The sequence below is a fragment of the Pseudomonas guariconensis genome, assembly GCF_024127895.1.
Classification (GTDB): domain Bacteria; phylum Pseudomonadota; class Gammaproteobacteria; order Pseudomonadales; family Pseudomonadaceae; genus Aquipseudomonas; species Aquipseudomonas guariconensis_B.
This window is the reverse complement of sequence record NZ_JAMYBK010000004.1, coordinates 171,509-228,383: the sequence shown is the minus strand read 5'-3', so window position 1 is coordinate 228,383 and position 56,875 is coordinate 171,509. Positions and strand designations below refer to the sequence as shown.

General features: G+C 65.6%; 48 protein-coding genes and 1 tRNA gene (2 of these 49 cut by a window edge). 23 read left to right on the top strand and 26 right to left on the bottom strand.

All coding sequences use genetic code 11. The features are described from left to right. Window positions 1-505, top strand: the 3' portion of a protein-coding gene (locus NJF35_RS07390) for a sensor histidine kinase (protein ID WP_225786933.1). 392 nt of this gene lie to the left of the window's left edge; 505 of the gene's 897 nt are visible here — the last part of the coding sequence; its start codon lies off the left edge, out of view; its stop codon occupies window positions 503-505. After that, a complete protein-coding gene (locus tag NJF35_RS07385) occupies window positions 495-1,154 on the top strand; it encodes a response regulator (RefSeq protein WP_225786934.1) in 660 nt (219 codons plus the stop codon). The genes NJF35_RS07390 and NJF35_RS07385 overlap by 11 nt, the downstream gene beginning before the upstream one ends. Here the strand turns inward: NJF35_RS07385 and yegS are convergent. Continuing rightward, on the bottom strand, window positions 1,138-2,025 hold the full coding sequence (yegS, locus tag NJF35_RS07380; protein ID WP_225786935.1) for a lipid kinase YegS: 888 nt from the start codon (window positions 2,023-2,025) through the stop codon (window positions 1,138-1,140). The two genes, NJF35_RS07385 and yegS, sit on opposite strands and share 17 nt — an antisense overlap. 275 nt (window positions 2,026-2,300) lie before the next feature. On the opposite strand from yegS, the gene NJF35_RS07375 reads away from it, so the two are divergent. Together NJF35_RS07375 and NJF35_RS07370 are read left to right on the top strand one after the other, a co-directional pair. Further along, window positions 2,301-3,755 (top strand): mannose-1-phosphate guanylyltransferase/mannose-6-phosphate isomerase, encoded by a 1,455-nt coding sequence (locus NJF35_RS07375; RefSeq protein ID WP_225786936.1) that lies wholly within the window; start codon window positions 2,301-2,303, stop codon window positions 3,753-3,755. 63 nt (window positions 3,756-3,818) lie between these two features. Beyond that, a complete protein-coding gene (locus NJF35_RS07370; protein ID WP_253080499.1) occupies window positions 3,819-5,066 on the top strand; it encodes a glycosyltransferase family 4 protein in 1,248 nt (415 codons plus the stop codon). Here the strand turns inward: NJF35_RS07370 and glp are convergent. Then, window positions 5,055-6,260 carry a gephyrin-like molybdotransferase Glp gene (gene glp, locus NJF35_RS07365; protein ID WP_253080518.1) on the bottom strand — a complete coding sequence of 402 codons (1,206 nt, stop codon included), beginning with the start codon at window positions 6,258-6,260 and terminating at the stop codon, window positions 5,055-5,057. The two genes, NJF35_RS07370 and glp, sit on opposite strands and share 12 nt — an antisense overlap. A gap of 4 nt (window positions 6,261-6,264) precedes the next feature. Further along, entirely contained in the window at window positions 6,265-6,804 is a 540-nt protein-coding gene (gene moaB / locus NJF35_RS07360) for a molybdenum cofactor biosynthesis protein B (protein ID WP_225786938.1), read from the bottom strand. A gap of 295 nt (window positions 6,805-7,099) precedes the next feature. On the opposite strand from moaB, the gene NJF35_RS07355 reads away from it, so the two are divergent. Next, window positions 7,100-7,321 (top strand): YgdI/YgdR family lipoprotein, encoded by a 222-nt coding sequence (locus NJF35_RS07355; RefSeq protein WP_110971301.1) that lies wholly within the window; start codon window positions 7,100-7,102, stop codon window positions 7,319-7,321. A gap of 82 nt (window positions 7,322-7,403) precedes the next feature. Then, window positions 7,404-7,480: transfer RNA gene (locus tag NJF35_RS07350), tRNA-Pro, on the top strand. 179 nt (window positions 7,481-7,659) lie between these two features. Here the strand turns inward: NJF35_RS07350 and mqo are convergent. Further along, complete coding sequence (gene mqo, locus NJF35_RS07345; RefSeq protein WP_225786939.1) at window positions 7,660-9,243, bottom strand: malate dehydrogenase (quinone); 1,584 nt, start codon at window positions 9,241-9,243, stop codon at window positions 7,660-7,662. Window positions 9,244-9,680: 437 nt separating this feature from the next. Continuing rightward, on the bottom strand, window positions 9,681-11,444 hold the full coding sequence (locus tag NJF35_RS07340) for an ABC transporter transmembrane domain-containing protein (RefSeq protein WP_253090890.1): 1,764 nt from the start codon (window positions 11,442-11,444) through the stop codon (window positions 9,681-9,683). Window positions 11,445-11,711: 267 nt separating this feature from the next. On the opposite strand from NJF35_RS07340, the gene NJF35_RS07335 reads away from it, so the two are divergent. Beyond that, entirely contained in the window at window positions 11,712-11,885 is a 174-nt protein-coding gene (locus NJF35_RS07335; protein WP_225786941.1) for a PA1571 family protein, read from the top strand. A gap of 88 nt (window positions 11,886-11,973) precedes the next feature. On the opposite strand, the gene pdxB is transcribed toward NJF35_RS07335, so the two are convergent. The 3 genes from pdxB to rlmM form a co-directional block, all read right to left on the bottom strand. After that, window positions 11,974-13,116 (bottom strand): 4-phosphoerythronate dehydrogenase PdxB, encoded by a 1,143-nt coding sequence (gene pdxB / locus NJF35_RS07330; RefSeq protein WP_225786942.1) that lies wholly within the window; start codon window positions 13,114-13,116, stop codon window positions 11,974-11,976. A gap of 59 nt (window positions 13,117-13,175) precedes the next feature. Then, window positions 13,176-13,418 (bottom strand): sulfurtransferase TusA, encoded by a 243-nt coding sequence (tusA, locus tag NJF35_RS07325; RefSeq protein WP_225786943.1) that lies wholly within the window; start codon window positions 13,416-13,418, stop codon window positions 13,176-13,178. Between the two features lie 99 nt (window positions 13,419-13,517). Beyond that, complete coding sequence (rlmM, locus tag NJF35_RS07320) at window positions 13,518-14,582, bottom strand: 23S rRNA (cytidine(2498)-2'-O)-methyltransferase RlmM (RefSeq protein WP_225786944.1); 1,065 nt, start codon at window positions 14,580-14,582, stop codon at window positions 13,518-13,520. 319 nt (window positions 14,583-14,901) lie between these two features. On the opposite strand from rlmM, the gene acnA reads away from it, so the two are divergent. Both acnA and NJF35_RS07310 read left to right on the top strand, forming a co-directional pair. Then, window positions 14,902-17,643, top strand: a complete 2,742-nt coding sequence (gene acnA / locus NJF35_RS07315; RefSeq protein WP_225786945.1) for an aconitate hydratase AcnA — start codon at window positions 14,902-14,904, stop codon at window positions 17,641-17,643. Between the two features lie 303 nt (window positions 17,644-17,946). Further along, on the top strand, window positions 17,947-19,512 hold the full coding sequence (locus NJF35_RS07310; protein ID WP_253080501.1) for a methyl-accepting chemotaxis protein: 1,566 nt from the start codon (window positions 17,947-17,949) through the stop codon (window positions 19,510-19,512). A gap of 98 nt (window positions 19,513-19,610) precedes the next feature. On the opposite strand, the gene NJF35_RS07305 is transcribed toward NJF35_RS07310, so the two are convergent. The 5 genes from NJF35_RS07305 to NJF35_RS07285 all read right to left on the bottom strand — a co-directional run bounded on the left by NJF35_RS07305 (window position 19,611) and on the right by NJF35_RS07285 (window position 22,989). After that, entirely contained in the window at window positions 19,611-20,495 is an 885-nt protein-coding gene (locus NJF35_RS07305; RefSeq protein ID WP_225786947.1) for a pseudouridine synthase, read from the bottom strand. 50 nt (window positions 20,496-20,545) lie between these two features. Next, the gene (locus tag NJF35_RS07300) at window positions 20,546-20,854 is read right to left on the bottom strand and encodes a transcriptional regulator (protein ID WP_225786948.1); all 309 of its coding nucleotides are present in this window, start codon (window positions 20,852-20,854) and stop codon (window positions 20,546-20,548) included. Window positions 20,855-20,925: 71 nt separating this feature from the next. Continuing rightward, window positions 20,926-21,357 (bottom strand): D-Ala-D-Ala carboxypeptidase family metallohydrolase, encoded by a 432-nt coding sequence (locus NJF35_RS07295; protein ID WP_253090889.1) that lies wholly within the window; start codon window positions 21,355-21,357, stop codon window positions 20,926-20,928. A gap of 109 nt (window positions 21,358-21,466) precedes the next feature. After that, complete coding sequence (locus tag NJF35_RS07290; protein ID WP_317235047.1) at window positions 21,467-21,706, bottom strand: glutaredoxin family protein; 240 nt, start codon at window positions 21,704-21,706, stop codon at window positions 21,467-21,469. Between the two features lie 74 nt (window positions 21,707-21,780). Further along, window positions 21,781-22,989 (bottom strand): ammonium transporter, encoded by a 1,209-nt coding sequence (locus tag NJF35_RS07285; protein ID WP_225786950.1) that lies wholly within the window; start codon window positions 22,987-22,989, stop codon window positions 21,781-21,783. A 300-nt stretch (window positions 22,990-23,289) separates the two neighbouring features. On the opposite strand from NJF35_RS07285, the gene NJF35_RS07280 reads away from it, so the two are divergent. From NJF35_RS07280 to NJF35_RS07255, 6 genes are all read left to right on the top strand, one after another. Then, window positions 23,290-23,604, top strand: a complete 315-nt coding sequence (locus NJF35_RS07280) for a YqjD family protein (RefSeq protein WP_225786951.1) — start codon at window positions 23,290-23,292, stop codon at window positions 23,602-23,604. Between the two features lie 9 nt (window positions 23,605-23,613). Then, window positions 23,614-23,988, top strand: coding sequence for a phage holin family protein (locus NJF35_RS07275; RefSeq protein ID WP_225786952.1), 375 nt, complete (start codon window positions 23,614-23,616; stop codon window positions 23,986-23,988). Beyond that, a complete protein-coding gene (locus NJF35_RS07270) occupies window positions 23,985-24,311 on the top strand; it encodes a hypothetical protein (protein ID WP_225786953.1) in 327 nt (108 codons plus the stop codon). The genes NJF35_RS07275 and NJF35_RS07270 overlap by 4 nt, the downstream gene beginning before the upstream one ends. Before the next feature lie 75 nt (window positions 24,312-24,386). Further along, a complete protein-coding gene (locus NJF35_RS07265) occupies window positions 24,387-25,718 on the top strand; it encodes a deoxyguanosinetriphosphate triphosphohydrolase (RefSeq protein ID WP_253090888.1) in 1,332 nt (443 codons plus the stop codon). 278 nt (window positions 25,719-25,996) lie between these two features. Next, window positions 25,997-26,617 (top strand): response regulator transcription factor, encoded by a 621-nt coding sequence (locus NJF35_RS07260; protein ID WP_225787154.1) that lies wholly within the window; start codon window positions 25,997-25,999, stop codon window positions 26,615-26,617. A 12-nt stretch (window positions 26,618-26,629) separates the two neighbouring features. Continuing rightward, window positions 26,630-30,241, top strand: a complete 3,612-nt coding sequence (locus NJF35_RS07255) for a transporter substrate-binding domain-containing protein (protein WP_253090887.1) — start codon at window positions 26,630-26,632, stop codon at window positions 30,239-30,241. A gap of 33 nt (window positions 30,242-30,274) precedes the next feature. Here the strand turns inward: NJF35_RS07255 and NJF35_RS07250 are convergent, their stop codons facing one another. After that, on the bottom strand, window positions 30,275-30,622 hold the full coding sequence (locus NJF35_RS07250) for a YggL family protein (RefSeq protein WP_225786956.1): 348 nt from the start codon (window positions 30,620-30,622) through the stop codon (window positions 30,275-30,277). Between the two features lie 185 nt (window positions 30,623-30,807). Between NJF35_RS07250 and dacB the strand changes: the two genes are divergently transcribed. After that, window positions 30,808-32,271, top strand: coding sequence for a D-alanyl-D-alanine carboxypeptidase/D-alanyl-D-alanine-endopeptidase (gene dacB, locus NJF35_RS07245; RefSeq protein ID WP_225786957.1), 1,464 nt, complete (start codon window positions 30,808-30,810; stop codon window positions 32,269-32,271). A 78-nt stretch (window positions 32,272-32,349) separates the two neighbouring features. Here dacB and NJF35_RS07240 read toward each other — a convergent pair whose 3' ends face one another. Further along, window positions 32,350-34,743 (bottom strand): diguanylate cyclase, encoded by a 2,394-nt coding sequence (locus NJF35_RS07240; RefSeq protein WP_253090886.1) that lies wholly within the window; start codon window positions 34,741-34,743, stop codon window positions 32,350-32,352. Window positions 34,744-34,837: 94 nt separating this feature from the next. Then, entirely contained in the window at window positions 34,838-37,030 is a 2,193-nt protein-coding gene (rlmKL, locus tag NJF35_RS07235) for a bifunctional 23S rRNA (guanine(2069)-N(7))-methyltransferase RlmK/23S rRNA (guanine(2445)-N(2))-methyltransferase RlmL (protein ID WP_253080508.1), read from the bottom strand. Window positions 37,031-37,580: 550 nt separating this feature from the next. On the opposite strand from rlmKL, the gene rmf reads away from it, so the two are divergent. Continuing rightward, window positions 37,581-37,796, top strand: coding sequence for a ribosome modulation factor (gene rmf, locus NJF35_RS07230; protein WP_225786960.1), 216 nt, complete (start codon window positions 37,581-37,583; stop codon window positions 37,794-37,796). A gap of 98 nt (window positions 37,797-37,894) precedes the next feature. Here the strand turns inward: rmf and NJF35_RS07225 are convergent, their stop codons facing one another. Then, window positions 37,895-38,920, bottom strand: a complete 1,026-nt coding sequence (locus tag NJF35_RS07225; RefSeq protein WP_225786961.1) for a quinone-dependent dihydroorotate dehydrogenase — start codon at window positions 38,918-38,920, stop codon at window positions 37,895-37,897. A 150-nt stretch (window positions 38,921-39,070) separates the two neighbouring features. Between NJF35_RS07225 and NJF35_RS07220 the strand changes: the two genes are divergently transcribed. The 5 genes from NJF35_RS07220 (at window position 39,071) to cobA (ending at window position 44,788) form a co-directional block, all read left to right on the top strand. After that, window positions 39,071-40,264 carry a CmpA/NrtA family ABC transporter substrate-binding protein gene (locus NJF35_RS07220; protein ID WP_262924579.1) on the top strand — a complete coding sequence of 398 codons (1,194 nt, stop codon included), beginning with the start codon at window positions 39,071-39,073 and terminating at the stop codon, window positions 40,262-40,264. Between the two features lie 11 nt (window positions 40,265-40,275). Further along, entirely contained in the window at window positions 40,276-40,851 is a 576-nt protein-coding gene (locus tag NJF35_RS07215; protein ID WP_225786963.1) for an ANTAR domain-containing response regulator, read from the top strand. A 279-nt stretch (window positions 40,852-41,130) separates the two neighbouring features. After that, entirely contained in the window at window positions 41,131-42,342 is a 1,212-nt protein-coding gene (locus tag NJF35_RS07210) for a nitrate/nitrite transporter (protein WP_225786964.1), read from the top strand. 9 nt (window positions 42,343-42,351) lie between these two features. Further along, on the top strand, window positions 42,352-44,013 hold the full coding sequence (locus tag NJF35_RS07205) for a bifunctional protein-serine/threonine kinase/phosphatase (RefSeq protein ID WP_253090884.1): 1,662 nt from the start codon (window positions 42,352-42,354) through the stop codon (window positions 44,011-44,013). A 28-nt stretch (window positions 44,014-44,041) separates the two neighbouring features. Continuing rightward, window positions 44,042-44,788 (top strand): uroporphyrinogen-III C-methyltransferase, encoded by a 747-nt coding sequence (cobA, locus tag NJF35_RS07200; protein ID WP_253090883.1) that lies wholly within the window; start codon window positions 44,042-44,044, stop codon window positions 44,786-44,788. Between the two features lie 94 nt (window positions 44,789-44,882). Here the strand turns inward: cobA and NJF35_RS07195 are convergent, their stop codons facing one another. The 8 genes from NJF35_RS07195 to ppsA all read right to left on the bottom strand — a co-directional run bounded on the left by NJF35_RS07195 (window position 44,883) and on the right by ppsA (window position 53,240). Beyond that, window positions 44,883-45,917, bottom strand: a complete 1,035-nt coding sequence (locus NJF35_RS07195; RefSeq protein WP_253090882.1) for an OmpA family protein — start codon at window positions 45,915-45,917, stop codon at window positions 44,883-44,885. Between the two features lie 110 nt (window positions 45,918-46,027). After that, window positions 46,028-46,618 (bottom strand): RNA polymerase sigma factor SigX, encoded by a 591-nt coding sequence (gene sigX / locus NJF35_RS07190; protein WP_225786968.1) that lies wholly within the window; start codon window positions 46,616-46,618, stop codon window positions 46,028-46,030. A 90-nt stretch (window positions 46,619-46,708) separates the two neighbouring features. After that, on the bottom strand, window positions 46,709-47,533 hold the full coding sequence (locus tag NJF35_RS07185; RefSeq protein WP_225786969.1) for a mechanosensitive ion channel family protein: 825 nt from the start codon (window positions 47,531-47,533) through the stop codon (window positions 46,709-46,711). A 2-nt stretch (window positions 47,534-47,535) separates the two neighbouring features. Further along, the gene (locus NJF35_RS07180) at window positions 47,536-47,787 is read right to left on the bottom strand and encodes a CrfX protein (RefSeq protein ID WP_225786970.1); all 252 of its coding nucleotides are present in this window, start codon (window positions 47,785-47,787) and stop codon (window positions 47,536-47,538) included. 181 nt (window positions 47,788-47,968) lie between these two features. After that, window positions 47,969-48,964, bottom strand: coding sequence for a zinc transporter ZntB (locus NJF35_RS07175; RefSeq protein ID WP_253080513.1), 996 nt, complete (start codon window positions 48,962-48,964; stop codon window positions 47,969-47,971). A gap of 27 nt (window positions 48,965-48,991) precedes the next feature. Next, window positions 48,992-49,483: a ribonuclease E activity regulator RraA gene (gene rraA, locus NJF35_RS07170; RefSeq protein ID WP_253080514.1), complete on the bottom strand. Its 492-nt coding sequence runs from the start codon at window positions 49,481-49,483 to the stop codon at window positions 48,992-48,994. A 292-nt stretch (window positions 49,484-49,775) separates the two neighbouring features. Continuing rightward, window positions 49,776-50,768: an alpha/beta fold hydrolase gene (locus tag NJF35_RS07165; RefSeq protein ID WP_253090881.1), complete on the bottom strand. Its 993-nt coding sequence runs from the start codon at window positions 50,766-50,768 to the stop codon at window positions 49,776-49,778. Window positions 50,769-50,864: 96 nt separating this feature from the next. Continuing rightward, on the bottom strand, window positions 50,865-53,240 hold the full coding sequence (gene ppsA / locus NJF35_RS07160; protein ID WP_225786974.1) for a phosphoenolpyruvate synthase: 2,376 nt from the start codon (window positions 53,238-53,240) through the stop codon (window positions 50,865-50,867). Between the two features lie 179 nt (window positions 53,241-53,419). Between ppsA and NJF35_RS07155 the strand changes: the two genes are divergently transcribed. Next, window positions 53,420-54,238 carry a pyruvate, water dikinase regulatory protein gene (locus NJF35_RS07155; protein WP_225786975.1) on the top strand — a complete coding sequence of 273 codons (819 nt, stop codon included), beginning with the start codon at window positions 53,420-53,422 and terminating at the stop codon, window positions 54,236-54,238. 93 nt (window positions 54,239-54,331) lie between these two features. On the opposite strand, the gene NJF35_RS07150 is transcribed toward NJF35_RS07155, so the two are convergent. Then, window positions 54,332-56,875 carry the 3' portion of an NAD-glutamate dehydrogenase gene (locus NJF35_RS07150; protein WP_253090880.1) on the bottom strand. Its footprint extends 2,325 nt past the window's final position, so 2,544 of the gene's 4,869 nt are visible here — the last part of the coding sequence; the start codon falls outside the window, past its right edge; it ends in the stop codon at window positions 54,332-54,334.

Sequence of the window (56,875 nt, the reverse complement as noted above, 5' to 3'; positions counted from 1 at the left end):
CCTGGAGAACACCTTGGCCAACGTGCGCGATGTCTCGGCGATCCTCAATCCACGGCAACTGGCCAGCCTCGGCCTGGAAGCCAGCCTGCGCGCCCATCTGCTGCGCACCCTGGAAAACACCGACGTGCACTGGAGCCTGGAATGCCGGCAACGCCTGGGCGGTATCTGCGAAGCCGTGTCCATGGCCGCCTTTCGCATCACCCAGGAAGCGGTCACCAACATGCTGCGCCATGCCCATGCACGCAACCTGACGATCCGCCTGCAACGCACACCCGAAGGCCTCGCCCTGTCGATCCAGGACGACGGCTGCGGCTTCGTCCCCGCCGACGATCCGGCCAAGGCCGGCCAACGGGGCATGGCAGGTATGCTTGAGCGAGCGACGGCCCTGCAGGGCAGCCTGCAGGTGACCAGTCGACCTGGCCAGGGCACCCGTATCGACGTCCTGTTCCCATGGCCGCCACGCACCCGAGAACGTGCCAGGACCTCCGCTGCCCATGACCTGTAGATTGTTGCTGGTGGACGACCACTCGCTGATCCGCGCCGGGGTCCGCGCCCTGGTCGCCGACATTCCCGGCTACGCGGTGATCGGCGAAGCCGACGATGGCAGCCAGTTGCTGGAGATGGTCCAACGCCTGGCGCCGGATATCGTCCTGCTGGACATTTCCATGCGCTCGACCGGTGGCCTGGACGCCCTCACCCAACTGCGGGCGAGCGGTTGCACCTGCAAGGTACTGATCCTCTCCATGCATACCGACCCGGAGTTGATCATGCGCGCCCTGGAAAGCGGCGCCCACGGTTACCTGCTCAAGGACACCACGGCCACCGAACTGGAGCAGGCCTTGCTCGCCCTGTGCAACGGCGAGCGCTACCTCAGCCCGGCCATCGCCCACACGGTGATCAACCAGGCCCTGCTACGCGCCCAGACGGGCAGGCAGCCTGCCAGCGACCGGCACAACCTGACCGCCCGCCAGTTGGAGATCCTGCGGCTGATCGTGCGCGGCAAATCGACCCGGGAGATCGCCAACGGCCTGGGCCTGTCGATCAAGACCGTGGAAACCCACCGCTCGCAGATCATGAAGCGCCTGCAGATCTACGACGTGGCGGGCCTGGTGCTGTTCGCCGTGCGCGAGAAGATCATCAGCCTGGACGACTGAGCAGCGGCGAATCGGCCGGCAGGTGCAGGCGCAATGCCCCCGGGCAGGCCTCGAATCGCAGGCTGTCGGCCTGCAGCGGTTCACCGTCGAGGTTGATGTCCAGGCCCTGGGAGCTCTTGATTTCCACCCAGGGCAAGCGGGCACGGACGAACAATTCCTCCCCGGCAAGCAACTCACGCAAGGCCCCCACCATCTCCTGCGGTGCGGGCAGGATACCGATATCCAGCAGGCCGTCGTCGACCACCGCCTGCGGGCACAGCACGTGCCCGCCCCCGGCCTGGCGGCCATTGCCGATGCCCAGCGCCAGCAGGTCGCCCTGCCAGTGGAAGTCCGGCCCCTGCAGCTCCACCGAGGCCGCCTGCAGCTCGCTGAAACGCGACAGGCCGGTGAACAGATAGGCGGCCGCACCCAGCACCTTCTTCAAGTCCTCCGAGGTATTGGCCGTGACCTGGCTGCCGAAACCGCCCGTGGCCATGTTGAGGAACAGTTGCTCGCCGACCTTGCCCAGGTCGATGGCCCGGGCGGGTTGCTCCAGCAGGGCCAGGGCGGCATCCGGCTCCAGCGGTACCGCCGCGGCCTTGGCGAAATCATTGGCCGTGCCCAGCGGCAACAGCGCCAGGCTGGCCTGACCGCCGGCCAGGCCCATGGCCTCGGCCACATCACGCAAGGTGCCATCGCCGCCACCGGCCACGATATGGGGATAACCGGCCGCCAAGGCCTCATCGACCAGGCGCTGGGCATCGCCCGCCTCCCAGGTCAAGCGCACGTCCAGTGTCCAGCCCCGTTCCCGCAAGCTGCCCACGGCGCTGCGCACCTCCTCGTTCATGGCTTGCTTGCCATGCAGGATCAACATCGCCTTGCGCTCGTGCATCGCGCTACTCCCTGAAGAAAGTCCACTCCGATCTCGACCATCGCCCGAGGCAGATTGCTGCATGCCAAGGGCGATTGCGTCAGAAGATAGCCGGTTTCACATAAATAACATTGAAAGCTGAAAGCAGCGGGTGCATCATTCGACAAATATTTGGCCTTCACGGATGATGCCGACAGAAAAAGTCATTTTATTGACTTTTCTCCCCGCCAGACGCCTGACAGGTCGAGATTTCCTTTGGTCGCGCTGCCCGCAGCGCCCTGATTCGAGGCTGTGAAATGAGCGTTCTGATTCCCTGCATCATCGCTGGCGGCGCCGGCACCCGTCTCTGGCCAGTGTCCCGCGAGGCCATGCCCAAGCCCTTCATGCGCCTGCCCGATGGCCAGAGCCTGCTGCAGAAGACCTTCGCCCGCGCCAGCGCCCTGCCAGGCGTGGAGCGGGTGGTGACGGTGACCAACCGCGATGTCTTCTTCCGCACCCAGGACGAGTACCAGCAGGTCAACCCGTTCAACGCAGCCCTGGACTTCATCCTCGAACCCTGCGGGCGCAACACAGCTCCTGCCATCGCCGCCGCCGCGCTGCACTGTGCCCGTCTGTATGGCGACGACTGCCTGCTGCTGGTCATGCCAGCCGACCATTTGATCCAGGACCTGGATGCCTTCGAGCAGGCCGTCGCCCAGGCCGCCCAACTGGCCCACGCCGGTTGGTTGGCCACCTTCGGCCTGCTGCCGACCCGAGCCGAAACCGGTTTTGGCTACATCGAGCAAGGCCAGGCGCTGGGCGAGCTCGGCTACCAGGTCGCACGCTTCGTGGAGAAACCCGACGCCGCCACTGCCCAGGCCTACCTCGACGGCGGCCGCCACCTGTGGAATGCCGGCATGTTCTGCCTGCGCGTGGACACCCTGCTGGACGAGTTGCAGGCCCATGCGCCGCAGGTACTGGCCAGCGTGACCGAGTGCCTGGAGCAGAGCGAGACCAAGCAGGGTGACCGCACCCTGCAGGTGGAACTGGAGCCGGCCACCTTCGCCAAGGCCCCGGACATCTCCATCGACTTCGCCCTGATGGAGCATTCCCGCCAGGTCGCCGTGGTGCCGTGCGAGCTGGGCTGGAGCGACATCGGCTGCTGGGAGGCGGTACGCGAACTCAGGCCCACCGACCGCCATGGCAACCATTGCAACGGCGAAGCCGTGCTGCACGACGTGCACAACTGCTACATCGATGCGCCGCGCCGGCTGGTCGGGGCCGTCGGCCTGGACAACCTGATCGTCATCGACACCCCCGACGCCCTGCTGATCGCCGATGCCGCGCGCAGCCAGGAGGTCAGGGTGATCGCCCAGCAGCTCAAGCGCCAAGGCCACGATGCCTATCGCCTGCACCGCACCGTCACCCGCCCCTGGGGCACCTACACCGTGCTCGAGGAAGGGCCACGCTTCAAGATCAAGCGCATCATGGTGCGCCCGGGCGAATCGCTGTCCCTGCAGATGCACCATCATCGCAGCGAGCACTGGATCGTGGTCAGCGGCATGGCCTGCGTGACCAACGGCGATGAAGAGTTCCTGCTCGACACCAACGAGTCCACCTTCATCAAGCCAGGCCGCACCCACCGCCTGACCAACCCCGGCGTCATCGACCTGGTGATGATCGAGGTGCAAAGCGGCGAGTACCTGGGCGAAGACGACATCGTGCGCTTTACTGATATCTATGGACGCGCCCCGGCAGCCGCCCTCGGTTGACTGCCCCCAGGGCGCGTTCTGTCTTTCAGGGCCGCCAGGCGGCCCATAGCGAGGAACGGGGCCATGCGCATACTCTGGACACTGCCCTACCTGCCCTGGCCCACCACCAGCGGCAGCAAGACCCGGCAATACCACCTGCTGCGCGAACTGGCGCGGCACGGGCACCGGATCACCTTGCTGGTGCAGTCGAAGGTACCGCTCGGCGATGCCGCCCGCGAGGCCCTGGAACCCCTGGTCGAGCGCCTGGTCGTGCTCCCCAGGCGGCCACTGCACAGCCCGCTCAACCTGCTGGCCTCGCCGATCATCGACTACCCCATGCGGGCCATCATCCATGGCCTGGCGCCGTGCCTGCGACACCGCTTCGAGCAACTGCTGGACGAGCCCTGGGACGTGATCCAGATCGAACACAGCTACAGCTTCCAGCCCTTCGAGAAAGCCCTGCAGGCCCGTGGCCTGCCCTACATGCTCAGTGAGCACACCCTCGAATCGGTGATGGGTGTCGCCTGCCACGACCGATTGCCGCTGTGGCTACGGCCGCTCAATGCCTTCGACCGCTGGCGCTATCGGCGCTGGGAACAGCGGGTACTGCGCCAGCCCAGCGAGGTAGTGGCAGTCAGCGCCCATGATGCCGAATTGATCAGCCAGATCAGCGGGCGCCGGGTGAACGTGGTGGTCAATGGCGTCGATTGCGACTACTACCAGGCGGTGTGCCCGGCCTTTCACAGCCAGCGCCTGCTGTTCGTCGGCAACTTCGAGTATGGCGCCAACCTGGAAGCCATCGAATGGGCGCTGGAGGAGATCCTGCCCCAGGTATGGATGAGCAACCCGGCGGTACGCCTGGCCATTGCCGGGCATGCCCTGCCGCCCAGCTGGAAACTGCACTGGAACGATCCGCGCATCGAATGGATCGGCTATCGCCCCGACCTGCGCGAGCTGCAACGACGTTCGGCGCTGTTCTTCGCGCCGCTGCGCTACGCCGGTGGCTCGAAGGTGAAGATCCTCGAGGCGATGGCCGCCGGGCTGCCGGTGATCACCACCCACAAGGGCGCGTCCGGCCTTGCGGTCAACAACGGCGAGCACTACCTGGGCGGTGACGAGGGTGGTCAGCTCGCCCTGCTGATCACCCAACTGCTCAACCAGCCCTGGCGCATGTGCCAGTTGGGCGAGGCCGGCCGCCAGTTCGCCCGCCAACGCCACGACTGGAGCGTCGCGGCCCAGCAACTGGAGAACGTGCACATGCGCCTGCGCCAGTTGGCACCGGCGCAGGCCGCGTCCCTGGGCGACGTGTTGCTCGGCCGCTCAGCCAAGTAGCTCGCTGAAGGGAATGAACGACACGCTGTCGCCCTGGCGCGGCGTGGTGCCTTCGCGCACTTCCACCAGCCCCTCGGCCCAGGCCGCGCTGCGCAGCACGCCAGAGCTCTGGTTCTTGTAGATGCGCACCTGGCCTTGCTCGATCCGCGCCCGCAGGTATTCGCGGCGCGTGCCTGGGCGGGGCCAGTCGAATCCTGCCGGCATGTCGAAACGCAGTGGCGCGACCTGGGTCACGCCCTGGCGGCGCAACAGGTAGGGCCGGGTCAACAAGCCGAAGGTCACCAGGGTCGACGCCGGGTTGCCCGGCAGGCCGATGACCGGCACGCCACGAAAATGCCCGAACGTCAGCGGCTTGCCCGGCTTGATCGCCAGCTTCCAGAGGGCCAGTTCACCAGCTTCGCGCAAGGCCATTCCCAGGTAGTCGGCCTCGCCCACCGAAACGCCGCCCGTGGACAGGATCAGGTCGACATCGCCCAGCCCGGCCAGGCATTCGCGGGTTCGTTGCAGGTCGTCGGCGAGGATGCCCACATCCACCACCTCGCAGCCCAGGCGCTGCAACCAGCTGGCCAGCAGGCGGCGATTGCTGTTGTAGATCTGCCCCGGCCCCAACGGCAGGCCGGGCTCGACCAGCTCGTCCCCGGTGGACAGCACGGCCACCCGCACCCTGCGTACCACCTCGAGCCTGGCATGACCCAGGGTCGCGGCCAGGCCCAGCTCGATCGGCCCCAGGCGCGTACCCGTGGCCATCACTTGCTCGCCCACCCGGGTTTCCTGGCCCTGCGGGCGAACGTTCTGGCCGACCTGCAACGGCTCGAGCAAGCGTACCCGGCCATCCTCGAGGACCTCGACGTTTTCCTGCATCTCGACGCAGTCGGCGCCTTCGGGCAGTGGCGCGCCGGTGAAGATCCGGGCGCAGGTGCCCGGCTGCAGCGGCGCGGGTGCGTGGCCGGCGAAGATACGCTGGCTCACCGCCAGCGGCTCGCCCTGCCAGTCGGCCAGGCGCAGGGCATAGCCATCCATGGCACTGTTCGGCCATGGCGGCAGGTCGAGGCTGGCCACCAGGTCACGGGCCAGCACCCGGCCCTCGGCGTCAGCCAGGGCCACGTCCTCGGTGTCACGGATCGGCGCGGCCTCGGCCAGCGCCAGCAGCCGCTCCAGGGCTTCTTCCACCGGCATCAGCGGCCGGGCCTGCATACCCTCAACCACGGCTGTCACAGGCCGCTGCCTGCTTCAGGTGGGGGACGAAGTTGCAGGGCCGGTGACGGGCATCGAGCTGTTCGGCGAGGATGCCATCCCAGCCGGTACGCACGGCATTGGTCGAGCCCGGCAGGCAGCACACCAGGGTACCGTTGGCCAGGCCTGCCAGGGCACGGGACTGCACGGTGGAGGTGCCGATGTCGGCCACGGAGATCTGCCGGAACAGCTCGCCGAAGCCCTCGACCTGCTTGTCCAGCAGGCAGGCCACGGCTTCCGGCGTGCTGTCGCGACCGGTGAAGCCGGTACCGCCGGTGATCAGCACTACCTGCACCTGGTCATCGGCGATCCAGGTGGCGACCTGGGCGCGGATCTTGTACAGATCATCCTTGAGCAGTACCCGCGCGGCCAATCGGTGGCCGGCGGCGGTGAGCCGATCGACGAACAACTGGCCGGAAGTATCGGTTTCGAAAGTACGGGTGTCGCTGACCGTCAGCACGGCGATGTTCAGCGGCACGAAGGGGGTATCTGCCTTGGCTTTCATGGAGATCCGTCGCAGCGGTGGGTGATGGCGGTTGTTATATCACAGGGTGGGCCGTCGCAGGCTGCGCTGCGTGGCTATGCAGGGGGCAACTGGGATTTGTCAGCCCATCGCCGACAAGCCAGCTCCCAGGGGCCGCGCCGTTCTTGAGATTCGGGGGGCAAGCGCGCCTCAGGACGACAGGCTATTGTTCTCCATCAATGCCCCACCTTTGCCGCTATGCTGCACTTTGCAAGGAACTTGCGCAGACACCTTGCGTCTTAACTGGCATCAAGCACCATTGCACTGGAGAAACACGATGATCCAACGGACCCTTCCCGCTTTCCTGCTCGCCCTGGGCCTGGGCGCCCTCGCCGGCTGCGCATCGCCAACCGTCATTACCCTGAACGACGGCCGCGAGATCCAGGCAGTGGACACCCCTTCCTATGACGAAGACTCCGGCTTCTACGAATTCGAACAGCTCGACGGCAAGCGTACCCGCGTCAACAAAGACCAGATCCGGACCGTCAAAGAGCTGTGATTTCGCCTCCCCTTTTTGGCAAAGCTCCTTTTTGCAACAAGGGGTTGCGTTCGAAAAGGGTATGCAGTAGGATTTCGGTCATCGGAGTGTAGCGCAGCCAGGTAGCGCGTCTCGTTCGGGACGAGAAGGCCGCAGGTTCGAATCCTGTCTCTCCGACCAAATTCCTCGAAACTGCAAGAAGCCCGCCTTGAGCGGGCTTTTTGTTGTGCCTGGAAAAAGGCTCTTTTACTGCGGCCATTGGGGGCCGCTTCGCGCCCCATCGCCGGCTTGCCGACGATGGGCTGCAAAGCAGCCCCATGGCGTGAGCAACAGCATTGCCCCGCGGTGCATGCTTCAATTTACTGCACCGCAGCCACTTCCTCCGGCAGCACCGGAACGTGCAGCAGTTGCAGGCGCGAATGGCTCCACTCACGCGTCTTGTTGGTCAGCTCGAGGTCGTTGTTCAGCTTCTGGCCATACGTCGGCACGATCTCCTTCAGCCTGGCCTGCCATTCCGGGGTCTTGATGCGGTCCTTGAAGGTCTTCTCCAGCACCGTCAGCATGATCGGCGCAGCCGTCGAAGCGCCTGGCGAAGCGCCCAGCAGCGCGGCGATGGTGCCGTCCTGGGAGGCCACCACCTCGGTACCGAACTGCAGGATGCCGCCGTGCTCAGGGTCCTTCTTGATCACCTGCACGCGCTGGCCGGCCTGCAGCAGTTTCCAGTCCTGGTTCTGGGCGTTGGGGAAATACTCGCGCAGGGCATCCATGCGGTCGTCGAAGCTGAGCATCAGTTGGCCCATCAGGTAGGTGCTCAGGTCGAAGTTGTCGATGCCGGCATTGATCATCGGGCTGATGTTATGGGTGGTCAGCGAGGCGAACATGTCCAGCAGCGAGCCGTTCTTCAGGTACTTGGTCGAGAAGGTCGCGAATGGGCCGAACAGCAGCACTTCCTTGCCGTCGATGACACGGGTATCCAGGTGCGGGACCGACATGGGCGGTGCGCCGACCGAAGCCTTGCCGTACAGCTTGGCCTTGTGGCGGGCGACAATGTCGGGGTTGTCGGTCATCAGGAACTGGCCACCGACTGGGAAACCGGCGTAGCCCTCGGCTTCAGGGATACCGGACTTCTGCAGCAGCTTCAGCGCGCCGCCACCGGCGCCGATGAACACGAACTTGGCCTTGACGCGGGCTTCCTTGCCACCCTTGGCAAGGTCCGCCACCACCACGTTCCAGCTGCCGTCATCATTGCGCACGATGTCACGCACTTCGTGACGCAGGTGCAGCTTGACGTTCGGGTTGCGGGCCATGGAAGCGAACAACTGGCGGGTGATCTCGCCGAAGTTGACGTCGGTACCAATGGCCATGCGGGTCGCGGCGACCTTTTGCTCGGGCGAACGGCCCTCCATCACGATCGGCACCCACTTGCGAATCTGCTCGTGGTCCTCGGAGATCTCCATGCCACGGAACAGCGAACTGTGCCGCAGGGCCTCGACACGCTTGTGCAGGAACGCGACGTTCTCGTCACCCCAGACGAAGCTCATGTGCGGCACATTGTTGATGAACGACTTCGGGTTGCTCAGCACACCCTGCTCGACCTGGTAGGCCCAGAACTGCTTGGAGACCTCGAACTGCTCGTTGACGTTGACCGCCTTGCTGATGTCGATCTTGCCGTCCTTGCCTTCGCTGGTGTAGTTCAGCTCGCAGAAGGCGGAGTGACCGGTGCCGGCGTTGTTCCAGGCATTGGAGCTTTCCTCGGCGACCTGGTCCATGCGTTCGTAGACGTCGACCGTCCAGTTCGGCTCCAGCTCGGTGAGGTAGGTCCCCAGGCTCGCGCTCATGATACCGCCGCCGATCAGCAGGACATCGACGGACTTTTCCGGCTCGCCGGGCTTGGAACAGCCGATGACGCTCAGGCACAGGAGCGTCAGCAGGATTTTTTTCATAGCTCAATCCAATTGAAGTGAAGTGGTTGGCATCTCGTTGCCCCCGGTGTGCACGCCCGGTTGTTGTTCTCGCCCGCACGACCGGCACTCGAGGCGAGTGGCGTCTTGCGGCAGTTGGCCAGCAAGATCGCAGGGTCGGCGAATGGGGTTTCGATGGATCGGGGCACGATCGCCTCGGGCACTAAGCCCAGCCCGCGCCAAAGCACAAGCCGTGCCAGCTCCACCAAGACCAATGGCTAATAGCTGAGGCGCATGGTCGCACCCGAAGATCGGCAGTTTTGCTGGCGACAATCCGCCACCTGCAGCGGGCGTTTGTCCAGCAAATGGCGGATTTCCCCCATTCAAGCTCCAAGCTTCAAGCTGATCGGCGCAGGGTGTCATGCCTGAGCGCCGCCCGCTCTTACTTACAGCTTGCGGCGTGAAGCTTGCCCCACTCTTCACGCCGAACTGAACTGCAGGGCAGCCAACCTTGCATAGAGCGGGCTTTCCTCGATCAATTGACGATGGTTGCCGATCGCCGCCAAGCGGCCCTTGTCGATCACCGCGATGCGGTCGGCATGCTGCACCGTGGCCAGGCGGTGGGCGATCACCAGCGTGGTCCGGCCCGCCATAAGGCCGGGCAATGCCTGCTGGACCAGGTGCTCGCTCTGGGCATCGAGGGCGCTGGTGGCCTCGTCGAGTAGCAGGATCGGCGCATCCACCAGCAGCGCGCGGGCGATCGCCAGGCGCTGGCGCTGGCCGCCGGACAAGCCGATGCCACCCTCCCCCAGCAGGGTCTGGTACCCCTGGGGCAATTGCTGGATGAACTCATGGGCATGGGCGCTGCGCGCCGCTGCCTCGACCTGCGCCAGGCTGGCCTCGGGCCGGCCATAACGGATGTTGGCCTCCACCGTGCCACGCAGCAACGCCGGGTTCTGCGCCACCAGGGCGAACTGCCGACGCAGCTCGTCCGGGGCCAGCTCGGCGATCGCCTGGCCGTCGAGCAGGATGCGCCCCTGCTGGGGGTCGTAGAAGCGCAGCAACAGGTCGAACAGGGTCGACTTGCCCGCACCGGAAGGCCCCACCAGCGCCACGGTCTGCCCAGGCTCGATGGTCAGGCTCAGGCCATCGATGGCCGCGACCGTCGGCCGCGACGGATAGGCAAAATGGATACCCTGCAGCTCGATACGCCCCTTGGCCCGCCCGCTCGGCAGCACGGCAGGCTCGACGGGGGCCAGGATGGCGCTGCGCGCCGCCAGCAGCTCGGCGATGCGCTCGGCGGCGCCGGCCGCTCGTTGCAACTCGCCGATCACCTCGCTGAGGGTGCCGAAGGCACTGCCGACGATCAGGCTGTAGAACACGAAGGCCGCCAGTTCGCCACCGGAGATGCGCCCGGCGATGACATCCATGCCGCCGACCCAGAGCATCACCCCCACCGCACCGAGCACCAGCACGATCACCAGGGTGATCAGCCATGCGCGCTGGGCAATGCGCCGTCGCGCCACGGCGAACGCCGCTTCCACGGTGCCGGCGAACAGCTCGCGGTCCCGCGCCTGATGGTTGTAGGCCTGCACCGTCTTGATCTGCCCCAGGGCCTCGGCCACGTGGCTGCCCACGTCGGCAACCCGGTCCTGGCTCTGCCGCGACAGGCTGCGCACTCGCCGACCGAACAGCAGGATCGGCGCCAACACCAAGGGCAGCGCCAGCACCACGATGCTGGTGAGCTTGGGGTTGGTGACGAACAACAGCACCACCCCGCCGACCACCATCAAAGCGTTGCGCAGGAACATCGACAGTGACGAGCCGATCACCGATTGCAGCAAGGTGGTGTCGGCGGTCAGCCGCGACTGGATCTCCGAGCTGCGGTTGTCCTCGAAGAACCCCGGGTGCAGGCCGACCAGGTGATCGAATACCGCCTTGCGGATATCCGCCACGCAGCGTTCGCCGATCCACGACACCAGGTAGAAGCGGCTGAAGGTCCCTACCGCCAGGGCCAGCACCAGCAGCAGGAACAAGCCGATGGCCTGGTTGAGCTGGTGTGGGGAGCGGGTCATGAACCCCTGGTCCACCAGCAGGCGGATGCCCTGTCCCATCGACAGGGTGATGGCGGCGGTCACGACCAGTGCCAGCAAGGCCAGCGCTACCTGCCTGCGGTACGGACGGATGAACCGCCAGCCCAGGCGCAGGGCGCGGCGCTGGCGGGAGGAAACCGGCTCGGGCATGAAGGTGTCCGTTCACAGCTAGGGGGCAGCAGACTACCACTCATCCGCTCACGGGGAACCGTGGCCAGCCTCCCGGTATCGCAATGAGGACCACAGCGCAGCGGCGAGGCGATGGCCAAGGTTGCTATACCCTTTCGTTCTAACGTGCCTCTGGAGCTTTGCCGCGCTTTCTGTTGGACTGTCCCTGTCGTGACGCCCAGGGAGCTGTCACAGGCTAGTCACGGCAAGTGGTTTACCCTGAGCTTGAACCTGATGAGGAGACAGGAAATGAGCTTGCAGCATAGCAGCGATACGCCCAAGACCACGAACCAACCGCAATCCCAGGTCTGCGGCTCGATCATCGACGCCCAGGGCCGTGAAATCCCGATCACCGAGCAGATGATCCAGAAGGCCTGCAAGGACCTGGAAAAGAGCCGGGAAGAACCCGTGCGCAAGGCCTGAAGGCAACGAATCCCTTACAACCCGGCGCTTGCGCCGGGTTTTTGCTTTTCAGGGGCACCATCGTGGGGCTGCGTCGCAGCCCATCCCCCTAGACCAGCACGCCCCCCAAGGCACTGACCACCTGCGCCAACTGTGGCGCATCGCCGTTCAGGTGCACCTTCAGCCCCTCGATCTCGCGCCGCTGCGGGTAATGCTTGCGCAGCAGGTCGAAGGCCGCGCGCTGCTCGGCCGGAACATCACTGAGGCTGCGGCGAAAATCGGCGTCGTCGCGCCGAGGGTCGTACACCGCCCGGCACAGGGTCGCCAAGGCCCAGGCCGGATCCGCGGCGGCATCCAGGTCGAGCCGCGCCAGAGCCGGCGCCGGCAGCAGGTCGGCCAACTGCACCTGCTCCGGCTCACCCCGCCAGCGGCAGAACGCCTGGTAGATCTGCGCCGTGCCACGCTGCTTGCCATCCAGGCTGTAACCGGCGATATGCGGGGTAGCCAGGGTACACAGGTCGGCCAGGACCAGGTCCACCTGGGGTTCGCCCTCCCAGACATCCAGCACCGCATGCACGTCTTCGCGCTCCAGCAGCAACTCGCGCAGGGCCTGGTTGTCCACCACCGGACCGCGGCTGGCATTGATCAACCAGGCCCCCGCACGCAGGCGCGCCAGTTGCCCCGCGCCCAGCAGGTGCCAGGTGGGGTGTGCGCCCTCGCGCTGCAACGGCGTATGCAGGCTGATCGCATCGCACTGTTCGAGGATCGTCTCGAGGCTGACGAAATCGCCACCCTCACGGGCCTGGCGCAACGGGTCGCAGACCAGCACCTTCCAGCCCAGGCCGTGCAGCACCCGCACCAGGCGCTCCCCGACCTGCCCCGCACCAACCACGCCGTAGACCCGCTTGGCCAGGTCCACGCCATCCAGCTCCGCCAGGGTCAGCAGGCTGCCCAGCACGTAGTCCACCACCCCCCGGGCGTTGCAGCCCGGGGCGCTGCTCCAGTGGATACCGGCTTCGGCGAAGTAGTCCAGGTCCAGGTGGTCGGTGCCGATGGTGCAAGTGCCGACGAAACGCACCTGGCTGCCCGCGAGCAGTTGCCGGTCGACCTGGGTTACCGAGCGCACCAGCAATACATCGGCGTCCTTGACGCAGGCCGCGTCGATGCTGCGTCCGGGGTAACGGCGAATCTCGCCGAAACCGGCAAAGAAGGCATCGAGCAGCGGGATATTCTCGTCGGCAACTATCAGCATGGCGCTCTCCTGTCAGGGGCACGCAGTGTAGGCGCTATGCCAGGCACGATCCAGCGGGCTCAATCGGCCTTCTTGCGGATCCAGTACAGGTAGGTGCCGGCCTGTTCCTCTTGCTCGAGCAGCTCATGGCCGAGGAAGTTGCAGAACTTGGGGATGTCGCGGCGGGTCGAGGGGTCGGTGGCGATGACCTTGAGCAGGCCGCCGGCCGCCAGGTCACGGACGTGCTGGTGCAGCATCATCACCGGCTCCGGGCAGTTCAGGCCGGTGGCGTCGAGGATGGCGTCAGGGGTGAATTCGGTCATGGGGTGCTCCACAAATGATGGGGGCATTGTCGCGCATCGGGCCGCGCGCTCCAAGCGCCCGGGCACATTCGCCCGGGCAGCGGCCGCCAGCCAGCCGCCTCAGCGTGGCTTGAGGTCCAGCCGGCGCAGGTGGCAGGTGACCTCCTCGCGGTCGTGGTACAGCTGCTTGCAGGCGATCGACACCTTGACCTTGCGTGCCTTGAAGCCGGCCTCGATACGTTCGAGCAGGCGGCGTACCTCGGCATAGCGCTGCTTCATCGGCAACTTGAGGTTGACCACCGCCTCGCGGCACAACCCCTCGCCCAGCCAGGTCTCGATCAGCGCTGCGGTGCGCGCAGGCTTCTCGACGATGTCGCAGACCATCCAGTCCACCGTCTGCTTCGGCTGCCAGGTGAAACCGTCGGCCATCAGGTGCTGGACCAGGCCAGTGTCCATCAGGCTCTCGGCCATCGGGCCGTTGTCGATGGCCGTTACCAGCATGCCGCGCCGAACCAACTGGTAGGTCCAGCCACCGGGCGAGGCCCCCAGGTCGACACCGGTCATGTCGTCGTTCAGGCGCTGCTCCCATTGCTCGCGCGGGATGAACTGGTGCCAGGCCTCCTCCAGCTTGAGGGTCGAGCGGCTGGGCGCCTCGCGGGGGAACTTCAGGCGCGGAATGCCCATGGGCCAGAGCGCCGAATTGTTCGCCTCGGCCAGGCCGACGAACACCCGCCGGCCACTGATGAAGGTCAGCAGCAGGCGCGGTCGCCCGGCGCCCTCGACCAGGCGGCCAGCCTTTTCCAGGGCCTTGCGCAGCGGCACCTCGAACTTGCGGCAAAAGGTCGAGAGCGCCTTGCCCTCGTTGCTGTCAAGCACCTCCAGCCACAGGCTGCCGTACACCGGATGCTCGGCCAGGTGCTCGAGCAGCACGCCGATGCGCTCGCTCTCGGGCAACTCGACGAACTCGCCCCGGGCCCACTGGCGCGGAAAGATCAACTGCTCGAAGCGCAGTTCACGCATCAGGCGCGCGGCGCCGTCCGGCTCGGTGCAGACGAACTCGGCACAGGCGCTCTGCGGCTTGCCCCGGGCATAGCCCGCGACACCCAGGCGGGCGGCGTGTTCGCTGATCTCGGCGCAAACCTCGCCCTCGAAGCCGGGCCGGCAATGCATGAACAGGATATTCATCTCTCACTCCACGTCGCTGGCGTGCACCGCCAGCCTTGATCCGGCGCAAGGCAGGCGCCGGCAGGGCGGCGATGATAAAGGAAGATCGGAACCGGCGACATGCCCCACCGGTCCAGAACAAGGTCAGGTCCGGCAATTCGGTCTACCCTGACCATTCAGCCAGGTCCGTGCCGTGCGGACCACCACAGAGCGGTGACACCGGTATCCCGTGGTCTGTGTGGCGGGTTCGCGCATTCGATTTCAGCGCCAGGACTTGAGTACGCGAATCAACCGCACGCACCACCGAAGGTACCGGGCACCGGCGCAGAAGGAGTTGGCAATGCCCTCGCTCGATAGCCTGAAGACCCTCAAGACCCTTACGGCGGCCGGCCGTACCTACCATTATTTCAGCCTCGCCGAAGCCGCCCGCCAACTCGGCGACCTCGAGCGCCTGCCCATGTCGCTCAAGGTGCTGCTGGAGAACCTGCTGCGCTGGGAGGACGGCAAGACCGTCACCGGCGACGACCTGCGCGCCCTGGCCCAGTGGCTCGGCGAGCGTCGCTCTGATCGCGAGATCCAGTACCGCCCGGCGCGGGTGCTGATGCAGGACTTCACCGGGGTGCCCGCAGTGGTCGACCTGGCCGCCATGCGCGCCGCCATGGCCAAGGCCGGCGGCGACCCGCAGCGGATCAACCCATTGTCGCCGGTGGACCTGGTGATCGACCACTCGGTGATGGTCGATCGCTACGCGAGCCCCCAGGCCTTCGCCCAGAACGTCGACATCGAGATGCAGCGCAATGGCGAGCGCTACGCCTTCCTGCGCTGGGGCCAGAGCGCCTTCGACAACTTCCGCGTGGTGCCGCCAGGCACCGGCATCTGCCACCAGGTCAACCTGGAATACCTGGGCCGCACGGTGTGGACCGGTGAGGAAGACGGTCGCACCTATGCCTTCCCCGACACCTTGGTCGGCACCGACTCGCACACCACCATGATCAATGGCCTCGGCGTGCTCGGCTGGGGCGTGGGCGGCATCGAGGCGGAGGCGGCCATGCTCGGCCAGCCGGTATCGATGCTGATCCCCGAGGTGATCGGCTTCAAGCTGACCGGCAAGCTGCGCGAAGGCATCACCGCCACCGACCTGGTGCTGACGGTCACGCAGATGCTGCGCAAGAAAGGCGTGGTGGGCAAGTTCGTCGAGTTCTACGGCGATGGCCTGGCCGACCTGCCCCTGGCCGACCGCGCCACCATTGCCAACATGGCACCGGAATACGGTGCCACCTGCGGTTTCTTCCCGGTCGACCAGGTGACCCTTGACTACCTGCGCTTGTCGGGCCGGGCCGAGGAGACGGTGCAACTGGTCGAGGCCTACTGCAAGGCGCAGGGCCTCTGGCGCCTGCCAGGCCAGGAGCCGCTGTTCAGCGACACCCTGGCGCTGGACATGCACGACGTCGAGGCCAGCCTGGCCGGGCCCAAGCGCCCGCAGGACCGGGTCGCCCTGTCCCAGGTGCGCCAGGCCTTCGACGGCTTCATCGAACTGCAACCCAGGCCCTTGGCCAAGGAAGTCAGCCGGCTGGAAAGCGAAGGTGGCGGCGGCGTGGCGGTAGGCAATGCCGACCAGGCCGGCGAGGTCGACTACACCCATGACGGCCAGACCCACACCCTGCGCGACGGCGCCGTGGTGATCGCCGCCATCACCTCCTGTACCAATACCTCCAACCCCAGCGTGATGATGGCGGCCGGCCTGGTGGCGAAGAAAGCCCTGGAAAAGGGCCTCAAGCGCAAGCCCTGGGTGAAGAGCTCGCTGGCGCCAGGCTCCAAGGTGGTCACCGACTACTTCAAGGCCGCCGGCCTCACGCCCTACCTCGACCAGCTCGGTTTCGACCTGGTCGGCTATGGCTGCACCACCTGCATCGGCAACTCCGGCCCGCTGGACGAAGCCATCGAGAAAGCCATCGGCAGCGCCGACCTGACCGTCGCCTCGGTGCTCTCGGGCAACCGCAACTTCGAAGGCCGCGTGCACCCGTTGGTCAAGACCAATTGGCTGGCCTCGCCGCCCTTGGTGGTGGCCTATGCCCTGGCCGGCAGCGTGCGCCTGGACCTGACCTGCGATCCCTTGGGGACCGGTACCGATGGCCAGCCGGTCTACCTGCGCGACATCTGGCCCAGCCAGCAGGAAATCGCCGATGCCGTGGCCAAGGTCGATACCGCCATGTTCCACAAGGAATACGCCGAGGTCTTCGCTGGCGATGCCCAATGGCAGGCCATCGAAGTGCCGCAGGCGGCCACCTATGTGTGGCAGGACGATTCCACCTACATCCAGCACCCGCCGTTCTTCGACGACATCGCCGGCCCCTTGCCGCAGATCGACGATATCCAGGGGGCCCGCATCCTCGCCCTGCTCGGCGATTCGGTGACCACCGACCACATCTCCCCGGCTGGCAACATCAAGGCCGACAGCCCTGCCGGCCGCTACCTGCGCAGCCAGGGCGTGGAGCCACGCGACTTCAACTCCTACGGCTCGCGCCGCGGCAACCACCAAGTGATGATGCGCGGCACCTTCGCCAACATCCGCATCCGCAACGAGATGCTCGGTGGCGAGGAAGGCGGCAACACCCTGCACGTGCCCAGTGGCGAGAAGCTGTCGATCTACGACGCGGCCATGCGCTACCAGGACGAAGGCACACCGCTGGTGGTGATCGCCGGCCAGGAGTACGGCACCGGCTCCAGCCGTGACTGGGCGGCCAAAGGTACCAACCTGCTGGGGGTCAAGGCAGTGCTGGCCGAGAGCTTCGAGCGTATCCACCGCTCCAACCTGGTGGGCATGGGCGTGCTGGCGCTGCAGTTCAAGGCCGGGGAAAGCCGCAAGACCCTGGGCCTGACCGGCAAGGAGCGCATCGATGTGCTGGGGCTGTCCGGCGCGCAGCTACGCCCAGGCATGAGCCTGCCGCTGCGCATCACCCGCGAGGATGGCCAGCAGCAACAGATCGAGGTGCTATGCCGGATCGATACCCTCAATGAAGTGGAGTACTTCAAGGCCGGAGGGATCCTGCACTATGTGCTGCGCCAGCTGATTGCGGCCTGAAGCACGGAGGCACTTGCAGGAGCGGCCTTGCCGGGGCGCCTGACCGCTCCTGCAAGGCCAACGGCAACCTTCCCCTCCCCCATTCGCCGCTGGCCCTTCTCCGAACAATCAGTCATGATCGGACCAAACCGTCATAAATCGTTAAAAAAACGCAAACCTGACGGCAACTTACGTGAAATCGCCAGATCCTTTAACCCAGGCGCGCCCTGTGCTCATTGAGCCAGGTCAAGCGAATTTAAGTATCCATTCAATAAAATCACCGGCTTGCCGATACCTGTCGAAAGCCTTGCGGATTGACTGCCCATGCGTAACAACCAGCCGATTACCCAGAGAGAACGGACCTTCCCTGCCCAACAACGGTTGATCTCCACCACCAATGCCAAGGGTGTGATCACCTATTGCAATGATGCCTTCATCGACATCAGCGGTTTCTCCCGCGAGGAACTGACGGGCGCGCCCCATAACCTGGTCCGCCATCCCGACGTGCCCCCGGCGGTTTTCGCCCACATGTGGCAGACCCTCAAGCAGGGCTTGCCGTGGATGGGCATCGTCAAGAACCGCTGCAAGTCGGGCGATCACTACTGGGTCAACGCCTATGTCACGCCGATCTTCGACAACAACCAGGTGATCGGCTACGAGTCGGTGCGAATCAAGCCCACCGCCGAGCAGATCCGCCGCGCCGAGGCACTGTACCAGCGCATCAACCAAGGCAAGCCGGCAGTACCACGGCGTGACAAGTGGCTGCCGGTGCTGCAGGACTGGCTGCCGTTCATCCTGGTCAGCCAGGTCGGTTTCCTGATCGGCAACTGGCTCGGCCACTCCTGGGGCTTCGCCTTGGCCGCGGGCCTGTCGGTACCGCTCGGCCTGCTCGGCCTGACCTGGCAGCAACGCGGCCTCAAGCGCCTGCTGCGCCTGGCCGAACAGACCACCTCCGACCCGCTGATCGCGCAGATGTACACCGACAGCCGTGGCGTGCAGGCCCGCCTGGAAATGGCCATGCTCAGCCAAGATGCGCGCCTGAAGACCTGCCTGACCCGCCTGCAGGACAGCGCCGAGCACCTCAGCGACCAGGCGCGCCAGTCCGATGCCCTGGCCCACCAGAGTTCCACGGGCCTGGAACGCCAGCGAGTGGAAACCGAGCAGGTCGCTGCCGCGGTCAACCAGATGGCAGCCACCACCCAGGAAGTGGCCAATCACGTCCAGCGCACCGCCGATGCCACCCAGGAAGCCAACCGCCTGACCAGCCAGGGCCGGCACATCGCTGGGGAGACCCGCGAGGCCATCGAGCGCCTGTCGGCAGCCGTCGGCGAAACCGGCCAGACCGTCACTCAGCTGGCCAAGGACAGCGACGAGATCGGTGGCGTGGTGGATGTGATCAAGGGGATCGCCGACCAGACCAACCTGCTGGCCCTCAACGCCGCCATCGAGGCGGCGCGCGCCGGTGAGATGGGCCGAGGCTTCGCCGTGGTCGCCGACGAGGTACGCCAACTGGCCCAGCGCACCGCCGAGTCCACCGGGCAGATCCACAACCTGATCGCCAAGCTGCAGCAGACCGCCAACAACGCCGTACAGACCATGGAAAACGGCCACCGCCAGGCCCAGGAAGGCGTGGAGCGGGTCATGGAAGCCGACCAGGCGCTGGCGGGCATCAGCGAAGCGGTGGCCAACATCACCGACATGGCCACCCAGATCGCCGCGGCGACCGAGGAGCAGACCGCGGTGGCCGACGAGATCAGCCGCAACATCAGCACCATCGCCGACCTGGCCGACCAGACCGCCGAACAGGCCCAGCGCTCGGCACTGCTCAGCGAAGAGCTGACCAGCACGGCGGGCAGCCAGTATTCCCTGGTGGAGCGCTTCAACCGCTGAGGCGCTGGCCTTTATCGCCGGTCGTTGTCACCTGGGGCTGCAAAGCAGCCCCAATGTCACTCAGTCAAAGGGTGCTTTGCAGCCCTTGGCTCCCCTCCTCACCACTCCAGCGACAGGCGACTCTCGAAGCAGCGCACCTCCCCTGTCAGTGGATCCTCGAACCGCAACCCTTGCGCCAGCAGCTTCAGTGGCCGCTGGTAGTCATCCTGCACCTCGCACAGCGCCGGGTAGAACGGGTCGTTGCAGATCGCCGCGCCCAGCGCCGCCATATGTACCCGCAACTGGTGCGTCTTGCCAGTCACCGGCGAGAGGCCGTAGCGCCACAGCTCGCCATTCTTCTCCAGGACCTCGGCCAGGGTTTCGCTGTTGGGCTGCCCCGCCACTTCCTGCATTCGAAAGAAGGGCTCGCCATGCACCAGGCGGCTACGGTGCACCAGGGGAAACTCACGCTCGGGTAGCGCCGCGGCGATCGCCTGGTAGCGCTTGTCGATGCGCCGTTCGGGAAACAGCCGCTGGTAGGCACTGCGGCTGTGTGGGTTGGCGGAAAACAGCACGAGCCCGGCGGTATGCCGGTCGATACGGTGCAGCGGCACCAGGTGCGGGTTGCCCAAGCGACGGATCAGGCGACGCAGCAAGGTCTGCTCGACATACTCACCGGTCGGGGTGACCGGCAGGAAATGCGGTTTGTCGGCCACCACCAGATGCTCGTCCACATGCAGGATCGTTTCCTGCACCGGGATCGGCTTCTCGTTGGGCACCTCGCGAAAGTAGTGCAGGCGCATGCCCTGGCGATAGGGCATGTCCACCGGAATCGCCTGCCCTGCGGCATCCAGCACGCGCCCACGAGCAAAACGGTCGAGCCACTGCTCGCGGCTGATGCCCTTGAAACGATCGCACAGGCAGTCGAGTACCGTCGCCCAGCGACCTGGTGGCAGGCAGACCGTACTGGCTTGCTGGTGGGCGGGGTCGAAAGGCGCGGTCATGGCAGGGCTCGCAAACTCAAGGGCGGGCATTATCCTCCATGCCCGCCAGGTCAACCAGCCCGGGCCGCCGTCTCGCTGTGTGCCTTCAGCCAGCGCAAGACCTGCACCGCATCCCAGCGCCCCGGATCGTAGAGGGCATAGACCAAACCCTGGTACCCCACCACATCCAGCTGACGATGGTAACCGGCACGCTGGAACAGCGCCTCGATCTCGGCGAAGCAGGTGTTGAAATGGACCTTGCCGAACGGCGTCCGGTCATCCGTCACCAGACCTTCGAGGCGCAGCTCCAGTACGGCGTCGCAGACCCGCTCGGGGGACATGCGGTTGACGCTGTACTTCAGTTGCTCGACGTTGAGCATTGATTCACCCTGATACTGTATTTATATACAGCTTACGGACGTGACCGGTATGCCGTCAATTGGCCTGGGCTTCAGCGGATCCCGGCGAGGTAGCCCGTGCCCCGGCGAATGGTCAACACCTGGCGACGCGGCGCGCCACGCGATACGGCCAGGTGCACCCAGCCGTCGAACTCGAGGATCAGCTGGTCGAACACCACGTCGCTGTCACGGATACGCAGGGCCAACTCGCGGGGCGCGAGGTCGAACACGGTGAAGTCAGCGGCCAGGCCACTGAGGTGGGCGCTACTGGATGCCCCGCCCACGCGCCGGTTGACGGCCGGGCTGCGGTAGCCACTGCTGACGATGATGGGGGCGCCGCACAGCGCGCGCACCTGTTCGAGTGTCCGGCACAGCAGGCCCAGGTTGGCCAGGGCCTGCGCGGGGGGCGCATTGTCCAGCCCTTCGCGCGCGGCGATTTGCGAAACGGTCATTTCCTCGAGGGTGAAATGGGGGGTGATGAGCATCGCAGAGCTACTCCAGGACGATTGAAGGGGCCGACCTGTCTCGGTCGGCCTCGCATCTTCGCCCTGCGCGCCGGATCATGCAGGAGGGCACCGCTTCCCCTCTCGGCAATCATCCCTTCAGGAACGCCACCACCTGCTCCGCATCGAACGGCCAGCCCAGCTCGGCACCGGTGTCGCAACGGCGCAGCACGGGAATGCGCAGGCCATAGCGCTCGAACAACGCCTCGCTGTCGGCGATATCGACCAACTCCACCAGCAGGCCGTGCTCGACGAAAGGCATCAGCAAGGCTTCGGCCACTTCGCACAAATGGCACCCCAGGGTGCCGAACAGTTGGCATTCAGGCAGCATGGACAGGTCCCGCATCAGCAAGGAATGGGATGATCATTCTAGGTCCATGCCGGGCCACGTGCACCTGGCCTGCGTCAATCCTGGCTGGTGGCGCCGATGCGGTGCAGCGACAGGTCGGCGCCCTGGAACTCCTGCTCGTGGCTCAGGCGTAGCCCCGGCACGGCCTTGATCAGGCCATACACGGCAAAGCCGCCCAGCAATGCCACCAGCACTCCCGCCAGGCTGCCGACCAACTGGCTGGCCAGGCTGACACCGCCCAGCCCGCCGAGCGCAGCCTGGCCGAAGAGGCCACAGGCGATGCCGCCCCAGACGCCGCACAGGCCATGCAAAGGCCAGACGCCCAGCACATCGTCGATCTTCCAGCGGTTCTGCGCCGCGGTGAAGCTCCAGACGAACAGCACCCCCGCCACCAGGCCGGTGGCCAGGGCGCCGAGCGGATGCATCAGGTCGGATCCGGCACAGATGGCCACCAACCCGGCCAACGGGCCGTTGTGCAGGAAGCCAGGGTCGTTGCGCCCGGCTGCCAAGGCAGCCAGGGTCCCGCCGACCATGGCCATCAGCGAATTGATCGCCACCAGTCCACTGACGCCCTGCAAGGTCTGGGCGCTCATGACGTTGAAGCCGAACCAGCCGATAATCAGGATCCACGACCCCAAGGCCAGGAACGGAATGCTCGACGGTGCGAACGCCACCAGCCGGCCCTCACGGTAGCGGCCACGGCGCGCGCCCAGCAACAGCACCGCCGCCAGCGCCAGCCAGCCGCCCATGGCATGCACGACCACCGAGCCGGCGAAGTCGTGGAACGGCGCCCCGAAGCGCGCCTGCAGCCAGCCCTGCACGCCGAAGTTGCCGTTCCACACCACGCCTTCGAAGAACGGGTAGACCAGCGCCACGATCAAGGCCGTGGCGCACAGTTGCGGCACGAACCGGGCACGCTCGGCGATGCCACCGGAAATGATCGCCGGAATCGCCGCGGCGAAGGTCAGCAGGAAGAAGCACTTGACCAGGGCATAGCCATGGTCGGCGGCCAGTTCGCCGGCCGGCTGGAAGAAGTTCACCCCATAGGCCACCCAGTAGCCGAGCAGGAAGTACACCAGGGCCGAGACCGCGAAGTCGCTGAGGATCTTCGACAAGGCATTGACCTGGTTCTTGTGCCGTACGGTACCGACTTCGAGGAAGGCGAAACCCGCGTGCATGGCCAGGACCAGGATGGCGCCCATGAGAATGAACAAGGTATTGGAGCCATGGACCAGGGAGTCCATCGCGCTGTGCATGTTTTCCATGAAAGAGGCAGACCTGCTGAAAAAGGCACCAGGACGGTTCAAGAATCCACCTCCTTGCACCGATTCGGTGCCATGGCCCCGCCCCGTTTCGGTGAGCCGGGCAAGGCCTGCGTGGTTTTTCTTGGGTTTGTCGTGGATTGGGTTAAGGTTTATCGGTATCCGTCGGGCCAGCGCACGCATTCGGCGCAACACCCCACGGCCACGCCCCGGGAGATAGCAAGGGTCGTACCAGCGATGGCACTGAACCTTCCTTCTTCCCCATCACTCGAAATAGCCACACACATCCACAGGGAGAGACCCATGGCCAGCAAATCGGCAAAGACTGCTCAAGAGATATTGATGGCTGACTTCCAGGCCCTGGTGCGCGACACCGAGAAACTGCTCGCCGACACCGCCAACCTGGCCGGCGACCAGGCCGACGAACTGCGCGAGCAGATCCACGACCGCCTGGTCCAGGCCCGCGAGACCCTGCAACTGACCCAGGACTCGGTACGCCAGCGCGGCCAGGCGGCCCTCGGCAGTGCCGAGCAGTACGTGCAGGAGAATCCGTGGCAGGCCATCGGCATCGCCGCCGGCGTCGGCCTGCTGATCGGCCTGCTGGCCAATCGGCGCTGAGGAGTTCCCATGGAAAACGACGCTCTGGGCACTAGCGCTTCCGGCAAGCGCCTTGGCGCGGCCTTGCTCGGCCTGCTGCACAGCCATGTCGAGCTGTTCGGCATCGAACTGCAGGAGCAGAAAGCCCGTACCCTCAGCCTGCTGCTGTTCGCCGGCCTGGCGCTGGTGTTCGCTTTGCTGCTGCTGACCGCGCTGTCCGGGCTGGTCCTGGTGCTGCTGTGGGACAGTTATCGCCTGGCCGGCATCATTGGCCTGTGCGTGTTCTATGGCGTCGCCGCCCTGTACTGCGGGTTGCGTCTGAAGGCCGCGGTGTTCGACGAATCGTCGCCGTTCAGCGCCACCCTCGAGGAACTTGCCAAGGACAGGGAGCGCCTGTTGCCATGAACCTGCCTGAACTCCCCAATACCCGTAATCCCCGTGAACTGCGCAAGGCACTGTTGCGCCTGCGCCTGGAAATGCACCGCCAGGAGATCCGCCACGAATCGGCGCAGTTGGTCGAGCCGGTCAGGCGCCTGCGTGGCATGGGCAGCTCGCTGCAAGATGGCCTGGGCATCCGGCATGCGCCGCTGTGGGGCCTGGGCGCGGTGGTCGCGCTGGGCTTTCTCACCGGCAAGGGCGTGCGCAGCGGCAATCTCAGCCGCCTGGTGCGCCTGGGCAGCAGCCTGGTGCCCTTGGTCCGCCTGTTCCTGCACAACCGGCGCGGCTGAGCGGTCGCGCCTGCCGCTTGCGCGGGCGCGCCCGACACGGGAAGCTATGGCGTCCACCTGACGGGAGATCGAGCCTTGGACTGGCATACCCTGCTGACCCGCGAACGCCTGGGCAAAGCCCTGTACAGCCCCGAGGAACTGGGGCGCAGCCCCTTCCACAAGGACCACGACCGCATCATCTTCTCTGGCGCGTTCCGCCGCCTGGGGCGCAAGACCCAGGTCCACCCGGTCTCCAGCAACGATCATATCCACACCCGCCTGACCCACTCGCTGGAAGTCAGTTGCGTCGGCCGCTCCCTGGGCATGCGCGTCGGCGAGCCCCTGCGCGACAGCCTGCCTGACTGGTGCGAGCCCAGCGACCTGGGCATGATCGTGCAGTCGGCCTGCCTGGCCCACGACATTGGCAACCCGCCGTTCGGCCACTCCGGCGAAGATGCCATCCGCCACTGGTTCCAACAGGCCGCTGGACGTGGCTGGCTGGACGACATGAGCGACGACGAACGGGCCGACTTCCTCAACTTCGAAGGCAACGCCCAAGGTTTTCGTGTCCTGACCCAACTGGAGTACCACCAGTTCGACGGTGGCACCCGGCTGACCTACGCCACCCTGGGCACCTACCTGAAGTACCCCTGGAGCGCCCGTCACGCCGATGCCCTGGGCTACAAGAAGCACAAGTTCGGCTGCTACCAGAGCGAACTGCCACTGCTGCAACAGATCACCCGCAAGCTCGGCCTGCCACAGCTGGACGAGCAGCGCTGGGCACGCCATCCACTGGTGTACCTGATGGAGGCGGCAGACGATATCTGCTACGCGCTGATCGACCTGGAAGACGGCCTGGAGATGGAGCTGCTGCAATACGCCGAGGTCGAGGCCTTGCTGCTCGACCTGGTCGGCGACGACCTCCCCGACACCTACCGTCAGTTGGGGCCCGGCGACTCGCGGCGACGCAAGCTGGCGATCCTGCGCGGCAAGGCCATCGAGCATTTGACCAATGCCGCCGCCCAGGCCTTCGTCGAACAGCAGCCGGCCCTGCTCGCCGGTTGCCTGGCAGGCGACTTGGTCGAGCATATGCACGGCCCGGCCAAACGCTGCGTGCTGCAGGCCAAGGACATGGCGCGCAAGAAGATCTTCCAGGACAAGCGCAAGACGCTGCACGAGATCGGCGCCTATACCACCCTGGAGATTCTCCTCAACGCATTCTGCGCAGCCGCCCTGGAACAGCACGGAGGCCGCACGCCCTCCTTCAAGAGCCGACGTGTCCTGGACCTGCTCGGCAACCATGCCCCAGACCCACAAGGCTCACTGCACAACGCCTACCTGCGCATGATCGATTTCATCGCCGGCATGACCGACAGCTACGCCAGTGAAATGGCCTGCGAAATGACCGGTCGCTCCAGCCCAACCTGAAAGACCACAAACCGACCATGGCATGCATCGGCATGCTCTGAAGGAAATTTCCTAGGTCATCGCAGGACAAACTAAACAGCCGCCTCAACTTTTCAATAAAAAGTTACCAAACAACGAATTGACATGACTTATTCGTGATCAATTCGTAGCGCTGGTAACTTTTTACTGTAGGTAAATTCCCATATACGGCCCACAGCCGTTTCCTCCATGTCCCGACGACTTCCAACTGAGCTAAGGTGCGCACTGTTTCCGACAGCTGCCGCATTAGGAAGTTGAATATGCACTCCGTATTTATTGTCGACGACCATCCCGTTATCCGGCTGGCCGTTCGCATGTTGCTGGAAAACCAGAACTACAGGATCGTCGGTGAGTCGGACAATGGCGTCGATGCCATGCAGATGATCCGCGAAACGCGCCCCGACCTGGTCATCCTCGATATCGCCATCCCCAAACTGGACGGCCTGGAGGTGCTGTCGCGCTTCCAGGCCATGGCGCTGCCTCTGAAGGTGCTGGTGCTGACGGCCCAGTCGCCAGCGCTTTTCGCGGTGCGCTGCATGCACTCGGGTGCCGCCGGCTATGTCTGCAAGCAGGAAGACCTGGGCGAACTGCTCAGCGCGATCAAGGCCGTACTTGCCGGCTACAACTACTTCCCCAGCCAGGCAGTCAACAGCAATCCGGGAAAAGTGAACAACGAGGAACAACTTTTCCGACAGGTCAATGACCGGGAGTTGATGGTCCTGCAACTTTTCGCACAAGGTAGAAGCAACAAGGAAATTGCAAAAGGCATGTTTCTCAGCAACAAGACAGTCAGTACCTACAAGAAGCGCCTGATGCAAAAACTCCAGGTCGATACCTTGGTCGACCTGATCGATGTGGCCAAACGCAATGCATTGGTCTGAGGTGGGTAGGTAATGAAGCGCTACCTGACCTGCCTGTGCATCGTCCTGGCCCTGGCCTGTGGCAAGGCCTACGCGGCACAGGCCGATGCCGAGGCCTTCACCCTGCTCACGCGATCGACGGTCAAGCCCACCCGCCCCGAACTGACCGAGGCGCAACGCCAGTGGCTGGAAGGCAAACAGGAACTGGTGATGGGTGCATCCTTTCCGGATTACCCGCCCTTCGACATCACCACCGGCGGCCGCGACTACCAGGGGCTCACCGCCGAATATGCCGGCCTGATCGGCCAGGTGCTCGGCTTGCCAGTACGGGTGCTGCGCTTTTCCAGCCGCCAGGCAGCGGTCGACGCGCTCAAGCAGGGCCGCATCGACCTGCTCGGCAGCGCCAATGGCTACGAAGCCTCGGCGGGCCTGGCGCTGTCCCGGCCCTACGCCATCGACCAGCCGGTGCTGGTGACCCGCGAGGACGAAATGCGCCCCTTGGACGACGGGCTCGCAGGCATGCGCCTGAGCATGCTCTACCACTACCTGCCCGCGCGGGAAGTGCATGACAACTATCCGCAGGCCGAGCTCCTGGCCTTCCCCTCGTCCACCCAGGCACTCAACGCCGTGGCCTTCGGCCAGGCCGACGTGTTCATCGGCGACACCATCTCCACCCACTACCAGCTCAACCGGGGCCACCTGCCCCTGCTGCGCATGGCCAGCTTCGGCAATCACGAAGCCATCGGCTTCAGCTTCGCCATGCGCCGCGAGGATACCCAGCTCAAGGCACTGGTCGATGCCGTGCTCGACAGCCAGCCCAACGCCGTGACCGCCAGTATCTTCAAGCGCTGGAGCGCCGGCAGCGACATGCTCCTGACCGACCGCAAGCTGCAATTGACGCCGGACGAGGAGCACTGGCTGCAGCAGCACCCGGTGATGCGCGTCGCCGTCAACGAAACCGCGGCCCCGGTGTCCTACTTCGACGGCAGCGGCCATTTCCGTGGGATCGCCGCCGACCTGCTGGAGTTGATCCGCCTGCGCACCGGGCTGCGCTTCGAGGTCCAGCGGGCCAGCGGCATCCGTGACATGATCGCCCGCCTCAAGGACGGCCGGGCGGACGTGATCGCGGCCATTTCCAGCGACGAGAAACACGACGGCGCCTTGCGGATCAGCCGTCCCTACCTGGAAAGCAACTACGTGCTGGTGACCCGTGCCGGCCCTGGACAAGCCTCCTCCCTCGAGCAATTGCAGGGCAAGCGGGTCGCCATCACCCGCGATAGCCTCATGGCCGAACTGCTCGCGACGCAGCACCCTCAGGTCAGGCGGATCGAGACCGAAAGCCCGTTCTTTTCCATGGCGCTGCTCGGCAGCGGCGCGGTGGATGCGGCGATCGCCACCTTGATCGACGCCAATCATGCGCTGGCCGGCAATCCCGACCTGGTCATCCGCCGCACGATCGGCAACGAGCCAGCCACCTTCACGATGGCCAGCACCGGCCAGGCCCAGGCGCTCGCCTCGATCCTCGACAAGGCCCTGCTGAGCATCTCGCCGGAAGAACTGGGTGTGATCAACAACCGCTGGCGTGGCTATGGCGTGCAGGACGATGCCCATTGGCGGGAGTTTCGCCGCCTGGCCGTGCGGGTGTTGCTGGGCTTCGGCCTGCTGCTGTTGCTGGCGCTGGTCTGGAACGCCCGCCTGCGCCGGCAGATCCGGCATCGCCAGCGCGCCGAACGGGCGCTGAGCGACCAGTTGGAGTTCATGCGCGCACTGCTCAACGGCACTCCCCACCCGATGTACGTACGCGATCGCGAGGGGCGCCTGCAAAGCTGCAACGACAGCTACCTGGAGGCCGTCCAGGCGCAGCCCGCGGAGGTCATCGGCAAGCGCCTGGCAGACAGCCTGTGCAGCGACCCTGAACATACCCGGCAGATCGAGGCCGACTACCAGCAGGTCATGGAGGCCGGCACGCCACTGATCCTGGATCGTCCTCTGCAAATGAAAGGACGGGAGCTGACCATCTACCACTGGATCCTGCCCTACCGCGACTCGCTGGGCGAGGTGCAGGGGATCATCGGCGGCTGGATCGATATCAGCGACCGGCGCAAGCTGGTCCAGGCCCTGCGCCAGGCCAAGCAGCAAGCCGACGATGCCAATCGCGCCAAGAGTACCTTCCTGGCCACCATCAGCCATGAGATCCGTACACCGATGAACGCCATCATCGGCATGCTCGAGCTGGCCGTCAGGCGGTCGGACCAGGGGCAGTTGGACCGACCGGCACTGGAGGTCGCCTACCATTCGGCCAAGGACCTGCTGGGCCTGATCGGCGACATCCTCGACATCGTCAGGATCGAGTCCGGCCACCTGTCCCTGTCCGTGGAACCGGTCGACCTGGGTGCACTGGTCGAGTCGGTGGGCCGGGTCTTCGATGGCCTGGCGCGGCAGAAAGGGCTGTCCCTGGAAGTGGTCATCGCAGCGAACGCACGCTGCCATGCGTTGCTCGATCCGCTGCGCTTCAAGCAGGTGCTGTCCAACCTGGTCAGCAACGCCATCAAGTTCACCGAACACGGCCAGGTGCGCATCAGCATGGCCCTGCACGACGAAAACCCGGCAGCCGGCCCGACCCTTGACCTGGAGGTGCGCGACAGTGGCATCGGCATCCGTGAAGACGAACTGCGTCAGCTGTTCAACCCATTCGTCCAGGCCAACCCCCACAGCGAGGGCGCACGTGCCGGCACCGGCCTGGGCCTGGCCATCAGCCGCAACCTGTGCCAGATGATGGGCGGCGACCTGACGCTCGAGAGCCTGCAAGGGGTCGGCACCCGCGTCCGCCTGCAGATGCCCCTGCAGCGCGTCGCGGCGCCCTCGTCCGCCCCCCCTGACGTCGCGGACGTGGACACACCGGATACCCGGCTGAACGTGCTGGTGATCGACGACCACCCGGCCAACCTGTTGCTGATGGCGCAGCAACTGGGGTTCCTCGGGCTGCGCCATGCCAGCGCCGGCGATGGCCGCGAAGGCCTGGAGAAATGGCGCGAGGGTGGTTTCGATGTGCTGATCCTCGATTGCAACATGCCGCACATGAGCGGCTACCAGGTCGCCGAGGCGGTACGCGCCGAGGAAGGCGCGCAAGGCCGGCCGCGCTGCGTCATCCTCGGCTATACCGCCAACGCCCAGCCCGAGATCCGCCAGAAATGCCTGGACGCCGGCATGGACGACTGCCTGCTCAAGCCCATCGGCCTGCGCACCCTGAAGCAGCGCCTGGCCAGCGTAACGCCCTGCGCGCCATCCCCACGCAAGCACAAGCGTTTCACGCTCGACGGGCTGGCGACCATCGTCGGCGACAACCAGGAAGATCGCCAGCGCCTGCTGGCCACCCTGCTGCAAAGCCTGCAGCAGGACCTGGCCATCTTGATGGCCATCGATCCACACGAAGATGCCCAGGCGATCGCCGGCCAGGCGCACAAGATCCTCAGCGCGGCACGGATGCTGGAAGCCAGGGAGTTGATGGCGGCCTGCGAGGCCCTTGAACAGGAAGATTTACCGCTGATGCAGCTCAAGCTGCGACGGCAGGCACTGGCGCGGCACATGCGCCGCGTCGAGGAAGCGCTGGCCCGGTACCTGCACGGCCCGGTCGGCGCTCGGTGAAGCGGCACGCCGACGGCGGCCGCTTCGGCAAGATCAATCGGCCTTGGCGTTGATCGGCTTGTCCGGATACCAGGCGTCCAGCAGCGGGCTGACTTCGATCTTGGTCAGTTCGCCACGGCCCTTGAGCCAGGCCTCGACGGTAGCGCGCTGCTCTTCGCTGACCGAACCACGCTTGGCCAGGCAGACCAGGCCGAAGTCATCGCCGCCGACGTAGTCCAGGCCGTTGGCATCCATGGCCTCTGCGAGGAAGGCGTCGAGGAAGGCATCGATGGCTTCTTCGGACAGGTCTTCCTTGAATTCCAGGTTCAGTTCGAAACCCAGCTCCTGGAACTCATCCACGCACAGCTTCTTGCGCAGACGACGGGAACGGTTGGTAGCCATGAAACAATCCTCTTGAGTAATAACGCGCGGCACTTTACCAGTTTCCGTGGCGATGCGGCGCTTTTCCGTCGGACATGGCCCATGGGCGGTACGCTTGGGGCATAATGCGCACTATATTTCGTCTGGGGGCCATCATCTCGTACAGCCCCGTTGTCCTTTCCCTCGTACGCAGGGTTCCAGTACCTATGATCAAAACGCTCCGCCCACTGCTCCTCGCCGGCCTGCTCCTGCCACTGGCCATGCCCAGCCAGGCCGCCCCCGTCAACACCACCCTGTCGCCCAAGGTGCAGCAGGCGCTGAAGAACAACAAGCTGCAGAATTCTGCCCTGTCCCTGGTGATGCTGCCCCTCGATGGGCCAGGCACACCGACGATCTACAACGCCGACGTGTCGGTGAACCCGGCGTCGACCATGAAGCTGGTCACCACCTACGCCGCCCTGGAACTGCTCGGCCCGACCTTCCAGTGGAAGACCGAGTTCTATACCGATGGCACCCTGAGCAACGGCGTGCTCAACGGCAATCTGTACCTCAAGGGCGGCGGCGATCCGAAGCTGAACATGGAGAAGCTCTGGCTGCTGATGCGCGACCTGCGGGCCAACGGGGTACGCACCGTCAGCGGTGACCTGGTGCTCGATCGCAGCCACTTCGTCCAGCCCAACCTGCCCCAGTTCGACGATGACGGCGGCGACATGAACAAGCCGTTCCTGGTCAGGCCCGACTCGCTGCTGGTCAACCTCAAGGCCCTGCGCTTCGTCGCCCGTAACGACGGCGGCAAGGTGACGGTATCGGTCGAACCACCAATCGCCAACATCCGCATCGACAACCAGGTCAAGGCCCTAACGTCCCGGCAGTGCACCGGTGAGGTGCGCTACAACCCGACGGTGCAGGCCAATGGTGTCAGCGTCGTGGTCAGCGGCCAGTTGGGCGATGGCTGCAACTCCCAGACCTACCTGGCGCTGCTCGACCATCCGACCTATGCCGCCGGCGCCGTGCGGGCGATCTGGAGCGAGCTGGGCGGTACCATCCAGGGCCGCGACCGCGTCGAGAACGTGCCCAAGAGCGCACGCCTGCTGGCCCGCGCGTTCTCGCCAGACCTGGTGGAAGTGATCCGCGACATCAACAAGTACAGCAACAACACCATGGCCCAGCAGTTGTTCCTCAGCCTGGGCGCGCAGTTCCGTACCGACGTCGACGGCGACGACGCCCGTGCCGCCCAGCGCGTGGTGCGCCAGTGGCTGGCGCGCAAGGGCATCACCGCGCCACACCTGGTGATGGAGAACGGATCCGGGCTGTCTCGCGCCGAGCGGGTCAGCACACGGGAGATGGCGGCGCTGCTCAAGGCGGCGTGGAAGAGCCCTTATTCGGCCGAGTTCATCAGTTCCATGCCCTTGGTAGGCATGGACGGCACCATGCGCAAGCGGCTCAAGCGCACCGCCCTGACCGGCGAGGGCCACATCAAGACCGGGACGCTCAATACCGTGCGGGCGATTGCCGGGTACACTCGGGACAGCAACGGCCATACCTGGGCAGTGGCGGCAATCCTCAACGATCCCCGGCCCTGGGGGGCTTCGCAGGTGCTTGACCAGGTCTTGTTGGACCTTTATCGGCAACCGAAGCTGATCGAGCGTACGGCGGCTACAGGGCCCTGATGGGCTTGGGGCCGCAAAGCGGCCCCCAAAATGGCGTACTTGCCTACACATAATGCCGAAATCCCGCCCTGCCAAACCTCAGGACAACTCCGCCTCGACCCGATCCCGCCCCGCCTGTTTCGCCGCATACACCCCGGCATCGGCCCGCAGCAACAGCGCATCGGCGCCCTCTCCCGGCCGCCAGCCCGCCACCCCGAAGCTCGCCGTCACCCTGCCCACGCCCTCCACCGCCACACTGCGAACCCCCTGCCACAACTCCAGCGCCAGCGAGCGCGCCTGCTCGGCATTGCTCCCCGGGCACAGCACCATGAACTCCTCTCCCCCCAGCCGACAGAACACATCGGTACGCCGCAGCCTGTGCCCGATACGCTGGCACAGGCTGCGCAACACATGGTCGCCCACCGCATGCCCGTACTGGTCGTTGATCCGCTTGAAATGATCGATATCGAGCATGATCACCGCCAGGTCCAGGCCATCCCGCTGGGCCCGTTCCAGCTCGCTCTTGAGCCGCTCCTGAAAGTAGCGGCGGTTGTGGATACCGGTCAGCGCATCGGTGACCGAGAGAGTCCTGAGCTCTTCCTCGACCCGCTTGAGATCGGAAATGTCGGTCAGGTAGCCATGCCACAAGGTACAGCCATCCTCGCCCTCCTCCGGCGTCGCCTCGCCACGGACCCAACGCAGGCCCGCCCGGGGCAGGACCACCCGGTATTCCTCGCGCCACGGCGTGAGATGCTCGGCCGAATAGCGCACTGACCTGCGCACCCGGTCCAGGTCGTCAGGGTGGATGCGCTCGAACACCACCGTGGCATCCTGGCGCAGCAGCTGCAGGTCGACCTCATAGATGTCGTACAAGCCTTTGCTGGCATAGGGGAAACAGGAACACCCATCAGCGTCCAGGCGGTACTGGTAGATGCCACCGGGGACTTCGGCGCTGAGCTTTTCCAGCAGGCGATCACGCACGGCCAACGCTTCGAGGACACGCCGGCGCTCGGTGACGTCGATGCAGATCGCCAGGTAGCCGACCCACAGGCCTTGCTCGTCGAGCACCGCGGTGACCAGCATGTTGCCCAACAGGTGGCTGCCATCCTTGCGCACCAGGGTCCACTCCCCCGGTTCGCCACCGCCCTCCTGCACCGTCTCGGCGAACATCGCCTGGCCACCGCAGATCTCGCGCCCGTAGCGCAGGCTCAAGGCGTGGGCACGCTGATGCAATTCCTCGGGCTGGACCAGGTCCTCCAGCGTCAAGTGGCCGATCGCCTCGCGGGCCGTGTAGCCGAACATCCGCTCGGCGCCGGCATTGAAGGTGCTGACCAAGCCCTTGAGGCTGGTGGCGATGATCGCCACCTGGGTCGCGGCATCCAGCACGCTGCGCAACTGGTTGTGGGTCTCGCGCAGGGACTGCTCGCTGACCCGCAGCTCGGCGGTACGCTGCTCGACCAGGTGCAAGGCCCGCTGCCGTTGGCTGAACAGGCTGTAGAGCAAGGCGCTGAGCAATACGCTCAGCAAGCCGCCCAGCAGGCTGACCGCCAGGACCACGGAGGCGCGATTGGCCCGGAGAAAGACCAGGCTGGGACGAATGTCGAGCTGGTAATGATGGTCGGCCAGGTGCAACAGGTGCCGGCTGGCCAATCGCACCCGGGCGACCGGGCTCTGCGAGTCGAACAGCACTTCGTCGCCACTCGGCCCGGAGGTATCGAGGATACGCACCACCAGGTTGTCCTCGGCCGCTGGCGGCAGGCCCTCGGCGATCAACTGATGCAGGCTCAGCAGCGCCATCACGTAGCCGGCGGGTGGGCCGCCGAGGGCGTTCTCGGTGAACACCGGCGCCACCATCAGCAAGCCTCGGACAACCCCCGCTTCGGCGTTGATCACATCCAGCGGCGCGGACACCGCCATGCTACCCGGCGAGACGGCCCGGGCCAGGGTCGCCTCGCGCTGGGGCTGGCCACGCAGGTCCAGGCCCGCGGGCAGGCCCAGCACGTCAGAAGACTGGGTGTAGAGCACCGGATAATGAGGGTCGCGGGGCGCTGCCGGGCGCCAACCGCCCTGCCCGTCCTGGTCGCGGATGCGGTAGTCCTGGCCGAGCCAGGCGCTGGCCCGTCGCTCGAAGTCATCGCGCTGCCCGGCCTCGACCCGCGGCGCCCAGGCGTAGGCCTGGGTCCGGTGCTGCAGCGGGCGGGCATAGCCGTCGAATTCCCGGGGGGTGATTTCGTTGGAGTAGGTGAAGAAGCGCCGCAAGCCATCCAGCCGTTGCTCCTGGTCGTCGAAGCGTTCGGCGATACGGCTGTAGCGCTCATTGGCCAGCAGGTCGAAGCGTTGGCGCAACTGCTGCTTGTAGAGGCTCTGCGCGGCGATGGCCAGCGCGGCCGTGAGCAGGCCGCCCGCGACCAGGGCCACCAAGGCCACGGCCCAGGCGGACAGCGCTTCGCTGAACAGGCCGAGCACCTTCGCACGCACGCCACACTTCGACATAGAGCATTCTCATCACGTCAGCGTCCTGCGAATTGTCCAGCCCTATGCTGATTTATAGCCATTGGCCATCAGCCCCGCAACGTACCTCGTCGACTCACCGCGCTTGCAGGCGCCAGGCCCTGTGGATCCGGTTGTTGCGCGCGAAATCCGGGTCCAGGGTCTGGGCACTGATCTCCTCCACCGCGTAACGCTCGACCAGGCTCGCGTCGAGCTGGAACTTGCGGAAGTTGTTGGAGAAGTACAGCACACCGCCCGGCGCCAGGCGGGCCATGGCCAGGTCGAGCAGTTGCACGTGATCGCGCTGCACGTCGAACACACCTTCCATGCGCTTGGAGTTGGAGAAGGTCGGCGGGTCGATGAAGATCAGATCGTAGCTGTCCTGGTTGTCTTCCAGCCAGGCCATCACATCGCCCTGCTCCAGGCGGTGACGCTCGGAGAAGCCGTTGAGCGACAGGTTGCGCCGCGCCCAGTCGAGGTAGGTCTTGGACAAGTCGACGCTGGTGGTGCTGCGCGCGCCGCCCTTGGCCGCATGGACCGTGGCCGTGGCGGTGTAGCAGAACAGGTTGAGGAAGCGCTTGCCGGCCGCCTCGCGCTGGATGCGCAGGCGCATCGGCCGATGGTCGAGGAACAGGCCGGTGTCCAGGTAGTCGGTGAGGTTGACCAGCAGCTTGACGCCGCCCTCGTTCACGGTCTGGAAGCGGCCTTCGCTGCCCTGGCGCTCGTACTGGCGCGTGCCACTCTGGCGCTCACGGCGCTTGAGCACCACGCGCTGCGGGTCGATGCCCAACGCCTGGGGGATCGCCGCCAGGGCGTCGAGCAGGCGAGCCTGGGCCTTGTCCGGGTCGACCGAGCGCGGCGCGGCGTACTCCTGGACATGCACCCAATCCTGGTAGAGGTCGACCGCCAGGGCATATTCCGGCATGTCGGCATCGTACAGGCGGTAGCAGTCGACCTGCTCGCGCCGGGCCCACTTGCCCAGCTGGCGCAGGTTCTTCTGCAAACGGTTGGCGAACATCTGCGCCCCCTCGGACAGACGCGCCGGCTCACTGGCCACGCTCGCAGGCCGCCCCGGCTCGCCAGCCTCGGCATCGGCCTGGCGACGCTCGCCGGTGACGAACTGGTCGGGCTGCACCTTGAACAGCAGCAGCTTGCAGGGCAGCGCGCCGTTCCAGAAGGCGTATTGCTTGTGGCTGCGGATGCCCATGCGCTTGCCCAGCTCCGGAGCGCCGGTGAACACCGCCGCCTCCCAGCCCAGGCACGCCTGGCGCAGGCGTTCGCCGAGGTTCTGGTAGAGGTACAGCAGGCTGGCCTCGTCGCCCAGGCGCTCACCGTAGGGCGGGTTGCTGATCACCAGGCCTTTCTGGTTCTGGTCCGGGCGCGGCTCGAAGCTGCCGACCTCACCCTGGTAGATCTTCACCCAATCCCCCAGCCCGGCGCGCTCGACGTTGTTGCGCCCTGGCTGGATCAGCCGTGGGTCGGCCTCATAGCCGCGAATCCACAGCGCTGGCCTGGCCAACCCGGCCTGGGCACGGGCCTGGGCCTCGTCGTGCAGTTTGCGCCACAGCGCCGGCACATGGCCGAGCCAGGCGCTGAAGCCCCAGCGCTCGCGCTTGAGGTTCGGGGCGATATCGGCGGCCATCATCGCCGCCTCGACCAGGAAAGTACCGACACCGCACATGGGGTCGGCCAGGGCGCCGCCCTGGGCGGCGATACGCGGCCAACCGGCACGGATCAGCACCGCCGCCGCCAGGTTTTCCTTCAACGGCGCAGCGCCCTGCTGCAGGCGATAGCCACGCTGGTGCAGGCTGTGCCCGGACAGGTCGAGAGAGAGGATCGCCTCGCCACGCTCCAGGCGCAGGTGCACGCGCAGGTCCGGGTCGATCTTGTCCACCGACGGGCGCTGCCCCTCACGGTTGCGCAGCTTGTCGACGATGGCGTCCTTGACCTTGAGGGCGCCGAAGTGGCTGTTGTCGATGCCCGAACCATGGCCACTGAACTCCACCGCCAGGGTGCCGTCGGCGGCCAGGTGGTCCTGCCAGTCGACCCCGTGCACGCCCTGGTAGAGTTCGTCGGCGTTCTTCATGGCGAAACGCTTGAGTACCAGCAGCACGCGGTTGGCCAGGCGCGACCAGAGGCACAGGCGGTAGGCGGTTTCCATGTCGGCCAGGCCACGGATGGCCGAGGTGTGCTCGCGCACATCGTCCAGGCCCAGGCCGCGGGCCTCCTCGGCGAGCAGGCCTTCCAGGCCCTTGGGGCAGGTGAGATAGAGTTCGAAACGGTCCGACATGAGCAATCCAGAGCCTTGGGCTGAGTGAGTGACAGGGCGACGCATCGCCCCGCCGATGTTTGCCCGAACACCCTTCCAGCAGGCGTCCGAGTGGCCTTGCCCGTCTTCGGGAAGCGCCAGGCCGCCTGATCGACATACCCTCCGCCCGTGGCGAAAGCAGGTTAGATCGTCAGGCAGTACGAAAATTTCCGGCGGCGAAGCAGCCGATGTGACCCTTCGTCGCATTACCTATTATTACCGTCATCCTCCAGCAGCACTGGCCAAATGACGCCAAGGGGCATTAAACCCTGATCATAGCGGGCTCAACGGCAAATAAAGTTGAGTCGCATTTATTTACTTATCCTCTGACCCTCGGAAAGGTTACGTCCTTATGACAAATCGATCATTCACAGTGTGACGCGCTTTGGTTAGAACTCCTCTTAGGCCGTCTCGCAACGGGACGGCACTTCTGCTCGCCACGCCGGCAGCGAGCGCATACCGGCAGAAAGATTCTGCCCGGCCTCGGAGAGGCCGACGGGACATTACAGTCAACAAGTGAGGGCAACACCCTATGAGAAGACTTAAGCGTGATCCGTTGGAAAGAGCATATTCACGTGGCTACCAGTATGGGGTCACCGGCAAATCCCGCGAGCTTTGCCCCTTCAACCTGCCATCCGTTCGCCAAGCCTGGATCAATGGCTGGCGTGAAGGACGGGGCGACAACTGGGACGGTCTGACCGGCACCGCTGGTATCCAGAGACTCAACGAAAATCACGCCGTTGGCTGAGCGAGGACACTGAATTCGAGTCACCATGCACGCCCTATCCGGGCGGCGGGCTGAGGCCCAGGGGCCCCTTCGAGGGGCCCTTTTTTATGCCCGCCGCTTTACTGGCGCGGCATCGCCGCAATGGCATCGACCGCTTCGCGGATCAATGCCGGCCCCTTGTAGATGAACCCCGAGTAGATCTGCACCAGGCTGGCGCCTGCGGCGATCTTCTGCGCCGCATGCCGGCCTTCGGTGATCCCCCCAGCGGCGATGATCGGCAGCTTGCCGCCCAGCTCGCCCGACAGCACCTTGACCGTATGGGTACTCTTCTCCAGCACCGGCGCACCGGACAGGCCACCCGCCTCGTCGCCGAACGGCAAGCCCTCGACACCCTCGCGGCCCAGGGTGGTGTTGGTGGCGATCACCGCATCCATGCCCGACTCCAGCAAGGCCGAGGCGACCAAGGCGGTTTCCTCGTCGGTCATGTCCGGGGCGATCTTGATCGCCAGCGGCACACGCTTGCCGTGCTCGAGCGCCAGTTGCTCGCGCCGCGCCGCCAGGGCATCGAGCAGTTGCTTGAGCGAATCGCCGAACTGCAGGGTGCGCAGGCCCGGCGTGTTGGGCGAGCTGACATTGACGGTGATGTAGCTGGCCGCGCCGTAGACCTTCTCCAGGCAGATCAGGTAGTCATCCACCGCACGCTCGACCGGGGTATCGAAGTTCTTGCCGATGTTGATGCCCAGCACACCGTCGTAGCGTGCGGCCCGTACCCGTGCCAGGAGGTGGTCGACGCCCAGGTTGTTGAAGCCCATGCGGTTGATGATCGCCGTCGCCTCCGGCAGGCGGAACAGCCGCGGCCGAGGGTTGCCCGGCTGTGCGCGCGGCGTCACGGTGCCGATCTCGACGAAGCCGAACCCCAGCTGGGCGAAACCGTCGATGGCCGCGCCGTTCTTGTCCAGGCCCGCGGCCAGGCCCACCGGGTTGGCGAAGTTCAAGCCCATGACCGTCACCGGCAAAGCCGCCGGCTGCTTGCATAGCAGGCCATTGAGGCCGAGGCGGCCACCGGCGCCGATCAGGTCCAGGGACAGGTCGTGGGAGGTTTCCGGGGAAAGCTTGAACAGCAGCTGGCGGGCCAGGGTATACATGGGCGGGCAAGACTCGCGGTGAGTGAGGGGGAGGATTATAGCCAGCACGTCGCCCGGGCGACAGGGCCCTGGCACATGGGTTGCTTCGTCAGGCACAACGACAGCCTATTGAGCAACGGCGAGAACTCCGTGAATACACACTTTCCAAGCATGCCCCTGGCCTGGGTCAACGGCAGCGACACGCCGGAAAAGACCAGCCTGGACATCGGCTTCATGGCCCTGACCGATTGCGCATCGGTGGTGGTGGCCGCCACCCAGGGCTTCGCCCAGTTCCACGGCCTGACCCTCAACCTCAAGCGCCAGGGGTCCTGGGCCGGCCTACGCGACAAGCTGGTCAGCGGCGAACTCGACGCCGCCCACTGCCTGTACGGCCTGGTCTATGCCGTGCACCTGGGCATCGGCGGCGTACCGGCCCGCGACATGGCCGTGCTCATGGGCCTGAACCAGAACGCCCAGGCCATCAACCTGTCCCCGGCCCTGCAACGCCGGGGCGTGACCAGCCCTGAAGCACTGGCGCGCCTGGTGCACCAGCATGGCGCGCGCCTGACCTTCGCCCAGACCTTCCCCACCGGCACCCATGCCATGTGGCTGTACTACTGGCTGGCCAGCCAGGGCATCCACCCGCTGCGCGACGTGCACAGCGTGGTGGTGCCGCCGGCGCAGATGGCCGCGCATGTCCAGGCCGGGCGCATCGATGGGTTCTGCGTCGGCGAGCCGTGGTCCGCCGACGCCGTGGCCAAGGGCCAGGGCTTCACCCTGGCCACCAGCCAGTCGATCTGGCCGGACCATCCGGAAAAGGTGCTCGGTTGCGCCCGCGCCTTCGTCGAGCAGTACCCCAACAGCGCCCGCGCCCTGGTCAAGGCTATCCTCGCCGCCAGCCGCTTCATCGAACAAAGCCAGGAAAACCGCCGAGGCACTGCCCAACTGCTCAGCGGCAAGGCATACCTGGACACCTCGCTGTCGAGCATCGAGGCGCGGCTGCTCGGCGACTACCAGGACGGCCTGGGCAACCAGTGGCACGACCGCCACGCCCTGCGGCTGTTCGACCAGGGCCGCGCCAACCTGCCCTACCTGTCCGACGGCATGTGGTTCATGACCCAGTTCCGCCGCTGGGGCCTGCTGCACGACGACCCCGACTACCTCGGCGTGGCCCGCCAGGTCCAGCAACTGGCGCTGTACCGTGAGGCGGCCACGGCGCTCGGCGTGCCGTGCGACGACTCGCCCATGCGCAGCAGCCTGCTGCTCGATGGCATCCACTGGGACGGCAGCGATCCCCACGGCTATGCCCGTGGCTTCCGCCTGCATGCCCTGGACGAGGCGCACGGCGTGCGCGCCGGTCTGTGAGGGGGACGAACATGCTGCGCATCCTGCTGATCGACGACACGGAAAAGAAAGTCGGCCGCCTCAAGGCCGCGCTGATCGAAGCCGGCTTCGAGGTGATCGAAGCCACGGGCCTGACCATCGACCTGCCCACCTGCGTCGAAACGGTGCATCCGGACGTGGTGTTGATCGATACCGAGTCACCGGGCCGGGACGTGATGGAACAGGTGGTGCTGGTCAGCCGCGACCGCCCCCGGCCCATCGTGCTCTTTACCGACGAACATGACCCAGGGGTGATGCGCCAGGCCATCCAGGCCGGCGTCAGTGCCTACATCGTCGAAGGCATCCAGGCGGTGCGCCTGCAGCCGATCCTCGACGTGGCCATGGCCCGCTTCGAGAGCGACCAGGCGCTCAAGGCCCAACTGCTGGCCCGCGACCAGCAACTGGCGGAGCGCAAGCGCATCGAGCAGGCCAAGGGGTTGTTGATGAAGATGAAGGACTGCAACGAGGAACAGGCCTACACCTTGATGCGGCGCCAGGCCATGAGCCGCCAGCAGAAGCTGATCCAGGTGGCCGAGCAGATCATCGCCATGCATGAAATGCTCGGCTGAAGCCAGGGCCTCGAGGATGTGAGCCCAGCCTCGAGATCCCTGGGGCGCGAAGCGGCCCTAGGACCACCCGTTGCCAGCATTCACAGACTCGCCCTCAACTGAGCACAAGTTGGCCCGGCTCTTGCTGAACGATACCCACAGGTAGCCAACGGCGGTTGCCCCCACTCCCGACAAAGACGTCGCTCCCCCTCCACCTCGGTGGACAGGGAAGCGGCGTCTTTTTCGTTCCGCCCTGCGCAGGCAGGGCATGACTACCGCTGCAACCGCGCGAGGTGTTCGATGAGTACGAGCTTCTGGAAATCCGGGCATGTGCCCACCCTGTTTGCCGCGTTCCTGTACTTCGACCTGAGCTTCATGGTCTGGTACCTGCTCGGCCCTCTGGCGGTGCAGATCGCCGCCGACCTGCAACTGAGCGCCCAGCAACGGGGCCTGATGGTCGCCACACCGATCCTCGCGGGCGCGATACTGCGTTTCGCCATGGGCCTGCTGGTCGATCGCCTGTCGCCGAAGACCGCCGGCCTGATCGGCCAGGTGGTGGTCATCGTCGCCCTGGCCTGTGCCTGGCAACTGGGCGTGAACACCTATGAACAGGCCCTGCTGCTGGGCGTGTTCCTCGGTTTCGCCGGTGCCTCGTTCGCCGTGTCGCTGCCCTTGGCCTCCCAGTGGTATCCACCGCAGCACCAGGGCAAGGCCATGGGCATCGCCGGGGCCGGCAACTCCGGCACGGTGTTCGCCGCCCTGCTGGCGCCCGCCCTGGCCGCAGGCTTTGGCTGGAACAATGTGTTCGGCTTCGCCCTCGTGCCGTTGCTGCTGACCCTGGCGCTGTTCGCCCTGCTCGCCCGCAACGCGCCACAGCGCCCCAAGCCCAAGGCCATGGCCGACTACCTCAAGGCCCTCGGCGATCGCGACAGCTGGTGGTTCATGTTCTTCTACAGCGTCACCTTCGGCGGCTTCATCGGCCTGGCCAGCGCCCTGCCCGGCTACTTCAGCGACCAGTACGGCCTGAGCCCGGTCACCGCCGGCTACTACACCGCCGCCTGCGTGTTCGCCGGCAGCCTGATGCGCCCGCTGGGCGGCGCCCTGGCCGATCGCTTCGGCGGTATCCGCACCCTGCTGGCCATGTACAGCGTGGCTGCAGTGTGCATCGCAGCGGTGGGTTTCAACCTGCCCAGTGCCACTGCCGCCCTGACCCTATTCGTCAGCGCCATGCTCGGTCTGGGCGCCGGTAACGGCGCAGTCTTCCAGCTGGTGCCGCAGCGCTTTCGCCAAGAGATCGGGGTGATGACCGGACTGATCGGCATGGCCGGCGGTATCGGCGGCTTCCTCCTGGCCGCCGGCCTCGGCGCCATCAAGCAGCATACCGGTGACTACCAGCTGGGCTTGTGGTTGTTCGCCAGCCTGGGCCTGCTGGCCTGGTTCGGCCTGTACGGTGTCAAGCAGCGCTGGCGCACCACCTGGGGCTCGGCGGCCGTCACCACGGCCCGCATCTGAACGCCGCCCATGGACTTGCGACTGAACTTCGCCCAGGCCAGCGCCACCGGGCCGCGCGTGGAAAACCAGGACGCCCTGCGCCTGGTCACGCCGGCAGCGGAGCTGGCCGCCAGCAAGGGCTACCTCTTCGCCCTCGCCGACGGCGTCAGCCAGTGCGCCGACGGCGGCCTGGCGGCACGGGCCAGCTTGCAGGCGCTGGCCCTGGACTACTACGCCACCCCGGCGACCTGGAGCGTGGCCCAGGCCCTCGATCGCCTGCTGCTGGCACAGAATCGCTGGCTGCGCGCCCAGGGCAACGGCCAGCCCCTGCTGACCACCCTCACCGCCCTGGTGTTGCGCGGGCGCCGCTTCACCCTGGCGCACGTCGGCGATTGCCGCGCCTACCGCTGGCACGACGACCAGTTGCAATGCCTGAGCGAAGACCATGTCTGGGACCAGCCCGGCATGCAGCATGTGCTCAAGCGTGCACTGGGCCTGGACCAGCACCTGCTGGTCGATTACCTGGAGGGCGAGCTGCGCCACGGCGAATGTTTCCTGCTGCTGAGCGATGGGGTGTGGGCAAGCCTGGGGGACCAGCGCATCCGTTCGCTGCTGCGCGAGCAGAGCGACCTGCAGGAGGCCGCCGACACCCTGGTCGCCACGGCCCACCGCTGTGGCAGCCAGGACAACGCCAGCGCCCTGCTGGTGCGGGTCGAACAGCTCGGCCCGACGAACCTCGGCGACACCCTGGCGCAGTTGCAGCAATGGCCGATCCCGGCCGCGCTGCGCCCAGGTCAGTCGCTCGATGGCTGGCACATCGAGGCCTTGCTGTCGCGCAGCCAGCAATCGGTGCTCTACCGCGCCCGTGACAGGCAGGGGCAAGCCTGGCTGCTCAAGACCCTGCCCGCCCACCAGGAAGGTGCCGCCCAGCGCCTGCTGCTGGAAGAGTGGTTCCTGCGCCGGGTCAGCGGCCGACACTTCCCCGAGGTGCATGCCGCCAGCCAGCGCCAGCACCTGTACTACCTGATGCGCGAGTATCCCGGCCAGACGCTGGCCGCCCTGCTGGCCGAGCACGGGCCGCTGTCGTTGGCGCGCTGGCTCGAAGTGGCGCGCCAGTTGCTGCAGGCCGTGGGCATCCTGCACCGGCGCAACCTGCTGCACCGGGACATCAAGCCAGACAACCTGCACCTTGGCGACGACGGCCAGTTGCGCCTGCTGGACTTCGGCCTGGCCTACTGCCCGGGCCTGTCCGAGGATACGCCGCACCTATTGCCCGGCACGCCGTCGTTCATCGCCCCGGAAGCCTTCGAAGGCCAGCCTCCCAGCCCGCGCCAGGACCTCTACGCAGCCGGCGTGACCCTGTACCACCTGCTGACCGGCCACTACCCCTATGGCGAGATCGAAGCCTTCCAGCGCCCGCGCTTCAGCCACCCGGTGAACCCAGCGCGCTATCGCCCCGATGTGCCGGAGTGGCTGCAGCACAACCTGCAGCAGGCGGTGGCCGCAGACCCCGGCCAACGCTTCGAAACCGCCGAACAATGGCTGTTGCTGCTCGAGCGCGGCGACCGCCAAGACTTGCCCGGGCGCCCTCGCCCCCTGCTGGAACGCGAACCACTGAAGACCTGGAGAACCCTGGCGCTGCTTTCCCTGCTGCTGAACCTGATCGTGCTGTTCGCCCTGTTCAAGGGCTGAACGGTGCCTGCCCATGAGGAGAATACGAATGAATGCGAAAGTCTGGCTGGTCGGTGCCGGCCCTGGAGACCCCGAGCTGCTGACCCTCAAGGCCGTGCGTGCGCTGCGACAGGCGCAGGTGGTGCTGGTCGATGACTTGGTCAATCCCGCCATGCTGGAGCACTGCCCAGGCGCCCGGGTCATTGCCGTGGGCAAGCGCGGCGGCTGCCGCTCCACGCCCCAGGCGTTCATCCAGCGCCTGATGCTGCGCCACGCCCGCCAGGGCCGCTGCGTGGTTCGACTCAAGGGCGGCGACCCGTGCATCTTCGGCCGCGGCGGCGAAGAAGCGCTGTGGCTGCAGGCGCGGGGCATCGAGGTGGAGGTGGTGAACGGCATCACCGCAGGGCTGGCCGGCGCGACGCAGTGCGGGATCCCCCTGACCCTGCGCGGCGTCAGCCGGGGCGTGACGCTGGTGACAGCGCATACCCAGGATGACAGCGAAGTGAACTGGCAGGCCCTGGCCGAGGGCGGCACGACGCTGGTGGTGTACATGGGGGTGGCGCGGCTGGAGCATATCCGTCGCGGCCTGCTGGAAGGTGGTATGGCGGCGCACACACCGGTGGCGATGATCGAGAACGCCTCGTTGCCCCAGCAGCGGGCGTGCCGCAGCCGGTTGGGTGGGATGATGGACGACGCCCAGGCGTTCGGCCTGCGCAGCCCGGCGATCCTGGTCATTGGCGAGGTCGTGGGCGAATCGGCAGCGCTGGCGGGCGAGTTACAGGCATTGGTGGGTTAACCAGTGGCATTGGGGCTGCTTCGCGGCCCCAATAAAACACCCACCAAAGAAAAACCCGGCCGAAGCCGGGTTTTTCCGTGAAGCATCAAACCAATTACTTGGCCTGAGCTTCGACCTGAGCTTCAACGCGACGGTTGATGGCACGGCCTTCCGAGGTAGCGTTGTCGGCGACCGGACGGGTCTCACCGTAGCCAACCGAATCAACACGGGAGGACTCGATGCCGTACTGCTCGGTCAGGACCTGCTTGACCGCATCGGCACGACGCTCGGACAGTTTCTGGTTGTAAGCGTCAGGACCAACGGAGTCGGTGTGACCTTCAACAGTGGTGGTGGTCTGCGGGTACTGCTTCATGAAGTCAGCCAGGTTCTGGATGTCACCGTAGCTGTTCGGCTTGACCACCGACTTGTCGAAGTCGAACTTGACGTCCAGCTCGACACGTACGACTTCGGCGACTGCCGGGCAGCCGTCGGCGTCAACGGTGACGTTGGCCGGAGTGTCAGGGCACTTGTCGACGTTGTCGCAGACGCCGTCGTTGTCGCTGTCGGCGCAGACTTCGGCAACCGGAGCAGGCGCGACTTCAGCTTGCTTCGGGCTACCGCCGAAGTTCAGGCCGATACCGACGCTCGGTGCCCACTCGGTGTCACCCTGGTCGATGTTGTACTGGGCTTCTACGCCAGCACGGGCGTAGAACATGTCGGTGATGTACCACTTGGCACCGGCGCCGACGTTGGCGAAGGTGGAGTGGTCACGACCGCTGCGACCGGTCTGGCGGATGCTCTGGTGCGAGAAACCAGCCGAAACGTACGGACGGATGGCGTCGTACGGGTTGTTGAAGTGGTAAACGGCGTCCAGGGCGGTGTTGGAGCCCAGGATGTTCTTGCCGTCGTCGCCACGCGCGTTGTGAACTTCGTCGTAGCCCAGGCGCAGTTCGACGTCGTCGGTCAGGAAGTAACCGATCGAACCACCGAACAGGTTACCGTCGTTCTTGAAGTTGCGCTGGCTGTCGAAGAATTCCTTCTTGTAGAAGATCTCGGTTTCGACGGCGCCTTGACCTTGTGCCAGAGCGCCAATTGAAGTGGCGGCTACAAGCGAACCAATGGCCAAGCCCAAGGTGTTTTTCAATTTCATCCGTTAAATCCCCATCTGGTGATAGTTAAGCAGTCCCGACAAACTCCGGGGGACAACTCGTCGGCAAGTCTAGCAGAACTCGCCGGTTGGTTAGAGGTATTTACCAGCCACTAAGTTTCAGTCAACCCGGCAAATTTCTCTCTAAGCTTGTCGAGCGCCCGTTTGTAGCGCATTTTCGTGGCGCTCAGGCCCATGTGCATGATGTCAGCGATCTCCTGGAACTCCAGCTCTGCGACAAATCGTAGCACCAGGATTTCGCGGTCGATCGGGTTGACATGGACCAGCCATTTATCCAGCCCGCCTTTCTCTTCGGCCTTCGGAGCCTTCTCTTCGGACGCCTCTTCGACAGGGTCCAGACTCAGGGCATCCATCAGCCGTCGCTTGCGACGCTCCTTGCGGTACTGGGTAATGCATTCGTTGTAGGTAATGCTGTAGAGCCAGGTCTTGAACTTGGACTTGCCCTCGAAGTTCTTCAGACCGTACAGCACCTTCAGCATCACTTCCTGACAGACATCGTCCGCATCCCGGTCGTTCCCCAGGTAACGCGCACAGACGTTGAACAGGGTCCGCTGGTAGCGCCGCATGAGTTCCTCATAGGCGCGGGTAACGTGATACAGCTCCTCATGCGAACGCGCCACCAACTCCTCGTCGGTGAGCTCGCGGGGGTCATAGCGCATGGGCAGCGAGTGAACTTTATTCAAAACGGATCTGGCCGACAGTCAGGTCAATGTCGCCGCTCGGCCCCCTTGGGCCGTTTTTCGCGGCGGCATACATTAACAGCTTTTGTGCGGTTAGCGGCTATTGACTCGTTGTTCGAGCAATGCTCGATTGGACAGCGACACCAATTCGCCATCATCGGTCAACAGTGTCGTCTTGACCGTACCGATCTCCTCGATCTGCCCTTCGACCTCGCCAATCTGCACCTGTTGGCCCACTTGGTAGAGTTCGCGAACGTAGATGCCGGCCAGGATCTGCCCGGCGATTTCCCGGCTGCCCAGGCCCATCGCCAGAGCAACGGCCAGACCAACGGTAATCAGGCCGATGACGATCACGTGGTTGAGCAGGTCGGTCTTGACCTCCAGCTGGCTGATGGCCACCGAGATGCTGATGATGATCACCAGCCCCTGGACAATACGCCCGACGCCCGCGGCATATTCCAGGCCGATGCCCTCGGCGGCGCCACGCACCAACCCGTTGACCACCTGTGCCAGGAGTACGCCGGCGAGCAGCACCAGGGCCGCGCCGAACACCTTGGGCAGGTACAGGGCGAGCATGTCGAGGGTCGCCGAGACCCGCTCCAGCCCCAGGGATTCGGCGGCGGACACCAGGAAGATCAGCAGCACGAACCAGTAGACGATCTTGCCGATCAGGGTCGAGATCGGCACCTGGATGCCGACCCGGCCAAGCATCTTGGTCAGCCCGGTACCGCTCATCAGGCGATCCAGGCCGAACTTGGCCAGCAGCTTGGACAACAGCGTATCGAGCAGCTTGGCCACCACGAAGCCGAGCAGCACCACGACCAGGGCACCGAACAGGTTGGGGATGAAGTTCGCCACCTTGGTCCAAAGGGCGGTCATGGCGGTGACCAGGCTCTGGGTCCAGAGATCGAGTTCCATATTCAATCGGCCTTATCAGCTTTTCTGCCAGCGGCAGGGTTGCGGCGCACCGGCGCGACATGCGCCGAGCCATTGTTCACGGCGATCAGCAGCGCCTGGCTCCAGCGGCCCAGCAGACTGAACAGATCGCCCGCGCCGACCTGGCGGTTGGCGGTTTTCAGGACGCGACCCAGGCAGGCGGCGTCGTCGCGGTCATGGCCGGACGGCGATGCCTTGAGCAGGTCACGCAGGGATTCTTCAAACGGATCGTGCATGGGCACCTCGCGCAGTATCTGTCAGAGACGAGGGCGCCGGGCAATGGGTCACACTGGGATGTGGGACGCATGTTTCAAGACCAGCGCAGGACGACCTTTTCGCGGGCAAGCCCTTGAGAGCGGCGCGGTGGCTGTGGGAACGGGCTTGCCCGCGAAAAGACCGCCCCAGCACACTCTTCATCTATACCCACCGCAAGCGTCGGAACAGCCACCACTGCCCCGCCGCCAGCCCCAGCACCACCAGGCAGGCGAAGAGGAAGCCAAAGGGGCTGTCCGCCCCCGGAATACCGCCGACATTGATGCCCAGCAGCCCGGTGACGAAGCTCATGGGCAGGAAGATGCAGGTGATGATGCCGAAGCGGTACATGGTCCGGTTCATCCGTTCGCTACGCCGCCGGTCCTCGGTCTCCAGCACCAGGGCAGCCCTCTCGCGGGTCAGTTCCAGCTCCTCCAGGTAGCGGATCAGGCTGTTGTTGAGCTCGTTCCAGTAATCGGCGTCGGCATCGGCGAACCAGCTCCACTTGTTGCGCGCCAACTGGGCATAGATGTCGCGCTGCGGGGCGAGGAAACGGCGCAGGCCGGCGGCCCGACGGCGGATCTGTTGCAGGCTGCCCTGGGCAGGGCTATACCGTTCGTCGGATTCCACCTTCTCTTCCTCAAGATCGACCACCTCCGACAGGTCGCTGACCAGGGCCTGGACCTTTTCGGTGAGCAGCTCGCCCATCAGCAGCAACAGCTCGGAGGCCGACTTGGGCCCCCGACCTTCCTCCAACTGCTGGAGGATCTCGTCGCTGGCGCGCAGCGGCCGCAGGCGCAGGGACACGACCCGCTGCGCCTGGGCGAAGATACGCACCGAGACCATGTCCTCGGGCTCGGCCCCCGGGTTGAGGTTGACCCCGCGCAGGAACAGCAGCATCTGCTCGCCAGCCAGCGCCAGCAGGCGCGGCCGGGTGTTTTCCTCCAGCAACAGGTCGCAGGCGAACTCACTCAGGCCGCTGTCGCGCAGCAGCCAGCTGCGGGTCTGCGGATGGCTGCGGTCCCAGTGCAGCCAAAGGCTTTCCTGCGGCTGCAGGTCAAGAGCGTCCAGTTCGGTCCGGGCAATCGTGCGTGCGCCGCCTTTACCATCGAGCACCAGGGCATGCACCAGCCCCCACTGCGCGTTGTCTTCCTCGAACATTCAAGCTCCATCAGCGCCCGCGGCGCGTCACTCCGGCATCTGCAGCGGGCTTGGTGAGACGATCACACCGTTGTTGTCGGCATACACGTATTCCCCCGGGCGGAAGGTCACCCCGGCGAAGGTCACCGGCACGTTGAGGTCGCCGATACCGCGCTTGTCGGTCTTCATCGGGTGGCTGGCCAGGGCCTGGACGCCGACGTCGGTCTGCACCAGCACGTCCACGTCACGCACGCAGCCATAGATCACCAGCCCTTCCCAGCCGTTCTTCGCCGCCTTCTCGGCGAGCATGTCGCCCAGCAGCGCCCGGCGCAGCGAGCCACCGCCGTCGACCACCAGGACCTTGCCCTTGCCATCGAGCTCGACCTGCTCCTTGACCAGCGAGTTGTCCTCGAAGCACTTGATGGTGACGATCTGGCCACCGAAGGAATCGCGACCGCCGAAGTTGCTGAACATCGGCTCCAGCACCTGGACCAGGTCGGGGTAGGCGTCGCACAGGTCGGGCGTTACGTAATGCTGCATGGGAAACTCCTGTCAGTCACAACGAAAGGGCGGATCTTGCGGGTTGCTGCCAAGGCTACACCTTGGGTGGTGTCGCAGTCACCCAGGACCGAGCAGTCATGTTTGCGGCGCCTGTACTGGCCCATTCGCGGGCAAGCCCGCTCCCACAGGGTTCTCGTTGCCCTTCCGCTCTCTGTTCTCTGCGCGACAGCGCTGGGTGATCTCTCACAGGGACAGCGCAATCCGGAAGTTCAGCAGCGGTCCCTGTGGGAGCGGGCTTGCCCGCGAATGGGCCAGTACAGGCGCATAAAACTCAACTGGCAGGCACAGCCTCCGTCACCCCCACCGCCCCGTGCAACGGCGCCAGCGGGTCACGCAGCCAGCGCTCCACCAACGGCCACACCTGCGCCTGGGCCGCCTTGCTGACCAGCATGTCGACATGCCCGAAGGCATCGAAGCCCTCCTCGCGCCCCAGACGCAGGAACTGCTTGTGCCCACCGCCCAGTTGCTCGAACAGCTTGCGACAGGCCCACACCGGATCCTGGTAATCCGCCGCCCCCGCCACGGCCAGCACCGGCACCTCGACCTGCGCCAGCCCTGCCCACCAGTCGTCCTGCTTGTCGCCGAAACGCCCGAACAGGCCATGCCAGCGCAGGCTCTCCAGGGCCAAGCCTATCGGTTCGTCCTCTGGGCCACGCTTGAGCCGTGAGCCGGACAACTGGCCGAAGCGCTTGAGCAGCAGGCGAGCGCTCCAGGCCACCGGCGGTACTTTCAACGGCCAGTAGACCCGACTGACCTGGGTGCCGAAGAACGCCGCGCTGGCCACGCTGCCGGCCTGCAGGTAACCCCCGCCGAGCGCGGCGGCCAGGATGGTGCCGCCAAGGGAGTGACCAATCCAGTGCGCGACCTGCCCGCTCTGCTCCTGGACGAACGCGGCGATCACCGGCAGGTCGAAGCGGGCGTAGTCGGCGACCCGGTTGTAGCGCCAGGCGCGGTTGCGCGGCGACAGGCCGTGCCCCCGCATCTCCGGGATCCACACATCGAAGCCGGCGCGTGCCAGGTAGGCCCCCAGGCCAATCCCCTTGGGCGAGTACCAGAACCGCCGGTTGGAAAAACTGCCATGCAGGAGGATCACCGGCACGCCCTGGGCGCGGGGCTGGTCGGCCAGGCCCAGGCGGGTCATGGCCAGCTCGACGCTGGGGTCGGGGCTGTTGCCGGCCTTGATCCGGTACACGTCTTCGCTGAGGTCGCCACGGCGCTCGGCACTGAGCAGGGCCACGGGGAACAAGGTACTGCTGCTTTGCATAGGTCGATTGCACAAAAAAGGGCGGGATCCATTGCTGGAACTCGCCCTGGATGAAACCAGGCGGGAGCGCCATGGGGCGCTCCCGCGTTCACTGCCTCATGCCGCGCCCTGGTCCTCGGCCAGGAAGAACCAGGTCTCGAGCACCGAGTCCGGGTTCAGCGACACGCTCTCGATACCCTGCTCCATCAGCCACTTGGCAAGATCCGGGTGGTCCGACGGGCCCTGGCCGCAGATGCCGATGTACTTGCCGGCCTTGTTGCACGCCTGGATGGCGTTGGCCAGCAGCTTCTTCACGGCCGGGTTACGCTCGTCGAACAGGTGGGCGATGATCCCCGAGTCGCGATCCAGGCCCAGGGTCAGCTGGGTCAGGTCGTTGGAGCCGATGGAGAAGCCGTCGAAGTATTCGAGGAACTCGTCGGCCAGCAGCGCGTTGGACGGCAGCTCGCACATCATGATCACGCGCAGGCCGTTGACGCCACGGCCCAGGCCGTTCTCGGCGAGCAGGTCGACCACCTGGCTGGCCTCGCCCAGGGTGCGCACGAACGGCACCATGATCTCGACGTTGGTCAGGCCCATCTCGTCGCGCACGCGCTTGAGGGCGCGGCACTCGAGCTCGAAGCAGTCACGGAACGACTCGCTGATGTAGCGCGAGGCGCCACGGAAGCCCAGCATCGGGTTCTCTTCTTCCGGCTCGTACAGCTTGCCGCCGATCAGGTTGGCGTATTCGTTGGACTTGAAGTCCGACAGGCGCACGATGACCTTTTTCGGGTAGAAGGCCGCCGCCAGGGTGCTGATGCCCTCGACCAGCTTCTCGACGTAGAAACCGACCGGGTCGTTGTAGCCGGCGATGCGCTTGTCGACGCTTTCTTTCAGGTCCGCCGGCAGGCCGGCATAGTTCAGCAGTGCCTTGGGGTGCACGCCGATCATGCGGTTGATGATGAACTCCAGGCGCGCCAGGCCGACACCGGCGTTGGGCAGTTGGGCGAAGTCGAAGGCACGGTCCGGGTTGCCGACGTTCATCATGATCTTGAACGGCAGTTCCGGCATGGCATCGACCGAGTTCTGCTTGACGTCGAAGCCCAGCTCGCCTTCGAAGATGAAGCCGGTGTCGCCTTCGGCGCAGGACACGGTCACGCCCTGGCCGTCCTTGAGCACCTGGGTGGCGTTGCCGCAACCGACCACGGCCGGGATACCCAGTTCACGGGCGATGATCGCCGCGTGGCAGGTACGCCCGCCACGGTTGGTGACGATGGCGCTGGCGCGCTTCATGACCGGTTCCCAGTCCGGGTCGGTCATGTCGGAGACCAGCACGTCGCCCGGTTGCACCTTGTCCATCTCGGACACGTCGTTGATCACGCGGACCTTGCCGGCACCGATGCGCTGGCCGATGGCACGGCCCTCGACCAGGACGGTGCCCTTTTCCTTGAGCAGGTAGCGCTCCATGACATTGGCGCTGGCGCGGCTCTTCACGGTCTCCGGGCGCGCCTGGACGATGTACAGCTTGCCGTCGTCACCGTCCTTGGCCCACTCGATGTCCATCGGGCGCTGGTAGTGCTGCTCGATGATCATCGCCTGCTTGGCCAGTTCGCTGACTTCGGCATCGCTCAGGCAGAAGCGCGCGCGGTCGGCACGGTCGACCTCGACGGTCTTGACCGAACGGCCGGCCTTGGCTTCGTCGCCATAGACCATCTTGATGGCCTTGCTGCCCAGGTTACGGCGCAGGATGGCCGGACGGCCGGCCTGCAGGGTGCTCTTGTGCACGTAGAATTCGTCGGGGTTGACCGCGCCTTGCACCACGGTCTCGCCCAGGCCGTAGGCGCCGGTGATGAACACCACGTCACGGAAGCCCGACTCGGTGTCGAGGGTGAACATCACGCCGGCGGTACCGGTTTCCGAACGGACCATGCGCTGCACGCCGGCGGACAGGGCGACCAGCTTATGGTCGAAGCCCTGGTGCACGCGGTAGGCGATGGCGCGGTCGTTGAACAGGGAGGCGAAGACTTCCTTGGCGGCGCGGATGACATTGTCGACGCCACGGATGTTCAGGAAGGTTTCCTGCTGGCCGGCGAAGGACGCGTCCGGCAGGTCCTCGGCGGTGGCCGAGGAGCGCACGGCGACGGCGAGATTGGGGTTGCCCTTGCTCAACTCGGCGAAGGCGCTGCGGATCTCGGCGTCCAGGCGCGGGGGGAATTCGGCGTCCATGACCCACTGGCGGATCTGCGCGCCAGTCTTGGCCAGGGCGTTGACGTCGTCGACGTCCAGCGCATCGAGCGCGGCGTGGATGCGGTCGTTCAGGCCGCTCTGTTCGAGAAAATCGCGGTACGCCTGAGCCGTAGTGGCAAAGCCGCCCGGCACCGATACGCCGGCACCTGCGAGGTTACTGATCATCTCGCCCAGGGATGCGTTCTTGCCCCCCACATGCTCTACATCATGGACGCCGAGCTTATCGAGGGAAACTACGTACTCTACCAAGGTGATCTCTCCACTAACTGTATTGGAAAAGCTCAAGGGCGCCCGCCTGCCTGCTCAGACTTGGCCGGACGCTTGTGGCCTGGACCTGGAAAATAAGTGAGAATGCCGAACAACCGTGTTCGGCAAACCGAACGTATCATACTCCAGAAAACTTCGGCAGCTTAAGGCCCAGGGTGCAAATGAAACGATCCGCGTTCTTCATCTCCGACGGTACCGGCATCACTGCAGAAACGCTGGGGCAAAGCCTGCTCGCACAATTCGATAGCATTCCTTTCAATAAATTCACCCGCCCGTACATCGACACCCCGGACAAGGCACGGGCCATGGTCGAGCAGATCAATGCCGCGGCCGAGCGCGACGGGATGCGGCCGATCATCTTCGACACCATCGTCAACCAGGACATCCGTGAGATCCTGGCCACCTCCAACGGCTTCATGATCGACATCTTTTCGACGTTTTTGTCCCCGCTGGAGCAGGAATTGACCGCCCATTCGTCGTATAGCGTGGGCAAGTCCCACTCGATCGGCGGCAATTCCAACTACATGGAGCGTATCGAGGCGGTCAACTTCGCCCTGGACAACGACGACGGCGCGCGTACCCGCTACTACGACAAGGCCGACCTGATCCTGGTGGGCGTGTCGCGTTGCGGCAAGACCCCCACCTGTCTATACATGGCCATGCAGTTCGGCATCCGCGCCGCCAACTACCCGCTGACCGAGGACGACATGGAGCGCCTGCAGTTGCCGACGGTGCTGAAGAAGTACCAGGACAAGCTGTTCGGCCTGACCATCGACCCCGACCGCCTCACCGCCATCCGCCACGAGCGCAAGCCCAACAGCCGCTACTCCAGCTTCGCCCAGTGCGAGTTCGAGGTACGCGAGGTGGAAAACCTGTTCCGCCGGGAGAACATCCCCAACATCAACTCCACGCACTTCTCGGTCGAAGAGATCGCGGCGAAGATCCTGGTAGAGAAAGGCGTGGAGCGGCGGTTCAAGTAAGCGGCAAGAAAAAGCAGCGGTGCCGGGGCCCGCACCGTCTCAAGCCAGAAAGCTGCAAGCAAGACCAACGCGGTCTGCTTGCAGCTTGTCGCTTCAGTTGACCGGCAGAACCGCCGCCTGCCCGCTCATGGCCAGGTCCACCAGCTCACGGTTGGCCACCGCATACATGGCGTAGTCGGTGCCGGTGGCGTTGCGCAGGTCCTCGAGCATGGCACGCCAGCGCTCCACCATCACCCGGTGCTGCTCGATCCACAGGGCCACGCGGGCGTCCATGTCCTCCGGCGCATCGGCCATCTGCAGCACGGAAATGGTGATGGCGCGCTGCTGCAGGTCGATATCGTCGCGGTACGCCTCGCGGGCCAGGGCCTGCCAGTTGTTCTCCACCGACAGGTTGCTGATCTCCTGCAGGTACCAGGTCAGGTCCAGGGCACTGCCCACGGCGAAGAACGCCTTGGCCACCAGGGCCGGGTCGCGGCCGGTGACGTCCGAAGCCTCGATGATCGGCAGCAGGGTGTACAGGTGGGTGGTGCCGGCGACCATGCGCGCCAGCAGCTCCGGCACCCCGGCCTCGACGAAGCCCTGGTAGCGCTGCTGCCAGCGTTCGCGGGTCGGGCCCTCCAGCAGTTCGTCGAGCTTGAGCCCCAGTTGGGCGATCTTCGGCCCGAAATGGGCCACGTCGCGACCGGCATCCTGCTCGTTGCGACGGCTGCGCAGGAACCAGCGGGTGGCGCGGCGGCCCAGGCGCATCAGCTCGTCCATCAGGGTCAGCTGGATCTCGGCCGGTACCTGGTAGTCCAGGGCCTCGATCTGGCGGAACCAGTGCGGCAGGTGGAAGATGTCGCGCACGATCACATAAGCCCCGGCGACGTTGGCCGGGCTCATGCCGGTGGACTCCTTCAGGCGCTGGACGAAGGTGATGCCCATGTTGTTGACCAGGTCGTTGGCGATCTGGTTGCTGACGATCTCGCGCTTGAGGCGGTGGCGGCGCATGGCCTCGGCGAACTTGCTGACCAGCGACGGCGGGAAGGCGGTCTCCATGTCGCGGGTCAGGTAGTCGTCGTCCGGTACCAGCGACTTGAGCAACTGCTCCTTGAGGTCGATCTTGCTGTAGGAGATCAGCACCGACAGCTCAGCGCGGGTCAGGCTCTGGCCCACGGCCAGGCGCTCGGCCAGCAGCTCCTCCGACGGCAGGAACTCGATGGCCCGGTCGAGCTTGCCACGCCCCTCCAGGTCGGCCATCAGGCGCTTGTACTCGGCGATCCGCTCGCGGGCGCGACGGGCCGCCAGCGACAGGGCCTGGGTCTGCTTGTAGTTGTTGCCCAGCACCAGGCCGGCGACTTCATCGGTCATGCTGCCCAGCAGTTGGTTGCGCTGCTTCTCGGTCATGTCGCCACCCTGCACCACTTCGTTGAGCAGGATCTTGATGTTGACCTCGTGGTCGGAGCAGTCCACCCCGCCGGCGTTGTCGATGAAGTCGGTGTTGGTGGCGCCGCCGTTGAGGCCGAACTCGACCCGGCCAAGCTGGGTCATGCCCAGGTTGCCGCCCTCGCCCACCACCTTGCAGCGCAGCTCGTCGCCATTGACCCGCAGGGCATCGTTGGCCTTGTCGCCGACATCGGCGTGGCTCTCGCTGCTGGCCTTGACGTAGGTGCCGATGCCGCCGTTCCACAGCAGGTCGACCGGGGCCTTGAGCAGTGCGTGCAGCAGTTCGGTCGGGGTCAGGCGGTCAGCCTCGATGGCGAAACGTTCCTTCATCTGCGGGCTGATGGCGATGCTCTTGGCACTGCGCGGGAAAATCCCGCCGCCTTCGGACATGATGCTGGTGTCGTAGTCGCTCCAGGCCGAGCGCGGCAACTCGAACAGGCGCTTGCGCTCGAGGAAGCTGGTGGCCGGGTCCGGGTTCGGGTCGATGAAGATGTGCAGATGGTTGAACGCCGCGACCAGCTTGAGCTTGTCGGACATCAGCAGGCCGTTGCCGAACACGTCGCCGGCCATGTCGCCGATACCGATCACGGTGATCGGGTCTTCCTGCACGTTGATGCCGCGCTCGCGGAAGTGGCGCTGCACGCCGACCCAGGCGCCACGGGCGGTGATGCCCATCTTCTTGTGGTCGTAACCGGCCGAGCCGCCCGAAGCGAAGGCGTCGCCCAGCCAGAAGCCGTAGTCGATGGCGATACCGTTGGCGATGTCGGAGAAGGTCGCGGTGCCCTTGTCCGCCGCCACCACCAGGTAGGGGTCGTCGTCATCGTGGCGGACCACGTTGGCCGGCGGCACCACGCCGCCGTCCTTGAGGTTGTCGGTGATGTCCAGCAGGCCCGAGATGAAGATCCGGTAGCAGGCGATGCCTTCGGCCTGGATGTCGTCACGGCTGCCGCCCAGCGGCAGACGGCGCGGCAGGAAGCCGCCCTTGGCACCGACCGGGACGATCACCGAGTTCTTCACCTGCTGGGCCTTGACCAGGCCGAGCACCTCGGTGCGGAAGTCTTCCTCGCGGTCCGACCAACGCAACCCACCACGGGCAACGTTGCCAAAGCGCAGGTGCACGCCCTCGACCCGTGGCGAATAGACGAAGATCTCGAACTTCGGCACCGGCTTGGGCAGCTCGGGGATCAACTTCGGATTGAACTTGAAGCTGAA

Excerpts from the sequence above, each read along its gene's own strand:
- rraA (WP_253080514.1), bottom strand. The coding sequence starts at position 49,483 with ATGCAGCATTACGTAACGCCCGACCTGTGCGACGCCTACCCCGACCTG.
- NJF35_RS07250 (WP_225786956.1), bottom strand. The coding sequence starts at position 30,622 with ATGGCTACCAACCGTTCCCGTCGTCTGCGCAAGAAGCTGTGCGTGGAT.
- NJF35_RS07215 (WP_225786963.1), top strand. The coding sequence starts at position 40,276 with ATGCTGCGCATCCTGCTGATCGACGACACGGAAAAGAAAGTCGGCCGC.
- NJF35_RS07335 (WP_225786941.1), top strand. The coding sequence starts at position 11,712 with ATGAGCTTGCAGCATAGCAGCGATACGCCCAAGACCACGAACCAACCG.
- glp (WP_253080518.1), bottom strand. The coding sequence starts at position 6,260 with ATGCAGGCCCGGCCGCTGATGCCGGTGGAAGAAGCCCTGGAGCGGCTG.
- dacB (WP_225786957.1), top strand. The coding sequence starts at position 30,808 with ATGATCAAAACGCTCCGCCCACTGCTCCTCGCCGGCCTGCTCCTGCCA.
- pdxB (WP_225786942.1), bottom strand. The coding sequence starts at position 13,116 with ATGCTGATAGTTGCCGACGAGAATATCCCGCTGCTCGATGCCTTCTTT.
- NJF35_RS07300 (WP_225786948.1), bottom strand. The coding sequence starts at position 20,854 with ATGCTCAACGTCGAGCAACTGAAGTACAGCGTCAACCGCATGTCCCCC.
- NJF35_RS07295 (WP_253090889.1), bottom strand. The coding sequence starts at position 21,357 with ATGCTCATCACCCCCCATTTCACCCTCGAGGAAATGACCGTTTCGCAA.
- NJF35_RS07280 (WP_225786951.1), top strand. The coding sequence starts at position 23,290 with ATGGCCAGCAAATCGGCAAAGACTGCTCAAGAGATATTGATGGCTGAC.
- NJF35_RS07310 (WP_253080501.1), top strand. The coding sequence starts at position 17,947 with ATGCGTAACAACCAGCCGATTACCCAGAGAGAACGGACCTTCCCTGCC.
- mqo (WP_225786939.1), bottom strand. The coding sequence starts at position 9,243 with ATGAAAAAAATCCTGCTGACGCTCCTGTGCCTGAGCGTCATCGGCTGT.
- NJF35_RS07375 (WP_225786936.1), top strand. The coding sequence starts at position 2,301 with ATGAGCGTTCTGATTCCCTGCATCATCGCTGGCGGCGCCGGCACCCGT.
- cobA (WP_253090883.1), top strand. The coding sequence starts at position 44,042 with ATGAATGCGAAAGTCTGGCTGGTCGGTGCCGGCCCTGGAGACCCCGAG.
- rmf (WP_225786960.1), top strand. The coding sequence starts at position 37,581 with ATGAGAAGACTTAAGCGTGATCCGTTGGAAAGAGCATATTCACGTGGC.
- NJF35_RS07220 (WP_262924579.1), top strand. The coding sequence starts at position 39,071 with ATGCCCCTGGCCTGGGTCAACGGCAGCGACACGCCGGAAAAGACCAGC.
- NJF35_RS07240 (WP_253090886.1), bottom strand. The coding sequence starts at position 34,743 with ATGTCGAAGTGTGGCGTGCGTGCGAAGGTGCTCGGCCTGTTCAGCGAA.
- NJF35_RS07290 (WP_317235047.1), bottom strand. The coding sequence starts at position 21,706 with ATGCTGCCTGAATGCCAACTGTTCGGCACCCTGGGGTGCCATTTGTGC.
- yegS (WP_225786935.1), bottom strand. The coding sequence starts at position 2,025 with ATGCACGAGCGCAAGGCGATGTTGATCCTGCATGGCAAGCAAGCCATG.
- NJF35_RS07255 (WP_253090887.1), top strand. The coding sequence starts at position 26,630 with ATGAAGCGCTACCTGACCTGCCTGTGCATCGTCCTGGCCCTGGCCTGT.
- NJF35_RS07340 (WP_253090890.1), bottom strand. The coding sequence starts at position 11,444 with ATGCCCGAGCCGGTTTCCTCCCGCCAGCGCCGCGCCCTGCGCCTGGGC.
- NJF35_RS07180 (WP_225786970.1), bottom strand. The coding sequence starts at position 47,787 with ATGCACGATCCGTTTGAAGAATCCCTGCGTGACCTGCTCAAGGCATCG.
- NJF35_RS07355 (WP_110971301.1), top strand. The coding sequence starts at position 7,100 with ATGATCCAACGGACCCTTCCCGCTTTCCTGCTCGCCCTGGGCCTGGGC.
- moaB (WP_225786938.1), bottom strand. The coding sequence starts at position 6,804 with ATGAAAGCCAAGGCAGATACCCCCTTCGTGCCGCTGAACATCGCCGTG.
- NJF35_RS07185 (WP_225786969.1), bottom strand. The coding sequence starts at position 47,533 with ATGGAACTCGATCTCTGGACCCAGAGCCTGGTCACCGCCATGACCGCC.
- NJF35_RS07210 (WP_225786964.1), top strand. The coding sequence starts at position 41,131 with ATGAGTACGAGCTTCTGGAAATCCGGGCATGTGCCCACCCTGTTTGCC.
- rlmM (WP_225786944.1), bottom strand. The coding sequence starts at position 14,582 with ATGAATATCCTGTTCATGCATTGCCGGCCCGGCTTCGAGGGCGAGGTT.
- NJF35_RS07155 (WP_225786975.1), top strand. The coding sequence starts at position 53,420 with ATGAAACGATCCGCGTTCTTCATCTCCGACGGTACCGGCATCACTGCA.
- NJF35_RS07225 (WP_225786961.1), bottom strand. The coding sequence starts at position 38,920 with ATGTATACCCTGGCCCGCCAGCTGCTGTTCAAGCTTTCCCCGGAAACC.
- NJF35_RS07195 (WP_253090882.1), bottom strand. The coding sequence starts at position 45,917 with ATGAAATTGAAAAACACCTTGGGCTTGGCCATTGGTTCGCTTGTAGCC.
- NJF35_RS07305 (WP_225786947.1), bottom strand. The coding sequence starts at position 20,495 with ATGACCGCGCCTTTCGACCCCGCCCACCAGCAAGCCAGTACGGTCTGC.
- NJF35_RS07370 (WP_253080499.1), top strand. The coding sequence starts at position 3,819 with ATGCGCATACTCTGGACACTGCCCTACCTGCCCTGGCCCACCACCAGC.
- acnA (WP_225786945.1), top strand. The coding sequence starts at position 14,902 with ATGCCCTCGCTCGATAGCCTGAAGACCCTCAAGACCCTTACGGCGGCC.
- NJF35_RS07285 (WP_225786950.1), bottom strand. The coding sequence starts at position 22,989 with ATGGAAAACATGCACAGCGCGATGGACTCCCTGGTCCATGGCTCCAAT.
- rlmKL (WP_253080508.1), bottom strand. The coding sequence starts at position 37,030 with ATGTCGGACCGTTTCGAACTCTATCTCACCTGCCCCAAGGGCCTGGAA.
- NJF35_RS07385 (WP_225786934.1), top strand. The coding sequence starts at position 495 with ATGACCTGTAGATTGTTGCTGGTGGACGACCACTCGCTGATCCGCGCC.
- tusA (WP_225786943.1), bottom strand. The coding sequence starts at position 13,418 with ATGACCGAATTCACCCCTGACGCCATCCTCGACGCCACCGGCCTGAAC.
- NJF35_RS07205 (WP_253090884.1), top strand. The coding sequence starts at position 42,352 with ATGGACTTGCGACTGAACTTCGCCCAGGCCAGCGCCACCGGGCCGCGC.
- NJF35_RS07275 (WP_225786952.1), top strand. The coding sequence starts at position 23,614 with ATGGAAAACGACGCTCTGGGCACTAGCGCTTCCGGCAAGCGCCTTGGC.
- NJF35_RS07175 (WP_253080513.1), bottom strand. The coding sequence starts at position 48,964 with ATGTTCGAGGAAGACAACGCGCAGTGGGGGCTGGTGCATGCCCTGGTG.
- NJF35_RS07165 (WP_253090881.1), bottom strand. The coding sequence starts at position 50,768 with ATGCAAAGCAGCAGTACCTTGTTCCCCGTGGCCCTGCTCAGTGCCGAG.
- NJF35_RS07260 (WP_225787154.1), top strand. The coding sequence starts at position 25,997 with ATGCACTCCGTATTTATTGTCGACGACCATCCCGTTATCCGGCTGGCC.
- NJF35_RS07270 (WP_225786953.1), top strand. The coding sequence starts at position 23,985 with ATGAACCTGCCTGAACTCCCCAATACCCGTAATCCCCGTGAACTGCGC.